The organism is Tardiphaga sp. OK245 (assembly GCF_900108575.1).
GTDB classification, from domain to species: Bacteria; Pseudomonadota; Alphaproteobacteria; order Rhizobiales; family Xanthobacteraceae; genus Tardiphaga; species Tardiphaga robiniae.
In genome coordinates, this window is the sequence record NZ_FNWZ01000003.1 from 453,366 (window position 1) to 510,335 (window position 56,970).

General features: G+C 62.5%; 50 protein-coding genes and 2 tRNA genes (2 of these 52 running past the window's edge). 34 read left to right on the top strand and 18 right to left on the bottom strand.

What is annotated here, in order from left to right:
* The 3 genes in view from BLW80_RS14785 to BLW80_RS14795 are tightly spaced (at most 56 nt apart) and all read left to right on the top strand, a layout consistent with a single transcriptional unit that may run on beyond the window.
* Window positions 1-1,664, top strand: partial view of an efflux RND transporter permease subunit gene (locus tag BLW80_RS14785; RefSeq protein ID WP_093758546.1) — the 3' portion only. Its footprint begins 1,459 nt before the window's first position; the window shows 1,664 of its 3,123 coding nt (coding positions 1,460-3,123); its start codon lies off the left edge, out of view; it ends in the stop codon at window positions 1,662-1,664.
* A 32-nt stretch (window positions 1,665-1,696) separates the two neighbouring features.
* A complete protein-coding gene (locus tag BLW80_RS14790) occupies window positions 1,697-4,774 on the top strand; it encodes an efflux RND transporter permease subunit (RefSeq protein WP_093758547.1) in 3,078 nt (1,025 codons plus the stop codon).
* A 56-nt stretch (window positions 4,775-4,830) separates the two neighbouring features.
* Window positions 4,831-5,565, top strand: a complete 735-nt coding sequence (locus BLW80_RS14795) for a tRNA-uridine aminocarboxypropyltransferase (RefSeq protein ID WP_093758548.1) — start codon at window positions 4,831-4,833, stop codon at window positions 5,563-5,565.
* Between the two features lie 27 nt (window positions 5,566-5,592).
* Here BLW80_RS14795 and BLW80_RS29910 read toward each other — a convergent pair whose 3' ends face one another.
* The 4 genes from BLW80_RS29910 to BLW80_RS14815 form a co-directional block, all read right to left on the bottom strand.
* Complete coding sequence (locus BLW80_RS29910; protein ID WP_139285836.1) at window positions 5,593-5,916, bottom strand: hypothetical protein; 324 nt, start codon at window positions 5,914-5,916, stop codon at window positions 5,593-5,595.
* 131 nt (window positions 5,917-6,047) lie between these two features.
* A tRNA-Cys gene (locus tag BLW80_RS14805) sits at window positions 6,048-6,121 on the bottom strand.
* 85 nt (window positions 6,122-6,206) lie between these two features.
* On the bottom strand, window positions 6,207-6,386 hold the full coding sequence (locus tag BLW80_RS14810; protein WP_068736432.1) for a hypothetical protein: 180 nt from the start codon (window positions 6,384-6,386) through the stop codon (window positions 6,207-6,209).
* A 175-nt stretch (window positions 6,387-6,561) separates the two neighbouring features.
* A complete protein-coding gene (locus BLW80_RS14815; protein ID WP_093758549.1) occupies window positions 6,562-7,533 on the bottom strand; it encodes a LysR family transcriptional regulator in 972 nt (323 codons plus the stop codon).
* Window positions 7,534-7,877: 344 nt separating this feature from the next.
* Here BLW80_RS14815 and BLW80_RS14820 point away from each other — a divergent pair, with 344 nt between their 5' ends.
* From BLW80_RS14820 to BLW80_RS14835, 4 genes are read left to right on the top strand one after another with little or no spacing between them, the layout of a single operon-like run.
* Entirely contained in the window at window positions 7,878-9,194 is a 1,317-nt protein-coding gene (locus BLW80_RS14820; RefSeq protein ID WP_093759099.1) for an ABC transporter substrate-binding protein, read from the top strand.
* Between the two features lie 8 nt (window positions 9,195-9,202).
* On the top strand, window positions 9,203-10,078 hold the full coding sequence (locus BLW80_RS14825; RefSeq protein WP_068736430.1) for a branched-chain amino acid ABC transporter permease: 876 nt from the start codon (window positions 9,203-9,205) through the stop codon (window positions 10,076-10,078).
* Window positions 10,075-11,955 (top strand): branched-chain amino acid ABC transporter ATP-binding protein/permease, encoded by a 1,881-nt coding sequence (locus BLW80_RS14830; protein ID WP_093758550.1) that lies wholly within the window; start codon window positions 10,075-10,077, stop codon window positions 11,953-11,955. The genes BLW80_RS14825 and BLW80_RS14830 overlap by 4 nt, the downstream gene beginning before the upstream one ends.
* On the top strand, window positions 11,942-12,646 hold the full coding sequence (locus tag BLW80_RS14835; protein ID WP_093758551.1) for an ABC transporter ATP-binding protein: 705 nt from the start codon (window positions 11,942-11,944) through the stop codon (window positions 12,644-12,646). The genes BLW80_RS14830 and BLW80_RS14835 overlap by 14 nt, the downstream gene beginning before the upstream one ends.
* Before the next feature lie 49 nt (window positions 12,647-12,695).
* On the opposite strand, the gene BLW80_RS30340 is transcribed toward BLW80_RS14835, so the two are convergent.
* Entirely contained in the window at window positions 12,696-12,869 is a 174-nt protein-coding gene (locus BLW80_RS30340) for a hypothetical protein (RefSeq protein ID WP_170849674.1), read from the bottom strand.
* A 276-nt stretch (window positions 12,870-13,145) separates the two neighbouring features.
* Between BLW80_RS30340 and BLW80_RS14840 the strand changes: the two genes are divergently transcribed.
* From BLW80_RS14840 to BLW80_RS14860, 5 genes are all read left to right on the top strand, one after another.
* Window positions 13,146-13,220 (top strand) — tRNA-Asn (locus BLW80_RS14840).
* Window positions 13,221-13,371: 151 nt separating this feature from the next.
* Window positions 13,372-13,950: a protein-L-isoaspartate O-methyltransferase family protein gene (locus BLW80_RS14845; RefSeq protein ID WP_093758552.1), complete on the top strand. Its 579-nt coding sequence runs from the start codon at window positions 13,372-13,374 to the stop codon at window positions 13,948-13,950.
* Between the two features lie 232 nt (window positions 13,951-14,182).
* Window positions 14,183-15,574 carry a TolC family outer membrane protein gene (locus tag BLW80_RS14850; RefSeq protein WP_093758553.1) on the top strand — a complete coding sequence of 464 codons (1,392 nt, stop codon included), beginning with the start codon at window positions 14,183-14,185 and terminating at the stop codon, window positions 15,572-15,574.
* 291 nt (window positions 15,575-15,865) lie between these two features.
* Window positions 15,866-16,609: a PopZ family protein gene (locus tag BLW80_RS14855; RefSeq protein ID WP_089264298.1), complete on the top strand. Its 744-nt coding sequence runs from the start codon at window positions 15,866-15,868 to the stop codon at window positions 16,607-16,609.
* 176 nt (window positions 16,610-16,785) lie between these two features.
* Window positions 16,786-19,659: a valine--tRNA ligase gene (locus BLW80_RS14860; protein WP_093758554.1), complete on the top strand. Its 2,874-nt coding sequence runs from the start codon at window positions 16,786-16,788 to the stop codon at window positions 19,657-19,659.
* Window positions 19,660-19,794: 135 nt separating this feature from the next.
* Here BLW80_RS14860 and BLW80_RS14865 read toward each other — a convergent pair whose 3' ends face one another.
* The gene (locus BLW80_RS14865; protein ID WP_093758555.1) at window positions 19,795-20,397 is read right to left on the bottom strand and encodes a DNA-3-methyladenine glycosylase; all 603 of its coding nucleotides are present in this window, start codon (window positions 20,395-20,397) and stop codon (window positions 19,795-19,797) included.
* 100 nt (window positions 20,398-20,497) lie between these two features.
* On the opposite strand from BLW80_RS14865, the gene lipA reads away from it, so the two are divergent.
* Entirely contained in the window at window positions 20,498-21,457 is a 960-nt protein-coding gene (gene lipA, locus BLW80_RS14870; RefSeq protein WP_093758556.1) for a lipoyl synthase, read from the top strand.
* 10 nt (window positions 21,458-21,467) lie between these two features.
* Window positions 21,468-21,953, top strand: a complete 486-nt coding sequence (locus BLW80_RS14875) for a type II toxin-antitoxin system RatA family toxin (protein WP_093759100.1) — start codon at window positions 21,468-21,470, stop codon at window positions 21,951-21,953.
* On the opposite strand, the gene BLW80_RS14880 is transcribed toward BLW80_RS14875, so the two are convergent.
* Together BLW80_RS14880 and BLW80_RS14885 are read right to left on the bottom strand one after the other, a co-directional pair.
* Window positions 21,943-22,566 carry a CinA family protein gene (locus BLW80_RS14880; protein ID WP_093758557.1) on the bottom strand — a complete coding sequence of 208 codons (624 nt, stop codon included), beginning with the start codon at window positions 22,564-22,566 and terminating at the stop codon, window positions 21,943-21,945. The two genes, BLW80_RS14875 and BLW80_RS14880, sit on opposite strands and share 11 nt — an antisense overlap.
* A gap of 1 nt (window position 22,567) precedes the next feature.
* A complete protein-coding gene (locus BLW80_RS14885) occupies window positions 22,568-23,764 on the bottom strand; it encodes a bifunctional 2-C-methyl-D-erythritol 4-phosphate cytidylyltransferase/2-C-methyl-D-erythritol 2,4-cyclodiphosphate synthase (RefSeq protein WP_093758558.1) in 1,197 nt (398 codons plus the stop codon).
* A gap of 232 nt (window positions 23,765-23,996) precedes the next feature.
* Between BLW80_RS14885 and dusB the strand changes: the two genes are divergently transcribed.
* The 8 genes from dusB (at window position 23,997) to hflX (ending at window position 34,295) form a co-directional block, all read left to right on the top strand.
* Window positions 23,997-25,031 (top strand): tRNA dihydrouridine synthase DusB, encoded by a 1,035-nt coding sequence (dusB, locus tag BLW80_RS14890; protein ID WP_283805495.1) that lies wholly within the window; start codon window positions 23,997-23,999, stop codon window positions 25,029-25,031.
* Window positions 25,028-26,206: a two-component system sensor histidine kinase NtrB gene (locus tag BLW80_RS14895; protein ID WP_231080673.1), complete on the top strand. Its 1,179-nt coding sequence runs from the start codon at window positions 25,028-25,030 to the stop codon at window positions 26,204-26,206. The genes dusB and BLW80_RS14895 overlap by 4 nt, the downstream gene beginning before the upstream one ends.
* A 14-nt stretch (window positions 26,207-26,220) precedes the next feature.
* Window positions 26,221-27,663 (top strand): nitrogen regulation protein NR(I), encoded by a 1,443-nt coding sequence (ntrC, locus tag BLW80_RS14900; protein ID WP_068731842.1) that lies wholly within the window; start codon window positions 26,221-26,223, stop codon window positions 27,661-27,663.
* A 192-nt stretch (window positions 27,664-27,855) separates the two neighbouring features.
* Window positions 27,856-30,141 carry a sensor histidine kinase NtrY-like gene (locus BLW80_RS14905; RefSeq protein ID WP_093758559.1) on the top strand — a complete coding sequence of 762 codons (2,286 nt, stop codon included), beginning with the start codon at window positions 27,856-27,858 and terminating at the stop codon, window positions 30,139-30,141.
* Between the two features lie 32 nt (window positions 30,142-30,173).
* Window positions 30,174-31,544 (top strand): nitrogen assimilation response regulator NtrX, encoded by a 1,371-nt coding sequence (ntrX, locus tag BLW80_RS14910; protein WP_089264305.1) that lies wholly within the window; start codon window positions 30,174-30,176, stop codon window positions 31,542-31,544.
* Between the two features lie 45 nt (window positions 31,545-31,589).
* The gene (locus BLW80_RS14915) at window positions 31,590-32,447 is read left to right on the top strand and encodes a D-amino-acid transaminase (protein ID WP_089264306.1); all 858 of its coding nucleotides are present in this window, start codon (window positions 31,590-31,592) and stop codon (window positions 32,445-32,447) included.
* 187 nt (window positions 32,448-32,634) lie between these two features.
* Window positions 32,635-32,880: an RNA chaperone Hfq gene (hfq, locus tag BLW80_RS14920; RefSeq protein WP_068731834.1), complete on the top strand. Its 246-nt coding sequence runs from the start codon at window positions 32,635-32,637 to the stop codon at window positions 32,878-32,880.
* 23 nt (window positions 32,881-32,903) lie between these two features.
* Entirely contained in the window at window positions 32,904-34,295 is a 1,392-nt protein-coding gene (hflX, locus tag BLW80_RS14925) for a GTPase HflX (RefSeq protein WP_093758560.1), read from the top strand.
* A 17-nt stretch (window positions 34,296-34,312) separates the two neighbouring features.
* Here the strand turns inward: hflX and BLW80_RS14930 are convergent, their stop codons facing one another.
* Window positions 34,313-35,098 carry a sulfite exporter TauE/SafE family protein gene (locus tag BLW80_RS14930; protein WP_093758561.1) on the bottom strand — a complete coding sequence of 262 codons (786 nt, stop codon included), beginning with the start codon at window positions 35,096-35,098 and terminating at the stop codon, window positions 34,313-34,315.
* 31 nt (window positions 35,099-35,129) lie between these two features.
* On the bottom strand, window positions 35,130-35,954 hold the full coding sequence (gene mazG / locus BLW80_RS14935) for a nucleoside triphosphate pyrophosphohydrolase (RefSeq protein ID WP_093758562.1): 825 nt from the start codon (window positions 35,952-35,954) through the stop codon (window positions 35,130-35,132).
* 119 nt (window positions 35,955-36,073) lie between these two features.
* Between mazG and queC the strand changes: the two genes are divergently transcribed.
* The gene (gene queC / locus BLW80_RS14940; protein ID WP_093758563.1) at window positions 36,074-36,790 is read left to right on the top strand and encodes a 7-cyano-7-deazaguanine synthase QueC; all 717 of its coding nucleotides are present in this window, start codon (window positions 36,074-36,076) and stop codon (window positions 36,788-36,790) included.
* On the opposite strand, the gene BLW80_RS14945 is transcribed toward queC, so the two are convergent.
* Window positions 36,787-37,686 (bottom strand): dihydrodipicolinate synthase family protein, encoded by a 900-nt coding sequence (locus tag BLW80_RS14945; protein WP_093758564.1) that lies wholly within the window; start codon window positions 37,684-37,686, stop codon window positions 36,787-36,789. The genes queC and BLW80_RS14945 overlap by 4 nt on opposite strands.
* 91 nt (window positions 37,687-37,777) lie before the next feature.
* Window positions 37,778-38,542 carry an SDR family NAD(P)-dependent oxidoreductase gene (locus BLW80_RS14950; RefSeq protein WP_093759102.1) on the bottom strand — a complete coding sequence of 255 codons (765 nt, stop codon included), beginning with the start codon at window positions 38,540-38,542 and terminating at the stop codon, window positions 37,778-37,780.
* A gap of 302 nt (window positions 38,543-38,844) precedes the next feature.
* Between BLW80_RS14950 and BLW80_RS14955 the strand changes: the two genes are divergently transcribed.
* The 4 genes from BLW80_RS14955 (at window position 38,845) to BLW80_RS14970 (ending at window position 43,155) form a co-directional block, all read left to right on the top strand.
* Window positions 38,845-39,594, top strand: a complete 750-nt coding sequence (locus BLW80_RS14955) for a FadR/GntR family transcriptional regulator (RefSeq protein WP_093758565.1) — start codon at window positions 38,845-38,847, stop codon at window positions 39,592-39,594.
* A 13-nt stretch (window positions 39,595-39,607) separates the two neighbouring features.
* Window positions 39,608-41,038 carry an FAD-binding oxidoreductase gene (locus BLW80_RS14960; RefSeq protein WP_244528241.1) on the top strand — a complete coding sequence of 477 codons (1,431 nt, stop codon included), beginning with the start codon at window positions 39,608-39,610 and terminating at the stop codon, window positions 41,036-41,038.
* A 53-nt stretch (window positions 41,039-41,091) separates the two neighbouring features.
* Window positions 41,092-42,069, top strand: a complete 978-nt coding sequence (locus BLW80_RS14965) for a Bug family tripartite tricarboxylate transporter substrate binding protein (protein WP_093758567.1) — start codon at window positions 41,092-41,094, stop codon at window positions 42,067-42,069.
* Between the two features lie 108 nt (window positions 42,070-42,177).
* Window positions 42,178-43,155, top strand: a complete 978-nt coding sequence (locus BLW80_RS14970; RefSeq protein WP_244528243.1) for a Bug family tripartite tricarboxylate transporter substrate binding protein — start codon at window positions 42,178-42,180, stop codon at window positions 43,153-43,155.
* Window positions 43,156-43,200: 45 nt separating this feature from the next.
* Here BLW80_RS14970 and nthB read toward each other — a convergent pair whose 3' ends face one another.
* Entirely contained in the window at window positions 43,201-43,860 is a 660-nt protein-coding gene (gene nthB / locus BLW80_RS14975) for a nitrile hydratase subunit beta (RefSeq protein WP_093758569.1), read from the bottom strand.
* Window positions 43,857-44,483 carry a nitrile hydratase subunit alpha gene (nthA, locus tag BLW80_RS14980; RefSeq protein ID WP_093758570.1) on the bottom strand — a complete coding sequence of 209 codons (627 nt, stop codon included), beginning with the start codon at window positions 44,481-44,483 and terminating at the stop codon, window positions 43,857-43,859. The genes nthB and nthA overlap by 4 nt, the downstream gene beginning before the upstream one ends.
* A 65-nt stretch (window positions 44,484-44,548) precedes the next feature.
* On the opposite strand from nthA, the gene BLW80_RS14985 reads away from it, so the two are divergent.
* Both BLW80_RS14985 and BLW80_RS14990 read left to right on the top strand, forming a co-directional pair.
* On the top strand, window positions 44,549-45,307 hold the full coding sequence (locus BLW80_RS14985) for a PA4824 family protein (RefSeq protein ID WP_093758571.1): 759 nt from the start codon (window positions 44,549-44,551) through the stop codon (window positions 45,305-45,307).
* A 124-nt stretch (window positions 45,308-45,431) separates the two neighbouring features.
* Window positions 45,432-46,718, top strand: a complete 1,287-nt coding sequence (locus tag BLW80_RS14990; protein WP_244528245.1) for a serine hydrolase domain-containing protein — start codon at window positions 45,432-45,434, stop codon at window positions 46,716-46,718.
* A 193-nt stretch (window positions 46,719-46,911) separates the two neighbouring features.
* On the opposite strand, the gene BLW80_RS14995 is transcribed toward BLW80_RS14990, so the two are convergent.
* On the bottom strand, window positions 46,912-47,802 hold the full coding sequence (locus BLW80_RS14995) for an SDR family oxidoreductase (protein WP_093758573.1): 891 nt from the start codon (window positions 47,800-47,802) through the stop codon (window positions 46,912-46,914).
* Between the two features lie 96 nt (window positions 47,803-47,898).
* Between BLW80_RS14995 and BLW80_RS15000 the strand changes: the two genes are divergently transcribed.
* The gene (locus BLW80_RS15000; protein WP_093758574.1) at window positions 47,899-48,744 is read left to right on the top strand and encodes a helix-turn-helix transcriptional regulator; all 846 of its coding nucleotides are present in this window, start codon (window positions 47,899-47,901) and stop codon (window positions 48,742-48,744) included.
* A 145-nt stretch (window positions 48,745-48,889) separates the two neighbouring features.
* Here the strand turns inward: BLW80_RS15000 and BLW80_RS15005 are convergent, their stop codons facing one another.
* Window positions 48,890-49,663 (bottom strand): SDR family NAD(P)-dependent oxidoreductase, encoded by a 774-nt coding sequence (locus BLW80_RS15005; RefSeq protein ID WP_093759103.1) that lies wholly within the window; start codon window positions 49,661-49,663, stop codon window positions 48,890-48,892.
* A gap of 230 nt (window positions 49,664-49,893) precedes the next feature.
* Between BLW80_RS15005 and BLW80_RS15010 the strand changes: the two genes are divergently transcribed.
* From BLW80_RS15010 to BLW80_RS15025, 4 genes are all read left to right on the top strand, one after another.
* The gene (locus BLW80_RS15010; RefSeq protein WP_093758575.1) at window positions 49,894-50,913 is read left to right on the top strand and encodes a TRAP transporter substrate-binding protein; all 1,020 of its coding nucleotides are present in this window, start codon (window positions 49,894-49,896) and stop codon (window positions 50,911-50,913) included.
* 11 nt (window positions 50,914-50,924) lie between these two features.
* Window positions 50,925-52,820, top strand: a complete 1,896-nt coding sequence (locus tag BLW80_RS15015) for a TRAP transporter large permease (RefSeq protein WP_093758576.1) — start codon at window positions 50,925-50,927, stop codon at window positions 52,818-52,820.
* 121 nt (window positions 52,821-52,941) lie between these two features.
* Window positions 52,942-54,591, top strand: coding sequence for an acyl-CoA synthetase (locus BLW80_RS15020; RefSeq protein ID WP_093758577.1), 1,650 nt, complete (start codon window positions 52,942-52,944; stop codon window positions 54,589-54,591).
* Between the two features lie 68 nt (window positions 54,592-54,659).
* Window positions 54,660-55,436 (top strand): Rossmann-fold NAD(P)-binding domain-containing protein, encoded by a 777-nt coding sequence (locus tag BLW80_RS15025; RefSeq protein WP_210185328.1) that lies wholly within the window; start codon window positions 54,660-54,662, stop codon window positions 55,434-55,436.
* On the opposite strand, the gene BLW80_RS15030 is transcribed toward BLW80_RS15025, so the two are convergent.
* Both BLW80_RS15030 and BLW80_RS15035 read right to left on the bottom strand, forming a co-directional pair.
* Window positions 55,417-56,214 carry an MBL fold metallo-hydrolase gene (locus BLW80_RS15030; protein WP_093758578.1) on the bottom strand — a complete coding sequence of 266 codons (798 nt, stop codon included), beginning with the start codon at window positions 56,212-56,214 and terminating at the stop codon, window positions 55,417-55,419. The genes BLW80_RS15025 and BLW80_RS15030 overlap by 20 nt on opposite strands.
* A protein-coding gene (locus tag BLW80_RS15035) for a TatD family hydrolase (RefSeq protein WP_093758579.1) crosses the window boundary here: on the bottom strand, window positions 56,211-56,970 show its 3' portion. The gene runs 47 nt beyond the window's last position; only the last 760 of its 807 coding nucleotides appear in the window; its start codon lies beyond the right edge, outside the window; it ends in the stop codon at window positions 56,211-56,213. Before BLW80_RS15035 ends, BLW80_RS15030 begins: the two co-directional genes overlap by 4 nt.

The following is a 56,970-nucleotide window of genomic DNA, read 5'->3' on the forward strand; positions in this document are numbered from 1 at the left end:
CGCGGCTTTTGAAGCACACCAGGGATGAATGGCAGGTGCCGGGTCTGGGAGCCGTCAGCCGCTTCATCGACCGTATGGTGGCATTCTATCACCGCACGCTGTTGTGGGTGTTGCAGCATCAGCCAGCCACGCTGGTTGTCACGTTCCTGACCATCGTCGCAACGCTCGGCCTCTATGTCATCGCCCCCAAGGGCTTCCTGCCGCTGCAGGACACGGCCTCGATCACGGCTGTGACGGAGGCTGGTGCCGACGTGTCCTTCGCAGAAATGCAGAGCCGGCAGGGCGCGGCAGCCGCAGCGATCCAGGCCGATCCGGATGTGACGGGAATCATCTCGGTGATCGGCGGCGGCTCGGTCAATCCGACCACCAATGTTGGCCGGCTGGTGATGACCCTGAAGCCGCGCGGCGAGCGCAAGGACGACATGACCGCCGTGATCGCGCGGCTCAAGGATCGCGTCGCCGCGATCCCTGGCATGACTGTGTATTTCCAGCCGGTGCAGGATATCCAGATCAGCACGCAAGCGAGCCGTTCGCAGTATCAATATACGCTGACCGGGACTGATGCGGCGCAGGTCACCGAATGGTCGCAGAAGCTGGTCGCCGAATTGCGCCGCGATCCGATGTTCCGCGATGTGTCTTCGGAAGCGCAGACTGGCGGATTGCGGGCCTCGCTCGATATCAACCGGCAGCGTGCCGGTCAGCTCGGCGTCAATCTGCAGGGCGTCACCGACACGCTGAATGACGCCTTCGCGCAGCGCCAGATTTCGACCATCTACGGTCAGGCCAATCAGTACCGCGTTGTGCTGGAGGCATTGCCGTCACAGCAGCGCGATCCCGATGTGCTGTCGAAACTGTATCTGCCGGGTGTGGCCGGCGCGCAGGTGCCGCTGTCTGCCGTAGCCACATTGACGCGTACCACGGCGCCACTGGCGATCTCGCATCAGGCGCAATTCCCCGCGATCTCGCTCAGCTTCAACCTCGGGCCGAACGAGGCGCTTGGGGATGCGGTCGACGAAGTGAAGAAGATCGAGACCCGGATCGGCATGCCGACCAGCATTGTCGGGATGTTCTCCGGCGATGCTGCGGAATTCTCCAAGTCGCTGTCCGGACAGCCTTGGCTGATCCTCGCGGCGCTGGTGACGATCTATATTGTGCTGGGTGTGCTCTATGAGAGTTACATCCATCCGATCACCATTCTCTCGACGCTGCCGTCCGCCGGTGTCGGTGCGATCCTGGCCCTGATGCTGACCGGGCAGGACCTGTCGGTGATCGGCCTGATCGGCATCATCCTCTTGATGGGCATCGTCAAGAAGAACGCGATCATGATGATCGACTTCGCGCTGGATGCAGAGCGCAATCGCGGCATGGCACCGGAAGCGGCGATCGTCGAAGCCTGTCTACTGCGGTTCCGGCCCATCATGATGACGACGCTGGCGGCATTGTTTGGTGCGTTGCCGCTGGCGATCGAAAGTGGCACCGGCGCAGAGCTGCGCTTCCCGCTCGGTGTCTCGATCATCGGCGGTCTGCTGCTCAGCCAGATCCTGACGCTCTACACCACGCCGGTGATCTATCTGGCGCTGGATCGCATCAACCGCCGGTTCGAGAAGAGTGCGCCGCCCGTTGCGGGTGCAGCCGGAACGGCGGGAGCAGGGGGGCCGCCCTAGTGGCTTCCATCTCCATCTCAGCGCCATTCATCATGCGGCCGGTCGGCACCACGTTGCTGGCGATCGGACTGTTTCTTCTCGGCGTCGTCGCCTATCACTTCCTGCCGGTCGCTGCGACGCCCAATGTCGACTTCCCGATGATTCGCGTGCAGGCGTCGCGGCCCGGCGCCGATCCGTCGATCATGGCGGCGACCGTTGCTGCACCGCTGGAACGACGGCTGGGTATCATTGCTGGTCTCGATCAGATCACCTCGACAAGCTCCCTAGGTACGACGAGCATTCAGCTGCAGTTCGCGATCGGCCGCGATGTCGATCGCGCCGCGCGTGACGTGCAGGCCGCGATCAATGCGTCAATGGCCGATCTGCCAACCGATCTTCCGACACTGCCTACGTTCCGCAAGGCCAACCCGTCCGCCGCGCCGGTCTTCATTCTCGCTTTGACGTCGCCAACGATGTCCGCGTCCGCGATCTACGACGTCGCCGACACCGTGATCGTACAGCGGCTGTCGCAGGTGCCGGGGGTCGGCGAAGTCACTGCCAGCGGCGCCGACCAGCCCGCGGTGCGCATCCAGCTCAATCCGGTCGCGCTGTCGAATGCCGGGATTGCCACCGACGACGTGCGCACTGCGATCGTCAATGCAAATCCGCTTGGTCCTGTCGGCATCTTCCAGGGATCGCGGCAGAGCGAGACGATCTCGATGAATCCGCAGATGCGCACGGCGGAAGAGTTTCGCGAGATCATCGTCAAGAGTTCGAACGGCAATTATCTGCGGCTGTCTGATGTCGCCGATGTTCAGGATGCGACGCGCAACAGCCGCTCGGTTGCCTGGTTCAACAAGCAGCCGGCGGTGCTGATCCAGATTACCAAACAGGGCGACGCCAACGTCATCGACACCGTCGATCGCGTGAAAGCGCTGATCCCCGATCTGAAACAATGGATTCCTGCCGGGATCGAGATTTCTGTTCTGACCGATCGTACCGGTACGATTCGCGCCTCGGTCGAGGACATGGAGTGGACGCTGTTTGCCACGGCCGTACTGGTGATGGCCGTGGTGTTCCTGTTCCTGCGTCGTGGCACGCCGACCATCGCAGCCGGCGTCTCGGTGCCGCTGGCGCTGGCCGGCACCTGCGTCGGCATGTGGCTGGCCGGCTTCTCGATCAACAACCTGTCGCTGATGGCGCTGGCGATCTCTGTCGGCTTTGTGGTCGATGACGCCATCGTCATGATCGAGAACATGTACCGCAATCTCGAAGAGGGTATGGCGCCGATGCAGGCGGCGCTCGCAGGCGCCAGGCAGATCGGCTTCACGGTGCTGTCGATCAGCCTGTCGTTGATTGCTGCCTTCATCCCGCTGATCTTCATGGACGGTCTGGTCGGCCGATTGCTGCGCGAATTCTCTTTGACGCTGACATTCTCGATTGTCGTCTCGACGCTGGTATCGCTGACGGTGACACCGATGATCTGTGCGCAATATATCAAGAGCGGTCTGTCGAGCACCGAGACCCGTTTCGACCGTATCGTCGAAGGCACGCTGTCACGCGTCGTGGCGTTCTATGAACGCACGCTGCATGTGGTGCTGGGTTTTCCACTCCTGACGCTGTTGGTGTTCTTCGCCACCATCGCGCTGACGGTCACACTCTACATCAAGACGCCGAAAGGTTTTTTCCCGAACGACGACAGTGGCTTCGTGATCGGTGCTACGCGCGCATCGGCCGATGTCTCGTTTCAGGCGATGCTCGGATTGCAGCAGCATATGGCTGATCTCGTGCTGAGCGATCCCGGCGTGGCCAGTATCGGTTCGTCACTTGGCGGCACTGGCGGGCCGGGCGGCGGCGGCGCAAACCGGGGCACCATGTTTATCGCCTTGAAACCACCAGAGGAGCGCAACGGAGCATCGACTGAAGACGTCATCAATCGGTTGCGTCCGAAGCTCAGCGCGGTCCCGGGTATCCGTCTCTTCATGTTTGCCGCGCAGGATCTGCGCGCTGGCGGACGCCAGAGTGACTCCAATTATCAGTACACGCTGACCTCGACCAATCTCGATCTCCTGCAGAAATGGGCACCGCTGGTCGGCAAACGGCTGGAGAGCGTTGAGGGCATCACCGACGTGTCGAGCGACCGCGATCCCGGCGGATTGCAATTGACGCTGACCATCGACCGCAAGATGGCATCGAGCCTCGGCGTCAAGGTGCAGGACATCGATAACGCGCTCAACAACGCGTTCTCGCAGCGGCAGATTTCGACGATCTACACCCAGCGCAACCAGTACAAGGTGGTGCTGGAAATCGATCCGAAATTCCAGAACGATCCGTCCGATCTCGATCGTATCTATGTCGCGGGCCTGAATGGGTCGCAGGTGCCGCTGTCGGCGGTTGTGCGCATGTCGCGCACACTGTCGGCGCTGGCGGTGTTCCACTCGCAGGGGTTCCCGTCGACCACGGTGTCGTTCAACACGCTGCCCGGCGTGCAGCTCGACGCCGTAACCGGCAACATCCAGCGCGCGGTCGACGAACTGCATATGCCCGAAGGAATCCGGGGAGGATTCGACGGCAATGCCGGTGACTTCAGCAAAACGACGGGGCGGCAGCCGCTGCTGATCCTCGGCGCGCTCATCGCGATGTATATCGTGCTCGGGGTGCTCTATGAGAGCCTCGTGCATCCTCTGACCATCATCTCGACGCTGCCTTCGGCGGGACTCGGCGCGTTGCTGGCATTGCAGATTACCAATACGCCGCTGACCGTGATCGCCTTCGTCGGCATCATTCTCCTCATCGGTATCGTCAAGAAGAACGGAATCATGATGGTCGACTTCGCCATCGAGGCGGAGCGGCATCGCGGACTGTCGCCCGCCGAGGCGATCTTCGAGGCCTGCACCGTGCGCTTCCGCCCGATCCTGATGACCTCGCTGGCGGCGGTATTCGCGGCGATCCCACTGGTCATCGCGACCGGGCCGGGCACCGAGCTGCGCCGCCCGCTGGGCATCACCATCATCGGCGGGTTGTTCGTCTCGCAGGTGCTGACGCTTTACACGACGCCGGTGATCTATCTCCTGATCGACCGGTTGCGTAACCGCTTCCGCCCGGCGCCGGTGCCGGCCCCGGCTGAATAGCCAGATACGGGCGTTACGGCGGTTGAAGCCTCGGGCCGCGCGGCGTATAGCGGGCAATGTCCAAGAAATCAGATCTGCAAGCCGCCGAGGTCGCCGAGGCGATCCCGGAATGTCCGCATTGCCAAAAGCCGATGCCGCTGTGCATCTGCGACAGCATTACGCCCATCGACAACAAGATCGAGCTCCTGATCCTGCAGCATCCGCAGGAACAGGACAGGGCGCTGGGCACCGCCCGCGTCGCCGCGCTGCATTTCAAGAAGGCCACGGTCAAGATCGGCTTGTCCTGGCCGAGCCTCGCCAAGGCGCTGGGCAAGCCGGTCGCCGATCCCGCCCGCTGGGCGATCCTCTACCTTGGCTCGGCCAAGGTCACCGATTACGAGACCGATCGCGACATCCTGGCCATCGATCGCAAGGGTCAGGCTGAGGAAAACCAGCGCGCACTGCTCAAGGACATTCAGGGCATCGTGCTGCTCGACGGTACCTGGAGCCAGGCCAAGGCGTTGTGGTGGCGCAACGCCTGGATGCTGAAATGCCAGCGCGTCATTCTCGGACCGGCGAAACCATCACTCTACGGCAAGCTGCGCCGCGAACCGCGCAAGGACGGCCTGTCGACCATCGAAGCCGCGGGGATGCTGCTCGCCAGCCTCGAACGGAAACCGGATATCGAAGCGACACTGAACGAGGCCTTCGAGCGGATGCTGGCGAAATATCGCGAAGCCCAGACCGTCATGCCGGAACTGGCGCCAAAGCCCAAACCCAAGCGCGACTGGCGGCGTAAGAAGCACGCCTGATCGCGTTCGGTTTTGATTGATCCCGGCCTATCGGCTGCCGGGCGGCGGACCGACGCCGGCTTCACGCTCGTCACTCGATGATGACGGTCTGACGAGCGACGGAAACGGATTGCGGAACAGTCCGCCGCGAGCTTCTTCCACGACGGGCGCGGGAGGCGGTGCCGGGGCTGCAGCCTGCGGCGGCACCACTGGAACCGGCAGCTTCTCGCACTTCAGGGAGTAGACCAACTGGCCGTCGGCGGTCCGGCCGATCGGCGCGCAGGGATCGGTGCGGGCCGGAACGGGCGGTTTGGCCTGGGCCCAGCCTGGCGAGGTCATCAGCAACGTTGCGATCAAGACCCGGATGTTCATCGTGCCCCCTAGGGTTGGCAGGATGCTACGATCAATACTCCAATCTTGCCAAGCGAAGTGTTGCAGCGCACCACTCATAGCAGTCGCGCCCCGATCACGGGTCTGGCAGGCTAAGTTATTGATTGGATTGATGGAGGCCACGTCGGGAATCGAACCCGAATAAACGGTTTTGCAGACCGGCGCGTAACCATTCCGCCACATGGCCCCATAGCGGGTTAGTTACAGACCGTTCGCCATTTAGGCAATGCCCGGCTGAAATCTTTCATGGGGTCCGACATACCGACAAAAGATCAGCAGGAGGCCTGCCAGCCATCCGGAAACGGAATCAGCGGCCAGGGGCCGTCATTGTCGTTCGCAGCGGTCGGAATCGGGGCGAAGAACATTTCCTGGCTGCGCAGATCGTCCCGCACATCGGCCTCGATTTCGGCCCGGACTGTCTCCAGCAGATAGTCAAATTCGGCTTCGCTCATCTTTTAGCTCCCTGTCTTGGGAGCAATCTGACGCAAAGCCTTTGTTGGGCTGTTGAATGGATCGTTCAAATTGTACCGATCCACACGTCAGACCCGTCATGGTTACCGGGACGTTTACCTCACTGGATCAATGGCGTGGCTCGCGAACGCCGATCAAGCATCGCCGACGGTAACATTAAACTGTCTGGGCTGTGACGGGTGTGTCCGTCTCCAGCAGCGTATCCAGCATCTTGCGGCCCTTCGTGCTGGCCTGCATCAGAGGATCCGCCTTGAAGGTCGACTTCAGGAAGCTCGACACCGCGCGGATGCGCGGCACGAATTGCAGATCGTTATGGACGTTGATCCACAGCTCTCGCGTGGTGGACAGCTTGTCGTGCAGCACCGGGATCAGGTCGGGGCGACGCGCCGTGGCAAAGCTCGGCAGCAGCACGAGACCGATGCCGCCGGCCGCAGCGTTCATCTGCGCGCACATGCTGTTGGAATGGAACGAGACTGGCGGGCTCTTGATGATGTCATCAAGCCAGCGCACGGAGTCGAGCTGGATCTGGTCGTCAATATAGGTGACGAAGCAGTGCTCCGTGAGCTCGGATGCGCTCTTGGGCATGCCATGTGCGTCCAGGTAACTCTGCGACGCATAGAGCCCAAGTTGGAAGCAGCCGATACGCTCCGAGACCATGCCCTGACCGGTCGGGCGGAAGAAGCTCAGAAATAGATCGGCCTCGCGCCGGTTCACCGAGACGCTCTGCGGTGACGTCAGCAGTTCGACGGTCAGGTCGGGATGCTGTTTGCGCAATTCGACGAAGCGGTAGGAGAGGTAGAGCGAGGCGATGCCTTCCATCGTGGCAAGACGGACCCGGCCAGCCATACGGCTGCCGCCGCATTGCACGTCTTCCCGCATGGCGATCACGGCGCTTTCGATGCGCTCGGCATGGCAAAGCAGGCGGTCGCCCGTCTCGTTGACCTTCAGTCCGGACGGCAGTCGCTCGAACAACGCCACGCCGAGGGTGCTCTCGAGATGCGCGATGCGGCGACTGATGGTGGATTGATCGACCCGGAGGCGCTTGGCCGCACTGCCTAGGCTGCCGCCGCGTGCCGCGTGAATGAAGACCTTGAGGTCATCCCAATCGAGCGATTTGAAGTTTTCCATGCAGAGTTAACAGCAAGAGCTGTGCCAGCACGCGCTACTGGGACGCCTTGTCGCGGTGGAAAAGCCAGTCTGCAAGGCCCTTTGCAGGATTGTCTATACCCCGTGCGATCCGAAGCAACCTAGCTTGACGGGAACAAAGAACGATCCGTCTCTCTCGCTTTGCGGACGCGGCGCTGCCGGTATTTCGGGTTCAGCGAGTGACCATGAATGAGGCTCTTGCGATGATCTCGCAGGCACCGAGAGTTGCGGCGGCATCCCGTTCAAGAAACTCAATTTCGCCGGGGCCAGCCCCCATCGCAGCTCACTGGCCAATGGCGGCGGTGATCGAACCAGAAGGGTGTGTCATGCAGTTTGACCGTCGACAGCTTTTGCTCGGAGGAGCCGGCACTGCCGCCGGCCTCATGCTTCCAGGCAGCGCCTTCGCACAATCGCCGGCCACCATCGGCACATTTCCGGAAGGTGTCACGGCGGATTCGGTGTTCGTCGGACTGACCATCCCGCTCACCGGCGTATTTTCGGGCGACGGTGGCGATCTCAAGCTCGGCTATGAACTGGCCATCGCCCAGATCAATGCCGGCGGTGATATCGCGCAGAAGTGGGGCCTCAAGGGCAAGGGCGTGCTCGGACGGCAGATCAAGTACAAGGTCTCCGACACCGAGGGGAAACCCAACCTCGACGTGCAGAGCGCCACCCAGTTCATCCAGCGCGACAAGGCGATCATGGTGTCGGGCTCGGTATCGAGCGCCAGCGCGATTGCACTCGAAGAACTCGGGTCGCGCGAGAAGGTGCTGTACATGGTCGGCATCGCCGGCTCCAACGACATCACTGGCAAGAACTGCCAGCGCTACGGCTTCCGCTCGCAGCAGAACGCTTACATGGCCGCGAAAGCGATGGCGCCCGTCGTCGCCAAGGCGCTCGGCAAGAACGTGAAGTCGGCCTTCCTCGTGCCCGACTACACCTATGGCCATACCGTCTATGATAGCTTCGCCAAGTTCTCAGCGGAGCAGGGCTGGAAGCAGGTCGCCAAGGAAGTCGTGCCGCTCGGCACCACCGACTATTCGTCGGCGCTCCTGAACATCGCCAACAGCGGCGCAGATGTGTTCGTCAACATCGCCTTCGGCGGCGACGCCGTTGCGTCGACCAAGCAGGCCGAGCAGTTCGGCGTGCTGAAGCGCATGAAGCTTGTGGTGCCGAACCTGTCCTCGTTCCAGGACAAGGAGCTCGGTGCCGAGCTGATGCAGGGCGTCTATGGCAGCTGCGATTTCTGGTGGGGCCTGCAGGACACCTATCCGCTCGCCAAGACCTTCGTCGAAAGCTTCGTGGCGCAGAACAAGTACTATCCGCGCTGGGGCGCGCATATCGGCTACATGCAGACCTATCTGTGGGCGATGTCGGTGGAGCGCGCTGGCACGTTCAATCCGGTCGATGTGATCAAGGCGATGGAGAGCTCCAAGGCGCAGCCTTACGAGACGACCATCGGCAAGGTCTATTTCCGTGCCGAAGATCATCAGATGGTGCGGCCGATCCCGATCCTGCGCGGCAAGAAGCCGTCCGAGATGAAGAACAAGGAAGACTTCTACGAGATCGTCGATATTGCGGATGGCGAGAGCGTGATGAACGCGCCGGACTTCTTCGGCTGCAAGCTCGGCCCCTACACCTAAGGATCACCATGCCAAGCTGGCCCGTCCTCATCTCGCAGGCCTTCAACGGCCTCGCACTCGGCACACTGCTGGCCCTTGTCAGCAGCGGTCTGACGATCATCCTGGGCACGCTTGGCGTCCTCAATTTCGCTCACGGCGCGCTGTTCGCCGTGGGTGCCTATGCCGCTTTCGTGCTGCTGCAATACACCTCGTCCTTCGTGCTCGCGATCGTGGTCGGCTGCGGCTTCATGCTGGCGCTCGGCTTCCTGCTCGAGCGTATCATCATCCGCTATTTCTACGACCGTCCCCATGAGGATCAGATCCTTGTCACTTACGGCGTGGGCATCGTGCTCGTCGAATGCGTGCGTGCAGCCTTCGGAGGCAATGCGCAGCGTGTGCCGGTGCCGTCCTGGGGGCAGGGCGCGACCCAGATGGGCTTCCTGATCTATCCGACCTATCGCCTGCAATTGATCGCGATCATCGCCGGCCTGCTGCTCAGCCTCTATCTCGTGCTCTACCGCACCTCGATGGGCCTTGTGGTTCGCGCCGGCATCGAGAATCCCGGCATGGTCGGCATCCTCGGCATCAATGTGCGCCGCGCCTTCCTGCTGGTCTTCGCCATCGGCGTTGTCGCCGTCGGTCTCGCCGGCATGCTCTATGCGCCGGTCGTGGCCGTGACGCCGGACATGGGCGCCAATTTCATGGCGCAGTCTTTCGTGGTCATCGTGCTCGGCGGCCTCGGCTCGTTCCCGGGCGCCGTCATCGGCGGCCTGATCGCGGGCGAGATCATCAGCCTGACCAGTGCTTTCAACTCGTCCTATTCGGAAGTGATGCTCTACGCGCTGATGGCGGTGCTGTTGATCATGCGTCCACAGGGACTGTTCGGTTCGGAAGGCCGCGCATGATGCGTCCTCGTTCCGGCGGCTTGCGGGGCTGGCTTCCCGAACTCGCGGTGCTGTGCACGCTGATCGTGGCACCCATCGTGTTTCCGCATCTCGGTTTCTCGACCGATCTGCTGACACGTGTGTTGAACTGGGGCCTGATCGGCCTCGGCTTCGATATCCTGTTCGGCCTCACGGGTCTGCTCTCGTTCGGACAGGCCGCATTCTTCGGCGTCGGCGGTTTCGTCAGCGCCTATCTGCTGGTGTCCCACACCATCGACAACGTCTGGTTGGCGCTGGCGATCGGTACGGTCGCCGCCGGTCTGTTCGGTCTATTCGTCGGCTGGTTCGCCGTGCGCCGGATCGGCATCTATTTCACGATGATCACGCTGGCCTTCGGCCAGATGGCTTATTTCATCGAGAATTCGCCGCTGTCGGATTTCACCGGTGGTGAAAACGGCATTCCCGGCGTGCCGGTGCCGGTGCTCGGCTTCGGCGCCAGTGCGATCCGCATCAGCGCGGGCATGCCAATGTATATCCTGTTCGCGGTGATCTTCTTTCTCGGCTACGTGCTGGCGCGCCGTATCGTCGGCTCGCCGGTCGGCGCGATCCTGCTCGCGATCAAGGAGAACACCGGCCGCGTCGCAATGCTCGGCCATAACGTGCCGGCCTACAAGCTGACAGCCTTTGTCATCGCCGCGCTCTATGCGGGCCTTGCCGGCGGTCTGCTCGGTTCGTTCCAGAGCTACATGCCGCCGGATGCCTTCTCGCTGGAAACGTCCGGTCAGTTGGTGGTGCAGACTATCGTCGGCGGCGCCGGCACGCTGATCGGTCCGCTGGTCGGCGCGGCCGTCTGGCTGTGGCTGCGCGACAATCTGCAGCTCATTCCGGGCTTTGCGATCCTGTGGAAGCTGGTGCTCGGGATCGCTTTCATCGTTCTGGTCATCGGGCTGCGCCGCGGCATCTGCGGCGAGATCGCCCATTGGTGGAACGAACGCCGTAATCTGGCTGCCGCACGGGCGGCCGCGGCCAAAACAGAAGCCATCGAGGCGCATAATATTGACGTCGCCACCAAACCCGTCGCGCCGCCCAAGGAGGTCAGGCTGACCCTTGCCGAGCCCATAACAGGTGATAGCGACATTGCACTCGAAGCCCGATCTCTGGCGCGGCACTATGGTGGCCTCAAAGCCGTCGATGGCGTCTCCTTCAAGGTCCGCCGCGGCTCGATCCATGCGGTGATCGGCCCGAATGGCGCCGGCAAGAGCACGCTGTTCAAGATGCTGCTTGACGAAGTCAGCCCGTCCTCTGGCGAAGTGTTGTTGTTCGGTGAGAAGGTCACAGGCGTCGGCGTCAGCCGCGCGGCGCAGCTCGGCATCGCCAAGAGCAACCAGCTCAATCAGCTGTTTCCCAACCTGTCGGTGCGCAAGAATCTGCGGATCGCGGCGCTGGCACGCCGTCGCGGCCCGATGCGCTTCGATCTGTTGCGCAGCGCCGGCAGCATTCCCGACGTCGAGGAGCAGATCGCCTCGATCCTCGGCCTGCTCAATCTCGTCGAACGCGCCGACACGCCGGCGCATATTCTGGCCTACGGCGAAAAGCGCCGGCTCGAAATCGGGATGGCGCTGGCGACCAGCCCGAATGTGCTGCTGCTGGACGAGCCGCTGGCCGGCATGAGCCCGGCAGAACGCATCGCGACTTGCGCCTTCATTCGCGATATCGGGCGCTCGCGAACCGTGGTCATCGTCGAGCACGATCTCGACGCCATCTTCGAACTCGCCGAGCGCATCACCGTGCTCTATGAGGGCCGGCTGCTGGCGGATGGCACCGCCGACGAGATCCGGCGCAATCCGGCCGTGCAGGACGCCTATCTGGGAGGGCTGCACGCGCATGAGCCTGCTTGAAGTCGACAAGATCAATACGCTGTATGGCGATTCCCACGTGCTGTTCGACCTGTCGATCCGGGTCGAGCAGGGCGAGGTGGTCGCGCTGCTCGGCCGCAACGGCGCCGGCAAGACCACGACGCTGCGCTCGATCATGGGTGTGCTGTCGCCGCGCAGCGGCCATATCCGTCTCGATGGCAAATCCATCGAGGGCCTGCCGCCCTCGGCGATCGCCGGCATGGGCGTTCAACTGGTGCCGGAAGAGCGCGCCATTTTCGGCGGCCTGACGGTCGAGGAAAACCTGCGCATTGCCGCGCTGACGGCACCGAATGCGTGGTCCTACGATCGCATCTACGACGTGTTTCCGCGCCTCAAGGAGCGCCGCAAATCGGCCGGACGCACGCTGTCGGGCGGCGAGCAGCAGATGCTGGCGATTGCCCGCGCGTTGATCCGTGATGCACGCATCATCCTGCTGGACGAGCCGTTCGAGGGCCTGGCGCCGCTGATCGTGCGTGATCTCGTCGAGGTCTCACGCAATCTCGCCGCTGAGGGCCGCACCATGATTGTGGTTGAGCAGAACGTTGCGGCGGCATTGAGTTTCGCCAACCGCGTCTATGGGCTCAACAACGGCCACGTGGTGTTCGAAGGCACGCCTGCGGACCTCAATGCCAGCCCAGACCTGATGCGGGACTTCCTCGGCGTCGGAATGTGATTCCCGGGACGTAATCCCGGAGACAATGGCCCCGGAGCAACGTGATTCCCTAGATTTCGATCGGCACCGCGAGGCGCCCGATCAGGAGCGCCACCTCATCGAGGTGATCGCTGTCATGCGCCTCGACGGCTTCGGCGAGCCGGGTGACGCATTCGTCATCACTGATAAAGGGCAGGGAGTTGAGGTCGGTCGGAAGCGCGCGGTCGGTGTGCGTGGCTGGCATCGGTCACCTCGTTCGATTCGGAACTTGTTCAACGTCGCGAAGGGCAGTCTTGCGGTGCAATAAGACTAAATAGCGACACGGTTGGAAAGATTATTCTTCGCCCGCACGCGGCGTGGCCCCGACAGGAACGAGCCACACCTCAAGAAGATCCCGTAACATCAGGCATTTTCTGAGTTTTCCCGGATTGGCGATTGCTGTGCGACGAGCTGCATTTCCCGCTTTCCAAGCGCGGATCGCTTTGTTATACGCTGCGGCCTGCGAACAAGCTTCGCACGTTCCCTGGTAGCTCAGCGGTAGAGCATTCGACTGTTAATCGAATGGTCGCTGGTTCGAATCCAGCCCGGGGAGCCAAACATCCTTCCGCAAAAATGGCTGCCAGAAACCGCGCTCGGGACCGCCTCGATAGCGCGTTGGCTGCTGTGTTTTTACGAACCTTGCATCCCGCTGTGCGCTGCCGTAATTCGTGCAAAAGGAACTTCCAGCCGTTTGCAAGGGATTGCCCATGTCCGACTTTTCGACCGCACGCCAGAAGATGGTTGATGGTCAGGTGCGTCCCAGCGACGTCACCGATTTGCGCATCATTGACGCCATGCTTGCGGTGCCGCGCGAGGAGTTCGTTCCTGCCAGCCAGCGCGCCATGGCCTATCTGGACCTCGACCTGGAGGTCGCCCCGAATCGCTTTCTAATCAAGCCGGTGGTGCTGGCGCGGATGCTGCAGGCCTCCGACGTAAAGGCGACCGACAAGGTTCTAGTGGTTGGTTGCCCCACGGGCTATGCGGCCGCCGTGATCGCCCAGTTTGCCGGGCAGGTCACCAGCGCGGCCGGCATCGCGGCTGATGGCGATGCCGCGAACGGCCCCTATGATCTGATCGTTCTGGCCGGCGCGACGGAAATCGTCCCGACGGGGCTCTACAAGCAGCTGGCGCCCGGCGGGCAACTTGTGGGCGTATTCGCCCTGACCAAGCCCGCCCGCGCCGTGATCGTGACCCATTCCCACGAGGATTTTGGCTCCCGCCCGCTGTTCGATGCTACCGCGCCAGTTCTGCCGGGCATGGAAAAGCTCCCGGCATTCGTTTTCTAGGGCTGACTGTCCGCCTTATCGGGCATCGGGGCACCGCTAATATCGCCAGCGGTAATTACAAGTGTGGCTTGGATGTCCCATTCGCCAAGTTTTCACTGTCAAGTTTCCACGAGAGGTTCCGTCTCGCCAATGCGCGGAATATGGTGAGTGGAGACTCGCTAACGGACATCATCTGTTCGGTCGCCATAAGTGTGCGCCCGGATCAGTGAACGGCATGAATGGATTACCAAGAATGGGCGGCGTAAAAGCTCTCACCGGTGCTGCAGCTGCGGCCCTTTTGCTGGCATTTGCCGGAGCGTCACCCGTTCTGGCTGACACGATCGAAGCGGCGTTGGTTCGCGCTTATCAGAACAATCCTCAATTGAATGCCCAGCGCGCTTCGGTGCGCGTCACTGACGAGAACGTGCCGCAGGCTTTGTCGGGTTATCGGCCGAGGGTCGCTATCACCGCGAGCGGCGGCTATCAGTACACGGACGCGGTCAACAGCATTGCAGGTACTGCGACCGCAATTCACGGCGTGCAGGTTCCCCGCGCCGTCGGCGCAACCATCACGCAGAATGTGTACAACGGCCAGCAGACGGCGAATCGCACACGCGCCGCCGAGGGACAGGTCTCCGCTGCGCGCGAAGGTCTGCGCGTACTCGAACAGTCAGTGATTCTCTCCGCCGCGACGATCTACATGGACTATCTGCGCGACTCGGCCGTGGTCGAGGTGCAGAAGAGCAACGTGCGCGTGCTCGAGCAGACGCTGAAGCAGACCCGCGATCGCTTCAATGTCGGCGAAGTCACCCGTACCGACGTGGCGCAGTCCGAAGCTCAGCTCGCTGCCGGCCGTACTCAGTTGCTGACCGCCGAGTCGAATCTCACCACCACGCGCTCGAACTTCCGCCGTATCATCGGCAACGAACCGAGCAACCTGCAGGCGGGGTCGCCCGTTGATCGCTTCCTTCCGAATACGCTGCCCGGCGCCGTCGATCTCGGCCTCGTCGAAAACCCCAACGTCACCGCGGCGATGTTCGGTATCGACGTGAGCTTCCTCAATGTGAAGGTCAACGAAGGCGCTCTGTTCCCGAGCGTGACCTTGCAGGCCAACATCCAGCAGGGTTGGGAACAGTCGATTTCGCAGCCACGCGGTTTGACGGCATCAGGCATCGCGCAAGTGTCGATCCCGGTTTACCAGGGCGGCGCGGAATATTCGCTGATCCGGCAGTCCAAGGAAACGCTGGCCCAGCAGCGTCTAGCACTGGAACAGGTGCGCGATCAGACCCGCGCGAGCGTCGTGCAGGCCTGGGGGCAGTTGCTGGCGGGCAGGGCGCAGGTCTCGTCCGCACAGGCGCAGGTGCAGGCTTCCGAAATTGCGCTGAACGGCGTTCGCGAAGAAGCCAAGGCCGGCCAGCGCACCACGCTCGACGTGTTGAACGCCCAGCAGGCGCTGGTGAACGCGCGCGTCGCGCTTGTCACCGCGCAGCATGATCGTGTGGTGGCATCATACTCGGTGCTTAACGCAGTCGGTCGTCTGTCACCGACGGTGATGAAGCTGAACACCAATGTGTATGACCCTAGCGTGCACTATCATCAGGTGCGCGATAGCTGGGTCGGCGTGCGTACGCCTGACGGGCGCTAACGCGCTCAGATATCACCTGATATCGTGTCGAAAGGGCCGCTTGTGCGGCCCTTTGCTTGCAATCAATTTGTCCGATGACGTACCGTTTGCATTGCTGGCTTAGCGATTCGGAATGCCTCTCCTAGTTCCTTGGGCATTTCCCGCGCGACAGTTGGTGGTCAGGCGTCGCTTGATCTTGGGGACAAGTCAGGCTTGCGCGCTGAATCGAACGGTCGTCAAAACGACAACCCGCAAATTCAGCCTCGTCTGGTGTAAAATATTGACGAGAGCGTTGATGATGCGGAGTCGGACATGACGCAACCTGCAAAGGTCCAGGAGCCCTCGATGGAGGAGATTCTGGCGTCGATCCGACGTATCATCGCCGACGACGAAGCGAAGCCGGCCGTCGCCGAAGTTGCTCCTCCGCCGCCGCCCAAGCCGGCTCCTGCAGCCAAGCCTGCTGCGATGACAGACATCCCGCCGTCGGCGATTCCTGCCGCGCAGGCTGCTGCCGCCAAAGCACCGCCGCCAGCCCCGAAGCCCGCGCCACCGCCGCCGGAGCCTGCTGCCTCCAACAGCCAGGACGACATCGACGCGATGTTGGCCAGTCTGGAAGCCGCGACCACCGAGGAAGAGGTGCGCCCGGCGCAGCCCGACGGTGATGTGTTCGAACTGACCGACGAGATGGTGGTCGCCGACCCCGAGCCGGAACCCGCATTCCAGCATGTCGAGCCGGATGACGACCTCGAATTCGCCGAAGCTGTCGCCGCCAGTAGCCAACGACCCGCACCGCGCTTCGACCCGCCGTCCTATGATCCGCCCCCGGTCGCACCGCAGCAGCAGATTCTGTCACACAGCACCGTGTCGTCCGTGGAGTCGGCCTTCAATGCGCTGGCAAATACGGTCCTGAGCAACAACGCGCGGACCCTTGAGGATCTCGTCAAGGAGATGCTGCGTCCGATGCTGAAGTCCTGGCTGGACGACAACCTGCCGGGCCTCGTCGAGCGCATCGTCAAGGCTGAGATCGAGCGCGTCTCACGCGGCGGCGGCCGCTAGGCCCGCGAGACAAGCAACGACGGCCTTTCGGGGCCTTCGTTTGGCCCTCCGGGATGGCTAAACAGCCCTATATGTTGACTTGAGCCGCGCTGGCGGGTTTCTAGCGCCATCGGCTTCCTGCGTTCGCCCCAGGCCTCAAAACCGTGGCCAAAAACCCCTGATTTGATTGAATTGTCATGATCGAAAAGACCTATCAGCCCGCCGATATCGAGACCCGCATCGCCGCTGCCTGGGAAGCCGAAGGCGCGTTCAAGGCGGGCCGCGCGGACCGGGTGGATGCTGAGCCCTATACGATCGTGATCCCGCCGCCGAACGTCACCGGTTCGCTGCATATGGGCCACGCCCTCAACAACACTTTGCAGGACGTGCTCTGTCGTTTCGAGCGCATGCGCGGCCGCGACGTGCTGTGGCAGCCCGGCACCGACCATGCGGGCATCGCGACCCAGATGGTGGTCGAGCGCCAGTTGATGGAGCGCCAGGAGCCCGGTCGTCGCGACATGGGCCGCGAGGCATTTCTCGAACGCGTCTGGAAGTGGAAGGCCGAGAGCGGCGGCGTCATCGTCAATCAGTTGAAGCGCCTCGGCGCCTCCTGCGACTGGTCGCGCGAGCGCTTCACGATGGACGAGGGCCTGTCCGAGGCCGTCATCAAGGTGTTCGTGCAGCTGCACCGCGAGGGCCTGATCTACAAGGACAAGCGCCTTGTGAACTGGGATCCGAAGCTGCTGACCGCGATTTCCGATCTCGAAGTCCAGCAGGTCGAGGTCAAGGGTAACCTCTGGCATCTGCGCTATCCGCTCGAAGGCAAGAGCTTCGATCCGGAAGATCCGACCTCGTTCATCACCGTTGCGACCACGCGTCCCGAGACGATGCTCGGCGACAGCGGCGTCGCCGTGAATCCGGATGACGAACGCTACACCCATCTGATCGGCAAGAACGTGGTTCTGCCGCTGGTCGGCCGTCTGATCCCGATCGTCGCCGACGAATATTCCGACCCGGAGAAGGGTTCTGGCGCGGTGAAGATCACGCCGGCGCATGACTTCAACGACTTCGAAGTCGGCAACCGCCACGGCCTTGCACGCATCAGCATCCTCGATATCGAAGGCAAGCTCGCACTCGCCGACAACGAGGACTATCTCCGCGGCCTGCCGGAAGCGGCGTCGGAGCTCGTCGAAGAACTTCACGGCATCGAGCGCTTCAAGGCGCGCAAGACCATCGTGCAGCGGCTGGAAGATTTCGGCTTCCTCGAGAAGATCGAGCCCAACACGCATATGGTGCCGCATGGCGACCGCTCCGGCGTCGTCATCGAGCCCTATCTGACCGACCAGTGGTATGTCGACGCCAAGACCATGGCGCAGCCGGCGATCGCCGCCGTGCGCACCGGCGCGACCGAGTTCGTGCCGAAGAACTGGGAAAAGACCTATTACGAGTGGATGGAGAACATCCAGCCATGGTGCATCTCGCGCCAGCTGTGGTGGGGCCATCAGATCCCGGCCTGGTACGGTCCGGACGGCAAGGTGTTCGTCGCCGAGACCGAGGAAGAAGCAGTCGGCAACGCACTCGGCTATTATGTCGAGCAGGAAGTGATCACGGAAGAGCAGGGCCACGATATGGCGCTCGATCCGGCGAAGCGCGAGGGCTTCATCACGCGCGATGAAGACGTGCTCGACACCTGGTTCTCGTCGGCGCTGTGGCCGTTCTCGACGCTGGGCTGGCCGCAGAGCTCGGTCGATGTGGATCGCTACTATCCCACCAATGTGCTGGTGACCGGCTTCGACATCATCTTCTTCTGGGTCGCCCGGATGATGATGATGGGCATGCACTTCAAGAAGGACGTGCCGTTCCCGACCGTCTACATCCACGCCCTCGTCCGCGACGAGAAGGGCGCCAAGATGTCGAAGTCGAAGGGCAACGTCATCGATCCCCTGAACCTGATCGACCAGTACGGCGCCGACGCGCTACGCTTTACGCTGGCTGCGATGGCCGCACAGGGCCGCGACATCAAGCTCGCGACCCAGCGCGTCGAGGGCTATCGCAACTTCGCGACCAAGCTCTGGAATGCCTGCCGTTTCGCCGAGATGAACGAGTGCGTGTTGCCGGCGGGCTTCGATCCGACCAAGGCCAAGGAAGTGCTCAACCGCTGGATCGCGCATGAGACCGTGAAGGCAACGCGCGAAGTCACCGAAGCCATCGAAGCCTATCGTTTCAACGATGCGGCGGGCGCGGCCTATCGCTTCGTCTGGAATGTGTATTGCGACTGGTATCTCGAACTCGCCAAGCCATTCATGATGGGCGAGGACGGTCCGGCCAAGACCGAAACCCGCGCGATGGTCGCCTGGGCCCGCGACGAAATCCTGAAACTGCTGCATCCGTTCATGCCGTTCATCACGGAAGAACTCTGGGCCGTGACGGCGCCGCGCGACGGTCTGCTGGCGCTCGCACCGTGGTCACGCAAGGCGAGCGGCCTGACGCGCGAGCAGGAAGCGCTGATCATCGCAACCGCCGCGAGCGATCCGATCGTCGCACCGATCCTGATGGGCGATCCCGAACCAGTCGCCGACTTCAAGGATGACGCCGCCGAAGCCGAAATCGGCTGGGTCATCGATCTGGTGACGGAGGTTCGTTCGGTGCGTGCCGAGATGAACATCGTGCCGGCAACATTGACGCCACTGGTGCTGGCCGGCGCTTCTGCCGAAACTCAAGCCCGTGCCCAGCGCTGGAGCGATGTCGTCAAGCGCCTCGCGCGTCTCGGCGACATATCCTTCGCCGAGGTCGCGCCGCAGGGCGCCGTGCAGCTCCTGATCCGCGGCGAGGTGGCAGCGCTGCCGTTGAAGGGCGTGATCGATCTCGGCGCCGAGAAGACCCGTCTCGACAAGGAGCTCGTGAAAGCCGAAGCCGACATCAAGCGCGCCGACGCCAAGCTCTCCAACGAGAAATTCGTCGCCAACGCCGCGGAAGAGATCGTCGAGGAAGAACGCGAAAAGCGCGAGGCAGCCGAGGCCCGCAAGGCCAAGACGCTGGAAGCACTGGAGCGGCTCAAGAACGCGGTGTGATGCGCCGCAATTCCGCGACTGCCACAAGTCTCAATGTTCGTCATGGCCGGGCTTGTCCCGGCCATCCACGTCTTCCGTGCTAGTAGTGGCCAAGGCGTGGATACCCGGGACAAGCCGGGCATGACGGCGCTATAATTACCTCGCAAACGGCTTGCTGAGATAACGCGAGCCTCTCACCCCGTATCGCCACGGCAATTCCACGGCCTTGGTGATGCCGATGCGGATGCCTGCGACAATGTCGGGCACTTCCGTCCTTGCGTGAATCGCAATCGGCGGCTTGTCCAAAGCCAGCCCGTTATGCGCGATACTGATGCCCAGCGCCTGGCAGACCTTGCCAGGTCCGGAGCACAGCATACGCTCATCCTGCAGCCCGCGTCGCAGCTGCATCTCGCCAATCCCGAAGGTCGGTTGCAGTGCCCGGATCAGCACCGCGCTGGCCGAATCCTCGGCCTCGCATACGAAGTTTACGCACCAGTGGATGCCGTAGGAGCGATAGACATAGGCAAAGCCGGGCGGCCCGAACATGATCTGGTTGCGCGGCGTCTGCCCGTTGAAGGAGTGGGCCGCGGGCTCGGTGTGATGATAGGCCTCGACCTCGACGATCTCGCCACCGATGCCGTCCACCAAGAGCGTCGCACCGATCAGTTCGGGGGCCACATCGTGCACGCTCCGCGCGAAAAAGCTGCGTTTGAGTGCCTTGCCGAGCCTTTGGGGGATTTGGTGAGGTTTTGGAGCCATTCTGCCTGCTATGTTACGATGCAGGGCCGGGCAAGGCGAGGGCGGGTTGCAGGACAGGGCCCGGCGGATTACCTAAGGCTTCACTCAGAACGGACAGTTCATGGTCGTCGTCCTCGATACCGTTTCCACCACACCGCTCCGCCCGCGTCACCCTGAAAAAGTGAATCGGCCGGATTCGTTCTCGCCGCCGAAGCCGGACTGGATCCGGGTCCGTGCGCCGACCAGCCGTGGCTATGGCGACACCCGCAAGATCGTCAAGGAAAACGGCCTTGTTACCGTGTGCGAGGAAGCCGGCTGCCCGAATATCGGCGAGTGCTGGCAGAAGAAGCACGCCACCTTCATGATCATGGGTGACACGTGCACCCGCGCCTGTGCGTTCTGCAACGTCAAGACGGGCATGCCCAACGCGCTCGACGGCATGGAGCCCGAGCATGTCGCCGAAGCTGTCCGCAAGCTCGGACTGCATCATGTGGTCATCACCTCGGTGGACCGCGACGATCTCGCCGATGGCGGCGCCGAACATTTTGCGCAGACGATTCGTGCGATCCGCGCGGCATGTCCCACGACCACCATCGAAATCCTGACGCCTGACTTTCTGCGCAAGCCGGGCGCCCTCGAAGTCGTCGTCGCGGCGAAGCCCGATGTGTTCAATCACAATCTCGAAACCGTGCCGTCGCGCTATCTGACGGTGCGACCGGGCGCGCGTTATTTCCATTCGCTGCGCCTGCTGCAGAAGGTCAAGGAACTCGACCCGACCATCTTCACCAAGTCCGGCATCATGGTTGGCCTCGGCGAGGAGCGCCACGAGGTGCTGCAGGTGATGGACGACATGCGTTCCGCCGATATCGACTTCCTCACGATCGGCCAGTATCTGCAGCCGACGCGCAAGCATCACGTGGTGTCGCGCTATGTCACGCCGGATGAATTCGCAGGCTATGAGAAGGTCGCCTACACCAAGGGCTTCCTGATGGTGTCGGCGAGCCCGCTGACGCGCTCGTCGCATCATGCCGGCGAGGATTTCGCCAAGCTGCAGGCTGCGCGCGCCGCTCTCGCGCGCTGAGAACGCGACAATGCCGAGATTTGCCAACAAGCGTCGCGTGCGCCACAGCGCCTCCCAGATGTTCGATCTGGTTGCCGATGTCGAGCGCTATCCGGAATTCGTGCCGTTGTGCAAGTCGCTGAAGATTCGCCAGCGCACGCCGCATGAGAATGGCACCGAGGTCATCGTTGCCGACATGACCGTGTCGTTCAAGCTGGTTCAGGAATCCTTCACCAGCCGCGTGACGCTGGATCGGCCGAATCTGAAGATCATGGTCGAATATCTGCGCGGTCCGTTCAGCAATCTCGAAAACCGCTGGACCTTCGAGCCGAAGGCAGATGACGGGGAATGCGACGTCGGCTTCTTCATTGCCTACGAGTTCAAGAGCCGCATGCTGGCGATGCTGATGGGCACGATGTTCGACGCGGCATTCCAGCGCTTTGCCGTAGCCTTCGAGAAGCGCGCGGACGAAGTTTATCGCAGCCCGCGCGTCTCGAGCGTTCCGTCTACTTCTTAGTCGTCGGCTTTTTTAGTGGCGCAGTCGGCCTGCGTCGTTTGACGGCGGTCCGTCGCGGCGAACGCGCCACGCGCGGGCGCGCCAGACTCGCAGCTTCGCGCTTCTTGGCCGGCGGCTGTGGCCCACGTGCCAATTCCATCAGCATCCGCAGAGCTTCAAGCACGGAGCGCTGACGCACCGCGCTACGGCCGATGGCGCCGAAGCGGCATTCCTTGTTGACGATGCGGCCGTCACGCGACGCAACGGCAAAATGCACGAGGCCGACCGGCTTGCCCGGCGTGGCACCGCCGGGGCCTGCGATGCCCGTGATCGAGACCGCGAGATCGACATCGGCCTCTTCCAGCGCACCGACCGCCATCTGGATCGCGGTCTCCTTGCTGACCGCACCAAAGCTGTCGAGCGTCGCAGTCTTGACGCCGAGCATCGCGTGTTTGGCGGCATTGGAATAGGTGACGAAGCCGCGATCGATCACGTCGGACGAGCCGGGAATTTCGGTCAGTGCGCCAGCGACGAGGCCGCCGGTGCAGGACTCAGCGGTCGCGATCGTCAGCTTGCGGCTGCGGCAGAGATCGAGCAGCGCGCGGGAGAGGGCTCGTGCGTCGCTCGCTGCCATGTCAGTCCATCCAGGGAAGGCGAATGGTAGCAGCCGCAGTCGCGGCGATACCTTCTTCACGGCCGGTGAAGCCGAGACGTTCGCTGGTGGTCGCCTTCACCGCGACGCGTGACAGTGTCACACCGGAGATCTCGCTGATCTTCGCGCGCATCGCATCGCGTAGCGGGCCAATCTTGGGCCGTTCGCAGATCAGCGTTACTTCGAGATTGGCGATACGGCCGCCACGTGCGGTGACGCGGTCCACGGCGTATTTCAGGAATTTGTCGGACGCAGCGCCCTTCCATTTGTCATCACTCGGCGGGAAGTGCGAACCGATATCGCCGTCAGCCAGCGCGCCCAGGATCGCATCGACCAGCGCATGCAAGCCGACGTCGCCATCTGAGTGAGCAAGGAAGCCGCGCGTATGCGGCACACGGACGCCGCAGATCATCAGGTGATCGCCGTCGCCGAAGGCGTGCACGTCATAGCCCGTGCCCATGCGGATATCGCCGAGCGAGGCGGCGAGACGCGCTTCTTCGCGAATGAAATCTTCGGGAGTCGTGAGCTTCATATTTGCAAGATCGCCTTCAAAGGTTGCCACGGTCAATCCCGCCCATTCGGCGAGCGCGGCATCGTCGGTGAAATCATCGCGGCCTTCCTTTGCAGCACGACGATGCGCTTCAAGGATGACATCAAAACGAAATGCCTGTGGCGTTTGCGCGCTGCGCAAGCGTGCACGGTCCGGCGTCGCTTCCACGTGTCCGGCCTCGTTGACCTGTTTGATCGTATCGGTAACGGCGACACCGGGCACGGCAGCGCCAGTGATCTGCGCCGCGGCAATCGCGCGCTCGATCAAAGCAGGGGTTACGAACGGGCGGGCTGCATCGTGAATCAGCACGATGTCCGGCGCGTGATCTGCCAGTGCTTCGAGCCCGGCATGCACCGACGCCTGACGCGTCGCACCGCCATTGGCAGGAACATGATACCTTAAATCGCTGACCGCCTCGTTGAACACAGCGATATCGTCAGGATTGGTGATCGGCTGGACCGCAAAGACCTGGGGATGGTTGCAAAATGGCTCCATAGCCCGCGAAATAACGCTGCGGCCTCCGATCATGCGATATTGCTTAGGTCCACCTGCGCCAGCGCGGAGGCCGCGGCCGGCGGCAACGATAAGGGCGGCTGTCTTCAAACCGGCAGGATTAGGTGATTTTGTCATCAGGGTCAGGTGATTAAGGGGTAAGCGGTGATCGCACAGCCCTTAGCACGGCCGCGAGCAAAAACAGTATGATTACATTCTCGTGGCTGCATAAGAGTGCATTGCTGCACTGCACTTGCAAAATGAGCGCATCTGTCTAATGTGTAGGCATGACGGTTGACTGCACAACAAATGTGCGCATTATGCGCCCTATGCCCGCAATGCAGCGGACGAGACAACGACGAGCAGGTCTGTGACCACCCCGGACTCAGTATACAGCAAGCCGTTACAAATCGGTGGCATCGAGATCGCCAACCGGGTCGTTCTGGCGCCGATGTCGGGCATCACCGATGCGCCGTTTCGCAGGCTGACCGCCGAACTCGGGGCCGGCCTCGTCGTGTCAGAAATGACCGCCAGCGACGATCTCGTCAATGGTCGTCCCATGTCGATATTGCGCTGCGAAGCGACCGGGATCGGTCCGCATGTGGTCCAGCTGGCCGGCTGTGAGACCCACTGGATGGCCGAGGGGGCCCGTGTGGCCGAAGCCGCCGGCGCCGACATCATCGATATCAATATGGGCTGCCCGGCGCGGCATGTGACTGGTGGTCAGTCGGGCTCCGCGCTGATGCGCGACCTCGACCACGCATTGAAGCTGATCGAGGCGACCATCGCTGCCGTGAAAGTACCCGTGACTCTCAAAATGCGTCTGGGCTGGGACGATCGCATGCTGAACGCGCCTGAGCTTGCGCAGCGCGCAGAGCAGGCGGGCGTCCAGCTCATCACCGTGCACGGCCGCACGCGATGCCAGTTCTACAAGGGCGAAGCCGACTGGAGCGCCGTGCGCCCGGTGAAGGACGCGGTGAGCATCCCAGTGATCGTCAATGGTGACATCACCTCCTACGACAAGGCGGTGAGCGCGCTGAAGATGTCTGGAGCCGATGCCGTGATGATGGGGCGGGGCGCGCAGGGTATGCCGTGGCTGCCCGGCCAGATCGGCCGACGTCTTGAAACCGGCATCGCGGAAGCCGTGCCGTCGCTGCAGCAGCAGCTCGCTTATATCTGCGCCCTCTACGACGATGTGGTCTGTCACTACGGCCTGCGCATCGGCTTGCGCCACGCGCGCAAACATCTCGGCTGGGCGCTCGATGCGGCCGCGGCTACGAGCTGCGCGCCGACCGAGACCCTGAAGACCTGGCGACAGAAGATCCTTACATCCGAAGATTCCTCCGGTGTGCAGCGGTCTCTGAATGACGCTTTCGATGATTTCGCATGGAGTGCTGCCGCATGAACGCCGCAGAGCACCGTCGCCCTGTCCCGACCGACAGTGAGGCCATTCTCAACGCGCTACCTAATCCGGTGATCCTGATTGCGCCCGATGGCAAGATTGTCGACGCCAACATGGCTGCGGAATCCTTTTTCGAGATTTCTACGCAGTTCCTGCGCAGGCAGTCTCTGAAAGAACTGGTGCCATTCGGCAGTCCGCTGCTGGCGCTGATCGATCAGGTTCGCGCCGCCGGTTCGCCGGTTAACGAATACAAGGTCGATCTCGGCACGCCGCGCATCGGCGGCGACCGCCAGGTCGATCTGCATGTCGCGCCGCTCACCGAGCGTCCGGGCCATATCGTGGTGATGCTGCAGGAGCGCACCATTGCCGACAAGATGGACCGTCAGCTCACCCATCGCAGCGCTGCGCGTTCGGTGATCGCGCTGGCGGCCATGCTGGCGCATGAGATCAAGAATCCGCTGTCGGGCATTCGCGGAGCCGCTCAGCTACTTGAGCAGTCGGCATCGTCGGAAGACCGCATGCTGACACGCCTGATCATGGACGAAGCCGATCGCATCGTGACGCTGGTCGATCGCATGGAAGTGTTCGGCGACGACCGCCCGGTGGCGCGTGGCCCGGTCAACATTCACTCCGTCCTCGATCACGTGAAGCGCCTCGCGCAGTCTGGCTTCGCCCGCAACATCCGTTTCATCGAGGATTACGACCCCTCGCTGCCGCCGGTGCTCGCCAATCAGGACCAGCTCATCCAGGTGTTCCTGAATCTGGTGAAGAACGCTGCCGAAGCCATCGTCGATCTCGGCTCCGATGGCGAGATCCAGCTCACCACCGCGTTCCGGCCGGGCGTCCGCCTGTCAGTGCCGGGCAAGAAATCGCGCGTCTCGCTGCCGCTGGAATTCTGCGTCAAGGACAACGGCCCTGGCGTTCCCGAAGATCTTCTGCCCAACCTGTTCGATCCCTTCGTCACCACCAAGCCCACCGGAAGCGGCCTGGGTCTTGCATTGGTTGCGAAGATTGTCGGCGATCACGGTGGGATCATCGAATGTGAATCTCAGCCACGAAAGACGACTTTTCGCGTGCTGTTGCCGATGTTCAACCCCGCCAAGAAATTGGACGACAAGACCCTTGATCCGAGCAGCGCCGATGCCCCCGCGGCACCGACGCACACCTCACAGACGTAAGACGAGGACTAACGATGGCTGCAGGTAGCATTCTGGTTGCGGACGATGATACGGCGATCCGCACCGTCCTCAATCAGGCGCTATCGCGCGCCGGATATGAGGTTCGCCTGACCGGGAACGCAGCCACGTTGTGGCGCTGGGTCAGCCAGGGCGAGGGCGACCTTGTGATCACCGACGTGGTGATGCCTGACGAGAACGCGTTCGATCTGCTGCCGCGTATCAAGAAGATGCGGCCCAATCTGCCGGTTATCGTGATGAGCGCGCAGAACACCTTCATGACCGCGATCCGCGCCTCCGAGCGCGGTGCCTATGAATATCTGCCGAAGCCGTTCGATCTGAAGGAATTGATCGCCATCGTCGGTCGCGCGCTGTCCGAGCCGAAGGAGCGTGTCGCAAGCCACGCCGATGACGGCGAGTTCGACTCGATCCCGCTGGTCGGCCGTTCGCCGGCGATGCAGGAAATCTACCGCGTCCTCGCCCGCCTGATGCAGACCGATCTGACGGTGATGATCTCCGGCGAGTCCGGCACCGGCAAGGAACTGGTGGCCCGCGCGCTGCACGACTATGGCAAGCGCCGCAACGGCCCGTTCGTTGCGGTCAACATGGCGGCGATCCCGCGCGATCTTATCGAGTCCGAATTGTTCGGCCACGAGCGCGGCGCCTTCACCGGCGCCAATGCCCGCGCCACGGGCCGCTTCGAGCAGGCTGAAGGCGGCACACTGTTCCTGGACGAAATCGGCGACATGCCGATGGAAGCCCAGACCCGTTTGCTGCGCGTGCTGCAGCAGGGCGAATACACGACCGTTGGCGGCCGCACGCCGATCAAGACCGACGTGCGGATCGTCGCCGCCTCCAACAAGGATCTGCGTATCCTGATCCAGCAGGGCCTGTTCCGCGAGGATCTGTTCTTCCGCCTCAACGTCGTGCCGCTGCGCCTGCCGCCGCTGCGCGAGCGCATCGAGGATCTGCCCGATCTGATCCGCCACTTCTTTGCACTCGCGGAGAAGGACGGTTTGCCGCCGAAGAAGCTCGACGCCTTGGCGCTCGAGCGCATGAAACAGCACCGCTGGCCGGGCAACGTTCGCGAACTGGAAAACCTCGCGCGCCGCCTGGCAGCGCTGTATCCGCAGGACGTCATCACCGGTTCGGTGATCGATGGCGAACTGGCGCCGCCCGCTGTGGCCTCGGGTGGTAGCGCGCCGACCGGCGTGGATAATCTCGGTGGGGCAGTCGAGGTCTATCTGTCCTCGCACTTCTCCGGCTTTCCGAACGGCGTGCCGCCGCCGGGCCTCTATCACCGCATTCTCCGCGAGATCGAGGTACCGCTGCTGACCGCAGCACTGGCCGCGACCCGAGGCAACCAGATCCGCGCTGCGGATCTGCTCGGCCTTAACCGCAACACCCTGCGGAAGAAGATTCGCGATCTCGATATCCAAGTCTATCGAACCGGCGGCTGATCCCGGCAGCGAGATCGAGCAATTCCAGGGTTTGAGACGCAAAAACAAACGAAAACGCAGGGTATGCGTTTTCGTTGGCTGGTCTGCGCCGTGGATTTGTCGTAATTGGGCAACATTGTTGTATGATTGCATCAGTGCGGTCCGGGCTGTCTCCGGCAGCCGCACGGCGTCCACGCTCACCACATTGTCGGAATGACCAGCGCAGACACGTCGGCTACAGCCTATGAACCGTCGATGGCGGAGCCGCGCAGGTGGACCCTGCGGCGGCTGTTCGTGCCATTGGCCGTCGGCTTGGCACTCCTGTCGTCATGCCTGACCTTCCTCGTCCTGAATGGCCTCACGCCGATCGCGCCGACCCATCAGGTCGTCGTTACCTTCCTGCTGATCAATGCCGCCAGCGTGCTCCTGCTGGTCCTGATCATTGCGCGGGAGATCTGGAAGGTTGTCCAGGCGCGCCGCAGGGGCAGGGCGGCGGCCCGGTTGCATGTCCAGATCGTCAGCCTGTTCTCGGTGATCGCCGTGCTTCCGGCGGTACTCGTTTCGATCGTCGCCAATGTGACCCTCGACCGCGGCCTCGATCGGCTGTTCTCCGGCCCAACCAAGGCGGTCATCAACAATTCGCTCGTGATTGCCAGCGCCTATCTGCACGAGCACGGCCAATTGATTGGCGGTGATATCCTCGGTATGGCCGACGATCTCGCGCGCATCCAACCGCTTTTCTATCAGGACCGCGGTACGTTCCGTTCGTTGATGCTGGCAAATGCAACCGCGCGCAATCTGCCGGGCGCCATGTTGATCGACAAGGATCGCAACGTCATCGAACCCGACCAGCCCGGCATCAAACAGGAATTCTCACCGCCGCCGGCAGACTTCCTCGTCAATGTCAGCGCGTCCGAGCCGGCCATCGCTGTAATCCCCGAGGGAAATTACGTCGCCGCCGTGATCCGGTTGCGAGCGTTCGACAATATGTTCCTCTATGTCGCCCGCAAGCTCGATCCGCGCGTGGTCGCGCAGATGAACCAGAGCCAGGCTGGCGCAGCCGAATATGCCGAACTGGAATCGCGCAGGCTCGGCATTCAGGTCGCCTTCGCGCTGATGTTCACCGTGATCGCACTGACGGTGCTGATGTCCGCCGTGCTGATCGGACTGAATTTCGCCAACTGGCTGGTGGCGCCGATCCGCCGCCTGATGGGCGCAGCGAACATGGTCTCGACCGGTGATCTTCATGTTCAGGTGCCGGTGATCCAGTCCGAGGGCGATCTCGCCCACCTAGGCGAGACCTTCAACAAGATGACGCAGGAGCTGCGCACCCAGCGTGACGAACTGGTCAGCGCCAGCGACGTCATCGACAGCCGCCGCCGTTTCATCGAGGCCGTGTTGTCATCGGCCAGCGCCGGCATCATCGGCGTCGATGGCTCGAACATGATCGGCATTCTCAACCGCTCGGCCGAGAAACTGGTCGGACATTCGGAGTCCGAGACGCTGGGCCATCCGCTGCACGAGATCATTCCCGAGCTCGACGAATTGATGCAGACCGCCCGCGAGGGATCGCAGCGGCTGGTGCAGGGGCAGGTGACGATCACCCGCGACGGGCAGGAGCGCAACCTGTCGGTGCGCGTCAGCGCAGAACAGACCAGCCAGTCGCGCGACAGCTACATCATCACCCTCGACGACATCACCGAACTCGTCTCGGCACAGCGCACCTCGGCCTGGGCCGACGTGGCGCGCCGCATCGCGCATGAGATCAAAAATCCGCTGACACCGATCCAGCTCTCCGCCGAGCGCATCAAGCGCAAGTTCGGCAAGGTCATCGTCGACGACAAGGCGATCTTCGAACAATGCACCGACACCATCGTCCGGCAGGTCGATGACATCAGGCGCATGGTCGACGAATTTTCGCGCTTTGCGCGCATGCCCAAACCCGTGATCGAAGGTGAGGACGTCGCCGACACTGTACGTCAGGCCGTGTTCCTGATGCGGGTCGGTCACCCCGACCTCGACATCTCCGCCGAGATCAAGGAAGAGCCGATGCGCGCGCGGTTCGACCGCCGGCTGATCTCGCAGGCGCTCACCAATATCATCAAGAATGCGACAGAGGCGATAGAGGCCGTGCCGCCAGAAGAACTCGGCAAAGGTCGTATTGATGTCACAGCGTCGCGCGAGAACGACATGATCTTGATCGACGTGATTGACAACGGCATCGGTCTGCCGACCGTCAACAGGTCGCGTTTGCTCGAACCCTATGTCACGACTCGCGAGAAGGGCACTGGCCTCGGCCTCGCGATCGTCGGCAAGGTGCTCGAGGATCATGGTGGAGGCATCGAACTTGGCGACGCATCGAGTGTTCGTCCAGGACAGCGCGGTGCCTGGATGCGACTGCGGTTTTCTATCTCCGGTCAGAAGGCTGACGCAGACAAGAGTGAACCGGAATCCCCGCCTGATGACGAACCGAAGATCAAAACTGCTACCGGCAACTGACAAGAATAAACGTGACCAGGATATTTTGACCCATGGCAAATGACATTCTGATCGTCGACGACGAAGCCGATATTCGCGATCTTGTTGCGGGCATTCTGGACGATGAGGGCTTCACCACCCGCACCGCACGAGACAGCGATTCCGCGCTCGCGGAAATCGCCAATCGCCGCCCCAACATGGTGTTTCTCGACATCTGGCTGCAGGGCAGTAAGCTCGACGGCCTGCAACTGCTCGAGCAGGTCAAACGCGACAATCCCGAATTGCCTGTGGTGATGATCTCGGGCCACGGCAATATCGAAACCGCTGTCGCGGCAATCAAGCGCGGCGCCTATGACTTCATCGAGAAGCCATTCAAGGCTGACCGGCTGATCCTTGTCGCGACGCGCGCGCTCGAAACCTCGCGCCTGAAACGCGAAGTCAAGGAACTGAAGCAACTCGCACCGGTCGCCAATTCGCTGACGGGGCGCTCGGCCGCCATGAACCAGCTGCGCCAGACCATCGATCGCGCCGCGAAGGCCAATAGCCGCATTCTGATCGTCGGCCCGTCGGGCGCCGGCAAGGAGCTCGCCGCGCGCACGCTGCACACGGCCTCTGCCCGCTCCACAGGGCCGTTCGTCGTCATCAACGCTGCGGCGATTACGCCGGAGCGCATGGAAGTTGAACTGTTCGGCATCGAACAGTCCAATGGCGAACAGGCTCGTAAGGCAGGAGCCCTAGAGGAGGCTCATGGTGGCACGCTATTCATCGACGAGATCGGCGATCTGCCGCGCGAGACCCAGAACAAGATCCTGCGCGTGCTGGTCGATCAGACTTTCATGCGGGCAGGGGGAACCACCAAGGTCAATGTCGACGTCCGCATCATTTCGTCGACCGCGCGCAATCTCGAAGAGGAAATCGCCGAAGGTCGTTTCCGTGAGGATCTCTATCATCGCCTCTCGGTGGTGCCGATCCGCGTGCCGCCGCTGTCTGAGCATCGCGAGGATATTCCGGAGCTCATCGAATATTTCATGGAGCAGATCTCCATCGCGACGGGCCTGCCGAAGCGGCAGATCGGCGAGGACGCCATGGCGGTCCTGCAGTCGCATGTCTGGCCGGGCAATATCCGTCAGCTCCGCAACAACGTCGAACGCGTCATGATCCTGGCCGGCGGCGGGCCGGAAGTGATCATCACCGCCGACATGCTGCCGCAGGACGTCGGCTCGATGGTGCCGTCGATGCCCACCAGCAACAATGGCGAGCACATCATGGGCCTGCCGCTGCGCGAAGCCCGCGAAGTGTTCGAACGCGATTATCTGATTGCGCAGATCAGCCGTTTTTCGGGTAATATCTCGCGCACCGCTGAATTCGTCGGCATGGAGCGCTCCGCCTTGCATCGCAAGCTCAAGGCGCTCGGCGTCGGCTAAATCACTCACCTCACCTCAAGCTTCAACTCAAGCCTCGGAACGAACATGTCGCGCATCGCCTATGTGAATGGTCAATACGTCAACCTGCGCGATGCCGCCGTGAACGTCGAGGACCGCGGCTATCAGTTCGCCGATGGCATTTACGAGGTCTGCGAGATCATCGGCGGCAAGATGGTCGATTTTCCCCGCCATATTGCGCGCATGCAGCGCTCGTTGCGGGAGCTGCGCATCGCCGAGGCCATGCCGCTGACATCGCTCAAGGTGGTGATGCAGGAAGTTATTCGTCGCAACCGCATCAATTACGGCATCGTCTATCTGCAGATCAGCCGCGGCGTCGCCCATCGCGATCACGGATTTCCGTCGCCGGACGTGAAGCCAAGTGTGGTCGTGACGGCGAAATCGCTCAACTTCGCCAAGAATCAGGCGACTGCTGCCAAGGGCGTGAAGGTCATCACCACGGCGGAGAATCGCTGGCCGCGCGTCGACATCAAGACCGTTGGCCTGCTGCCCAATGTGCTGGCGCGACAGGAAGCCCGCGACAAGGGCGCCTATGAAGCCTGGTATGTCGACGCCGACGGTTTCGTCACGGAGGGCGCGTCGTGCAACGCCTGGATCGTCACCAAGGACGGCAAGGTGGTGACGCGCACCGCCGCGTCAGGCATTCTCGCAGGCATCACCCGCGCCGTGCTGATCGAGGTCCTGGCCTCGATGCAGCTCAAGCTGGAAGAGCGGAACTTCACACCGGCAGAGGCTTATGACGCCGCAGAAGCCTTCGTCTCGTCGGCGAGTCAGATCGTGATGCCGGTCATCAATATCGACGGCAAACCGATCGGTGACGGCAAGCCTGGTGGTATCGCGACGCGCCTGAGGCAGGAATTCCATAAATTCGCAGCGATTTCATAAAATTTGCCGCGCTTTTAGGCACCAATTCCGCGTTCCGGCTTGCCTAAAAAGCGCGCCTGCCGTCTAATCACGTCGTCGCGCTCCCGGAGGGGGATCTCAGGGGAAAGTGCGGCAGCTTGGTAAGGCCCCGGAGAGGGCTGCGCCGGGTTCAAAAAAAGCAACAAAACAGACTGCGGGATTAAAAAAAATGGCGGCAGACCGCGCACAAAATCTACAGGACACCTTCCTCAACCACGTACGCAAGACCAAGACTCCGCTCACGATCTTTCTGGTGAACGGCGTCAAATTGCAGGGCATTGTCACCTGGTTCGATAATTTCTGTCTTCTGCTCCGGCGCGACGGACACTCGCAGCTGGTGTATAAGCATGCGATCTCGACCATCATGCCGGGCGCACCGATTCAGCTTTTTGAGGGTGGCGAGGATCCGGCTTGAGCGAACTCCTGAGAGACGCTTGATTGGAATTTCGTAGCTTCGAAGGCAATGCTGCCGACCGACCCTCGGCCAGCAGCGAATCGACCGGCCGCGTTCTCGTGGTCGGTCCTTACCTGCGCGAACGGCGGGGCGACGCCGACGCGCAAGCCTATTCTCATGTCCGCGATACGGAAGCCCGGCTCGAAGAGGCGGTCGGTCTCGCACGCGCCATCGACCTCACCGTGGTCGAGGCCGTCGCCGCGCCGCTGAGCCAGATCCGCCCGGCCACCTATCTCGGCAAGGGCAAGGTCGATGAGATCGCCGGCCTGATCGCGGCGAACGAGATCGGCATCGTGGTGATGGATTGCGCGCTGTCGCCGATCCAGCAGCGCAATCTCGAAAAGGAACTGAAGGCCAAGGTGCTCGACCGTACCGGTCTCATCCTTGAAATCTTCGGCCGCCGTGCCAAGACCAAGGAAGGCACGCTGCAGGTCGAGCTCGCGCATCTCAACTATCAGCGCAGCCGTCTCGTCCGCTCATGGACCCATCTGGAGCGCCAGCGCGGCGGCTTTGGCTTCATGGGTGGCCCCGGCGAAACCCAGATCGAAGCGGATCGCCGCATGATCGGCGACCGCATCGCGCGACTCGAAGCCGATCTGAAGAAGGTCCAGGCGACGCGGCGCCTGCATCGCGCCGGCCGCCAGCGCGTGCCGTATCGCGTTGTTGCGCTGGTCGGTTACACCAATGCCGGCAAGTCGACGCTGTTCAACCGGCTGACGCGCGCCGACGTGCAGGCCGAGGACATGCTGTTCGCGACCCTCGATCCGACGCTGCGTGCGCTGACGCTGCCGCATGGCGGCAAGGCCATGCTGTCGGACACGGTGGGTTTCATCTCCAACCTGCCGACCCAGCTCGTAGCCGCGTTTCGCGCGACGCTGGAAGAGGTACTGGAAGCCGACATCATTCTCCATGTCCGCGACATCTCGCATGAGGATGCGGAAGCGCAGCAAAGCGACGTCGACAACGTGCTGCGCAAGCTCGGCATCGATACGGATGCAACAGCGCGCATTCTCGAAGTCTGGAACAAGATCGATCGTTTCCCTCCGGAGGAGCGCGAGAACCTCGCCAATATCGCGGCGCGGCGGCCGCTGGACAAGCCGTGCTTCATGGTCTCAGCCGAAACCGGCGAGGGCATCGACGATCTGCTCGCTGCCATCGAAACACGGCTCGCCGCCAGCCGCATCACGCTGGATCTGTCGATCGATGCTGCGGACGGTGCTGGCGTGAGCTGGCTGCATCGCAATGCGGAAGTACTGGTGAAAGAATTGCACGACGGCCATTTCGACATGGTGGTGCGTGTCGATGAGACCAAACGCGATATCGTCATGAGTCGGTTCAGTGCAGTGCTGCATCCGGTCGCGGATCTGAGTGCCTGACGAAACTCCGTTGTTGTTCAGGTGGCAGCTTTAAACGCCATGAACACCGCCATGCCGGCGATGACAGCGATGAGTGTCATCCGCAAAGCTCTCTGACTCATGCGATTCGCCAGCCGTGATCCAAGACCGGTACCGATCCACAGCCCCATGATCAGACTTGCAATCGTGAGCCACGGCAGCTCTGTGCCCTGCTGCACATAGAGCAGGGCGGCCGGTAAAGTGACGGGCAGTGCTGTGACGGCAAGGCTAAGGGCCTGGGATTGATGCTGGGACACCTTCAGCAGGCCCGTCATCAAGGCGGTGATCGCAAGCCCGCCGCCGATCCCCAGAAATCCCGACGACCAGCCCGCGACCGCGCCGATGGCGACGAGCGCTGACCCGCGTAACGGCACCTCTTTCGCTTCGTCTGCAGTGCCTTCGAGCTTGGGATGTGACGGCCGACGGATGACGATCACTTCGAGAACCAGCAGATAGCCGACAAAAGTCCATTGCAGCGCGCGAGCAGAAACGGTTGTTGCGAGCAAGGCGCCAACGCACCCGCCCACTGCAAATCCGATGGCCAGCCAGGCAAGCCAACGCGGCGGCACGTGATGGCCGCTGCGTTGATAGTTGCGGACGCCGGAAAGACTGGTGGGCACAACCTGCACGACGAGAGAAACGCCCTGGGCGACGTGCTGATCTTTGCCAAGCAGGAGCACCAGCAGCGGGACGAGGATTCCGCCACTGGTAATACCGAGCAAGCCGGACGCCATGCCGCCGACACCGCCCGCCAGAAGACCGCCGAGGACGTCAGTCAGTGTCATCGTCGGTTGTTCCCTGGCGGTTGCGAGTCATTCAATCCGCGATTTCGTTACCCTTCGCCTCATTCCACAGCGCATCCATCTCCTCGAGCGACGCCTCCTGCAGGGTCCGTCCCTTCGCCGCCAGCGCCTGTTCGATATAGCCAAAACGTCGCTCGAACTTCACGTTGGTGCCGCGTAATGCGAGTTCGGGATCGGCGTCCACATGGCGCGCCAGATTGACCAGCGCGAACATCAGGTCGCCGGTCTCGGCCGCTACTTCGCTCTGGTCGCCGCGATCGAGTGCCGCTTCGATCTCGTCAGCTTCCTCGCGGATTTTCGCCAGCACCGCGCGCGGATCATTCCAGTCGAAGCCGACGCTGGAGGCTTTTGTCTGCAGCTCCATGGCCTGGCTCAATGCGGGTTGCCCGGCCTTGACGCTCGCAAGGAACGAGGAGGGCGGCGTGGCCTCAACGCCGCGCCGTGCGGCGCGTTCAGCCTTTTCCTCGGCTTTGATACGCCCCCACGTCCCCTTCACATCCGTCGGTGCGATCTTGCCGTCCTTGTCGGCGAACACATGCGGATGCCGGCGGATCATCTTGCGGGTGATCGCCTCCACGACGTCGCCGAACGCGAATGCATTCTGCTCTTCGGCCATCCGGGCGTGGAACACCACCTGCAGCAGGAGATCGCCGAGTTCGTCGCAGAGGTCGTGGAGATCGTGCCTGACGATGGCATCGGTGACCTCATAGGCCTCCTCGATCGTATAGGGCGCGATACTCGCGAAATCCTGCTCCAGATCCCATGGGCACCCCGTCACGGGCGTGCGCAACTGGGCCATGATCTCAATCAGGCCGACGATATCGCGGGAAGGGGTCATGAGGCACCACGGTTCACAGCAGGAGCCTTTGCTATGCCGCAGGACGGCGGCGTGGCCCAGCGGAAATGCCCGGTTTTGCCTGTCTTTCACACAGGGCTGCAGAGTGCTATCTGCAGCCGATGAGCGACACTTTCCCAGATCAAACCGCGCTGGTGCTGTTTTCCGGCGGCCAGGATTCCGCAACCTGTCTGGCCTGGGCGCTGGCGCGCTTCAAGCGCGTCGAGATGCTCGGCTTCGCTTACGGCCAGCGCCACGCCATCGAACTCGACAGCCGCGACAAGCTGCTGGCGGGCGTGAAGGCCTTGAATGCTGATTGGGCCACGAAACTCGGTGACAGCCACACGCTGGACATCCCGACGCTGAGCGACATTTCCGACACCGCGCTGACGCGTGACGTCGCCATCGAGATGGGGGCCGACGGCCTGCCCAATACGTTTGTGCCCGGCCGCAATCTGGTGTTCCTGACATTCGCGGCAGCGCTGGCCTATCGACGCGGCATCACCCACATCATCGGCGGCATGTGCGAGACGGATTACTCCGGCTATCCCGATTGTCGCGACGACACCATCAAGGCGCTGCAGCAGGCGCTCAATCTCGGCATGGCCAGGAATTTCACGCTGCACACGCCGCTGATGTGGCGCGACAAGGCGGCGACCTGGGCGCTGGCGCATGAGCTCGGCGGGCAGGGCCTCGTCGACCTGATCCGCGAACACTCGCACACCTGCTATCTCGGTGAGCGCGGCGCGCTACACGACTGGGGCTATGGCTGCGGCAAATGCCCGGCCTGCGAACTACGCGCCAAAGGCTGGCGCGCGTTCGCAGCAACGGCTGTCTAGACGGACAGCGACTCGCGGACCTTGGCCGCTTCGGCAGCGCTGAGGCCTGTCAGCGGCGGACGCACCCGCAGCCAATTGTCATTGTTGTCGCGCTTCGCCAGCAGCACCTTCAGCGAGGGAAGCTGCGCATAGCTGGACACCGCATTGCGCGCCGCGACGATACGCTCCTGCGCAGTCGCAACCTCGGCCGCCTTGGCCGGATCCTTGTAACCATTGAACACCGTGGCGAGCTCGCGGCTCACGAGGTTGGAGGTCGCCGTGATGCAGCCGGCGCCGCCCATCGGCAGCAGCTTCAGCATCAGGGGATCGGCGCCGACCAGCACCGAGAACCCCGGGAAGCGATCGACGATGGCGCTCATATTGGCGAACTCGCCCGCGGAATCCTTGATGCCGACCACGATTTCCGGGAAGCGCTTGCGTAACCGATCGATGACGTCGAGCGAGATCGGCACCGCCGACATCTGGGGGATGTGATAGAGCACGACGCGCAGGCGCGGATCGGCGACGCGCTCGATCACAGCCGTATAGGCATCGACGATGCCATCATCGGACACGCCCTTGTAGTAGAACGGCGGCAGCATCACGACGGCTCCGACGCCACTGGCGACAGCGTGCTTTGTGAGTTCAACCGTTTCCATGATCGACGCAACACCGGTGCCCGGCAGCAGTTTCGACGGCGCGATTCCGGATTTCACCACGGCTTCCAGCAGCGCCATGCGCTCGCGTGATGACAGCGAATTGGCTTCGCCTGTCGTGCCGAGCATGGCGATGCCGGTGCAGCCGTCATCGAGCAGACGCTGGCAGTGGGAGGTGAACAGGCCCTGATCCACCGACAGGTCGGCGTTGAAGGGGGTGGTCGCGGCGCAGTAGACGCCGGTCGGGAAGGGAGCTGTCATCGTTGTGCTCTTTCGGGTGCGTGTTGCAGGAGTTCTTCTAACGAAGCGCTTGTTTTTTACCTCTCCCCGCAAGCAGGGAGAGGTAAATACGTTACGGCATGATCTGCCCGCCATTCACCTCGATGACCTGGCCGGTGATGTAGCTGCTCATGGTCTCGTCGGCGAGGAACTGATAGGCGCCGACGCAATCCTCGGGCGTGCCGATGCGGCCCAGCGGGATGCCCTGGCGGGCGCCTTCGAGCTGCTCCGCGGTCGAATAGCGCTGGTGGAACGGCGTCATGATCACGCCCGGCGCCACCGCATTGGCGCGCACGTTGAACGGAGCCAGTTCCTTCGCCAGCACACGCGTGATGGTCGAGACAAAACCCTTGGCCGAACCATAGAGACCGGCGCCGCCGCTGCCGCCATTGCGGGCCGCAACCGACGTCGTGTTGATGATCGAGCCAGAACGCTGCGCCTCCATGATCTTCGCGGCCTTGCGGCAGGCGAAAAATACCGAGCCGATGTTGAGATCGACCACATCGTCATACTGTTCGTCGGTGGCATTGGCGATCGAAGTGCGGCCGAACATGGCGCCGGCATTGTTGATCAGCACGTCGATGCGGCCGAGCTTGGCATGGGCTTCGTCGATCACGCGCGCAGCCTCAGCGCGCTCCGACACGTCGCCGCGCACGAGGTCGGCGGTGCCACCACTCGCACGGATATTCGCGACCACTTCCTCGGCGCCTTCCGGATTGCCGTTGTAATGCACGATCAGCCTGGCACCGAGGGCGCCGAATTTCTTCGCCACGGCAGCGCCGATGCCGGAGCTTGCGCCGATGATCACGATAGCCTTGCCGTTCAGTCCGTTGGTCACGCCTGGTCCTTTCCGATTGAGCGAGCGTTCGACCACGATTTCAGCAACCTGACAAGTTACCAGAATTTGTGCGATGCAGCACGGTATTTGACCAAGTCATGCAATTTAATCATTGTATATCAATGACATAATATAATAGCGATCCATCCGCGCAACATTGACATGTTGACAAGTTTGCCGCCGCCTCTCATGGTCGCCGAAATTTTTGGGCGAGGAAGTGTTTCCATGCGACGGCGCTCCCGGGCGATCGGACTGTCACACGAAACCTCCGCCGCCATCCCTGAGCTGCGGTTTGACCGATCATGAAGCCGATTGATCCCTCTGAATTGCCTGAAGCGCCGCGTCCGCGCGGTGCCGCCGGTTCGCTCGTCGACAAGGTCTATGGCGAACTCGCGCAGCGCATCGCCAATGGCGACTACGCACCGGACCAGAAGCTGCCCGGCGAGCACGAACTTTCCGATATGTTCGACGTCTCCCGCCCGGTGCTGCGCGAAGCACTCGGCCGGTTGCGCGAAGACGGACTGATCACGTCGCGACAGGGCGCGGGCAGTTTCGTCCAGATGCGTGCGCAGCCACAGCCACTCGGCTTCGCGCGGGTGGAGACCATCGCCGACATCCAGCGCTGCTTCGAATTCCGCATCACCATGGAAGCCGATGCGGCGCATTTTGCAGCGCTCCGACGCAGCGACGACAATCTCGGCAAGATGGAAGCCGCGCTCGGCCTGCTGCGCGAGGCGACGAAGAAGCGCAAGCATCGCGAAGACGCCGACTACGCCTTCCATCTCGCTGTCTCCGAGGCGACCAACAACCACTATTTCGCGACCTCGCTGAACGCCCTCAAGGACCACGTCGCTGTCGGTATGAAGCTGCACGGCCTGTCGCTGATGGGCCCGCGGCCCGGCCTCGAGCAGGTGTTCGAGGAACACAGCAGTATTTTTGAAGCGATCCGTGACCGCGATGCCGAGGCAGCGCGCACGGCCATGCGTCTCCATCTCGAAACGTCGCGCGACCGCCTGTTCGAAGGCCGTCTGCTTGACCTCTCGTTCCGGTGACGGGGAGAGTGAATTGACCGACCACACGACATTTCTTGCAACGCTTGCTGGCATCGTCGGCGACCGACACCTGATCGGTCCCGGCGGCGATTTCGAACCCTATGTAGTGGACTGGCGCGGCCGCTATCACGGCAAGGCACTAGCCGTCGTGAAGCCCGGCTCGACGCAGGAAGTCTCCGACGTGGTCAAGGCCTGCGCGGCCGCCGGCATCGCCATCGTGCCGCAGGGTGGCAATACCGGCATGTGCGGCGCCGCAACTCCGCTCGGCGAGCGCACCATGATTGTGCTGCGTCTCGATCGCCTCAATAAGATCCGCAGCATCAGCCGTCTCGGTGACTCCATCGCCGTCGATGCCGGCTGCATCCTCGCCGACATCCAGAAGGCAGCAGACGATATTGACCGCCTGTTTCCGCTCAGCCTCGGAGCCGAAGGCTCCTGCCAGATCGGCGGCAATCTCTCGACCAATGCCGGTGGCACCGCGGTTCTGCGCTACGGCACCACACGCGAACTCGCGCTCGGCCTCGAAGTCGTGCTGCCCGATGGCGAGATCCTCGACGGCATGACGGCCCTGCGCAAGGACTCCACGGGCTTTGACACCAAGCAGCTCTTCATCGGCGCCGAAGGTACGCTCGGCATTATCACCGGCGCGGTGCTGAAGCTGTTTCCGAAGCCACGGGCGAGGGCGGTGTCCTTCGCCAAGCTGAGCAGCATCGATGCGGTGCTCGACCTGCTCGCGCAGGCACGTACCGAACTCGGTGATCGCATCGGCGCCTTCGAGGTGATGTCGCGCGGCCAGATCGAGGTGATCGCCGAAAACCTGCCGCTGGTGAACATCCCGTTCGAGCTGGATACGCCGTGGTATGTGCTGATCGAACTCGTCGATACGCTGGTGTCGGTGGATCTGAATGCAGCGCTCGAAGCGTTGCTCAGCAATGCCTATGAGCGCGAGCTGGTCACCGATGCGCTGGTGGCCTCCAGCGAGACGCAGGCCGCAGCGTTCTGGAAGATTCGCCACAGCGTATCGGAAGGCAGCAAAAAGGCCGGCTACGTCATCTCGCACGACAGCGCCGTGCCCTTGTCGCAGCAGGCAACGTTCGTCACGCAGGTGGAGAAGCGCATCGCTGCCTATCGGCCCGACGCACGCATCGTGATGCACGGCCATATCGGCGATGGCAACATCCACATCCTCGCGATCATTCCAGGCCTCGAGCAGAACCAGAAGGATCAGATCCAGGACACGATCCGCGGCATCAACACCATCGTCGATGAAGAGACCGTCGCGCTCGGCGGCAGCATCAGTGCCGAGCACGGCATCGGTATCGCCAATCGCGAGCGGCTTGCCCGCGTCACCAAGCCGGCCGAGTTGCGGCTCTTGCGCAGCGTCAAGCAGATGCTCGATCCGAACGACATCATGAATCCCGGAAAAGTGCTGCCTGCGCAATAGGCGAGGCGGCCGCAAGCATTCATCAGAACACTCATTCGAGAAGAGGAACACGCATGAAGATCAAATCCATCCTGATGGCCGCTTGCGTCGCCGTGGGCGCCGCCGGGCAGGCGAGTGCGCAGGACGCAAAATATCCGACCAAGCCGATCACCATCGTCGTGCCCTTCGCGGCCGGCGGCACCGTGGACATCATCGCGCGTATGGTCTCGGAGAATTTGCAGAAGAAACTCGGCGCTACCGTGCTGGTCGAAAATATGGGCGGCGCCGGCGGCAATATCGGCGTCAACCGTGTCGCCAAGGCGCAGCCTGATGGCTACACGATCGGCCTCGCCAGCACCTCGCCGCTGGCGATCGCGCCCTCGCTCTATGGCAGCAAGCTTCAGTTCCAGCCGGAGAAGGATCTGGTGGCTTTCGCGCAAGTGAGCATCGTGCCTAACGTGCTCGTGGTGAATCCCGATCGCATCAAGGCCCGCACGGTGCCGGAGTTGATCGAATACATGAAGGCCAATCCAGACAAAGTGACATTCGGCTCGGCCGGACCGGGCACGTCGCAGCATCTTGCCGGCGAGCTGTTCCAGCAGATGACCGGCACCAAGATGGTCCACGTGCCCTACAAAGGCTCGAGCCAGATGGTCACCGACCTGATCTCGGGACAGATCGACATCGCTTTCGACAATGTCCCGCTGCTGCTGCCGCATGTGGCCGGCGGCAAGCTGGCGATGCTCGCCACGGCAACGCCGAAGCGCGCCGAGTTCGACGCGAATGTGCCGGCCGTCGCCGAATTCCTGCCGGGCTTCGAGGCTGTCGCATGGCACGGCTTCATCGCGCCAGCGGCAACGCCGAAGCCGATCGTCGACAAGCTCTCGGCGGAAATCCGCGAATTCATGAGCCTGCCGGAAACCAAGAAGAAGATGGCCGAACTCGGCGCGGTGGCTGTCGCCATTCCGCAGGATGAGTTCACCAAATACATCGCCAGCGAGACCTTGCGCTGGAAGGGTGTGATGGAGAAGGCCAACGTCACGATGAACTAGGCGACCGCGCAGGTGGTGACGACGTCATGTTCGTCACCACCTGCGATATCGAGCGTCCACCAAAGGACGCCGACGATCAAAATAGAAAAACACATGGAGGAATGTTCAATGAGACTTCGGTCAATCCTGATGGCTGCCTGCCTGACGCTCGGCACGCTCACGCAAGCGACGGCCCAGGACGCGAATTACCCGAGCCGCCCGATCACCAGCATCGTTCCGTTTGCCGCCGGCGGCACTGCCGATATCTTTGCGCGCATGGTGTCGGAGCATCTGCAGAAGAAGATGGGCGCGACGGTCATCATCGAGAACGTCGGCGGCGCCGGCAGCATCATCGGCGTCACCCGCGTCGCACGCGCTACGCCTGATGGCTACACGATCGGCCTTGCCAGCACCTCGGCGCTGTCGATCAATCCGACGCTGTATGGCGCAAAACTGTCCTACAATCCCGAAAAGGATCTCGTGCCGATCGCGCAGATCAGCATGGTGCCGAATGTCCTGGTGGTGAACCCGACCAGGATCGCGGCGCGCACGGTGCTGGACCTGATCGCCTATATCAAAGCCAATCCCGACAAGGTGACATTCGGCTCGGCCGGCGTCGGCACCACGCAGCATCTTGCCGGCGAACTGTTCCAGCAGATGACCGGCACCAAGATGGTACACGTACCCTATAAGGGCTCGAGCCAGATGGTCACGGACTTGCTGAGCGGCCAGATCGACATCGCCTTCGACAACGTGCCGCTGCTGCTGCCGCATGCGGCGGCCAGCAAGCTCGCGATGCTGGCAACGGCCTCGCCGAAGCGCGCCGAGTTCGATCCGAACCTGCCGGCGGTGTCTGAATTCCTGCCGGGTTTTGAAGCCGTCGCCTGGCACGGCTTCATGGCACCGGCCGGAACGCCGAAAGCCATCACCGACAAGCTGTCAGTCTCGATCCGCGAATTCATGCAGTTGCCCGAGACGAAGAGAAAGATGTCCGAACTCGGGGCCGTCGCCGTGGCGGTCCCGCCGGACGAGTTCGCCAAATACATCGCCAGCGAAACGCAGCGCTGGAAGGGCGTGATCGAGAAGGCCAACATCACGATGAACTGACACTGGCGAACCGGAGGGCCGGCAGGCGGCCAATGCCGCCGCCCATCACGCCGGGTCGAGATATGGCTCGAACGCCTCGACCGACACTTTCAGCGTCGGATCGCCATCGGGTCCCCACAGTTCGGCGCCGTCGAACACGACGGTGTAAAGCCATTGCGGGTTTTCGCCCTGCTCATGCGCCGCAGTGTCGGGATAGACATGCGCGCCGTGTATCCGCTCGATCACGCCGACATGACCGCGGACATAGCGCGGCAGCCGCGTATGCGTGGTCGGATGGATGTTCTTCATCCGCACGCGATCGCCGATCGCGAATGCAGCAGGCGCCGAAGCAGGGCGCGTGAACGAGCCGCGGGTCAGCACGCGCTCGACACTATCAACGGTGAAGTTGCCGCGCTTCAGCGGCTTCGGCGGCACGGATGCGTGGCCGGCCTTGATCTCATCGGCAGCGAGGAAGCCACGTTCGACCAGCATATCCTCAAGGCCGAGAAACCATTTCTTGTAGTAGCTGCTGGAGAGATAGACCTCCGGCGGCAACGTCTCGCGATAGAAGCGCGACGCGTCGATGTTAAAGGCGCCTGCCGCGCCCATGGCACGCACCATGGCCAGCACGCGGGATTCCCATTCCGCATGAAACATCGGCTCGTTCGGCTCCGCCTCGACCTTGCCGAAGCCGTCCATGCCGCCCATGTCGTGGACGCCGTTCACGACGGGGCTCCCGGCGCTGTCACCAGACCCGTGCCGATCATCGAGTCGCGCGTAACCAGTTCGGCCAGTTGTTGTTCGCTCCAGCCCTCGGTGCCGGCAGGTCGCATCGGCAACACCAGGAAACGCGTTTCAGCCGTCGAATCCCAGACGCGGATTTCCGTGTCATTCGGGATTGTGAAGCCGAAGTCGGCCAGCACGCCGCGCGGATCCTTGACGGCGCGGGAGCGGTAGGGCGCGGCCTTGTACCAGACCGGGGGCAGGCCGAGCATTTCCCAGGGGTAACAGGAGCACAGCGTGCACACGACCATGTTGTGGCGCTCGGGCGTGTTCTCGACCACGACGAGATGATCGCCGGTGCGGCTGACATGGCCGAGCGTGCCGACCGCCGCCGAGCCATCGGCCAGTAGCGCCGCCTTGAAGGCCGGATCGGTCCAGGCTTTCGCGACCACCAGGGCGCCGTTGTGCGGGCCAATCTTGGTCTCATAGGCCTGGATCATCGCGTCCAGCGCCGCTGGATCGATATAGCCTTTCTCGGTCAGAATGGTCTCGAGTGCACGGACGCGCAGCTCGGTGTCCGACAGTTCGGAATGGTCGTGATCGTGGTCATGATGGTGTTCGCTCATACCGTCAGGATAAGCGAGGCGCGATTGTTCTGTCGAGGATTTCGGGACTCAGCTAGGTCTACAGCATGGCTGCTCCTCGTTATCGCGCGCTGACGCTGATCGGCTTCGTTCTGGTCGCGCTGCTGGTGGCTTCGGGCCATGCGGAGGCGGCCAATGGCGCCTATGCGGTCGATGCGGCGGATATTTCGGACCTCGGCTCCTGCAAGGTCGAGAGCTGGTATTCGATGGCCACCAACAGCGACTTTGCGGCGGTGGCCAATCCGTCCTGCGTGGTGGAGATCACGCGTCCGGTCGAACTCAGCGTGCTCACCAATCACAGCCGCTCCGATGGCGAGTTCAGCACCACGCTGGCGCCAAAGGCGAAGATCAACATTGAGCCGACCGGCATCGGAAAATTCGGCGTATCGGCGCTGGCCAGCGGCACATTCGACGCTGTGACCGGCCAGAACACCGCGGTCTTCGCCGAAATTCCGGCGACCTATCGCTTCAACGAAACCATGCGCATCAATCTCAATGCCGGCTGGCTGTGGGATCGCACCGTCGATCGCCACTACTTCACCTATGGCGTCGGCTTCGACTGGAAATTCACCGACGTGCTGCAATACACAGTGGAACTGTACGGGCAGGCGGGCCGCGCCGAATTCGCCAGTGTGGTCCAGCCACGTATCCAGACCGGGGTGCGCTATCGGCCCAACGACATCTTCTCGGTCGACCTGATTTACGGCCGCAACATCACCGGGGAGAATTCCAACTGGATCACCCTGGGCACCACGATCCGGTTTCCGCCGCCCGGAAGCGTGAGCAAACCCGACGCGCATTTGTGATTCACCTGGGGCCGGCAATCGCTGTAAAACCGCGATATCGGCAAATTGCGTGATTTTCCGACAAGCATCTGAAATATCTCGATGTTAACGTCCGGCCGTGTTCAAGCCGGCTCGCGGAAATCCAGTGTCAATCTTGCGACGATCTTGCGACTTCCTATCCGTCCTCACCATCGCCGCAGCGCTGGTCACGCCCGCATTGGCAGGCACCAGCCTGCTGACCGACAAGCCAGATCTCAGCAGCTTTTCCCAGGACGACCTGAACCGCGTCACCGACATGCTCGACCGCGAAGTCGGCCAGGGCCATCTCGCCGGCGCGATCATGCTGATCCAGCACCGCGGCAAACCGGTCTATTACGAGGCCTTCGGCGTTCGCGATCCCGCGACCATGGCGCCGATGACGACGGATACGATCTTCCGGCTGTATTCGATGTCGAAGCCTGTGACATCGGTCGCGGCGATGATTTTGGTGGAGCAGGGCAAGCTCAGGCTCGACGATCCCATCGCCAAATTCATTCCGTCTTTCGCCCATCCGCAGGTCGCGACCGAGCGCACGGATGCCGGCGGGAAGTCCTATCTGGACTTTGCGCCGGCCGAGAAACCGATCACCGTGCTCGACCTGATGCGGCAGTCGTCCGGCATCAGTTCGGCTTTCACCAATCTCGGTCTGATCACGCAGCTTTATCTCGATGCCGACCTGTTCGACGGCGATTTCGACAATACCGACTTTGCCGCGCGGCTTGCGAAACTGCCGCTGGCCTATCAGCCAGCCACAGTCTGGGATTATGGCCATTCAACCGATCTGCTCGGCCGCATCATAGAGATCGCCTCGGGCCAGTCGCTGTACGATTTCCAGAAGCAGTATCTGTTCGATCCGCTGGGCATGACCGACACCGGCTATTACGTGCTCGATCCCGCCAAAGCGCCGCGCATTGCGCAGCCGATGCCAACCGACCGCATCATCGGCAACGAGACCATCAGCGATCCCACGGTGAAGCGAAGATGGGAGTCAGGAGGAGGCGGCCTCGTCTCCACCACGGGCGATTACGCGCGCTTCCTGCAGATGCTGATCAATGGCGGCACGCTCGACGGCGTCCGAATCCTCAAGCCCGAGTCTGTCCAACTGATGCGCCAGAACCAGGTCGCGCCGGCCAGTGATGTGAAGCCCTGGGCCTATTATTATCCCGGTGCCGGCTTCGGCTACGGTCTTGGCTTCGGCGTCCGCACAGGACCCGGCGAGGACGGCGTGCCCGGCTTTATTGGCGAGATGGCCTGGGGCGGCGCCGCCGGAACTTACTTCTGGACCTATCCGGACCAGGACATGGTGATGATCCTGATGGTGCAGACGCCAACCCAGCGCGGCCGTATCCAGCCGATCCTGAAGACGCTGGTTTACGACGCGATCAAGAAATAGCGGGAGCGTGGCCGGGGGTGCGGCTTTAAGAGAATTGAAACTGGGACCACACGCCGATATCTCGGATTCGCATAAGGTATATTATGGAATATATTATCCCATAGCGATCCCAGAGACTTAGCTCAAATTGTTGCGATATCCGGTTGACCGAACAGTCATTCGAGCCGGTTTGTACTCCCGCATCATTGCATCTTCAGCCGCCGAAATATCTGACGTGATCGAGGTCCGGGATCAACCCTGACTGCGTCGGTCGCCAGCCAAGCCGCTGTTGTGTCCAGGCGCTGGACGCCGGTGCGTCCATGGCCGCGAAGCCTGCGAACCAGCCGAAGTGATCGGCGGCTTCAGCCGGCGATTTCGAGACGACCGGCAGGTTCAGGTGCTTGCCGATGATCTCGGCGATCTCCCGGAATACGACGCCTTGTTCGGCGCTGGCGTGATACCGAATGTCGGCGGAACCGTGCTCGAGGACGAGCCTGTAGAGCCGGGCGACGTCCAGCCGATGTGCGGCGGGCCAGCGGTTGAGACCGTCGCCGAAGTAGGCCGAGGCGCCCTTCTCCCGCGCGATATTGATCAGCATCGGCACGAAGCCATGGTCGCCATCGCCATGGACCGATGGCGGCAGCCGGACCGACGAAGTACGCACGCCGCGTGCCGCCAGACGTTCGGCGACCTGCTCCGATACGCGTGGGCTTGGCGACGCGCTCGACGGGCCCATGTCTTCGGTCGCCAGACATCCAGGCGCGATGAAGGCCATGCCGGAGGTCACGATCAAGGGCCGCTCGGAGCCCGCCAGTGCATCGCCGAGCGTCTCGATGGCACGCGCGTCGATCGCGCAGTTTTCCTTGAATTTCGAGAAGTCGTGGATGAAGGCCGTATGGATCACGCCGTCTGAATTGGCAGCCCCGGACCGCAGGCTGTCCAGATCTTCCAGATCGCCGCGATGGATCTGGGCACCAGCGTCGGCCAGCGCCTTGGCAGATGCATCCGAGCGCGCGAGACCGAGCACCTGATGACCGGCGCCGATCAATTCCTGAACCACCGCAGATCCGACAAAGCCCGAAGCACCGGTAACGAAGACACGCATGTGATATTCCTCTCGTGAATGCGCGGATGTATCGGTCCTGCGGTACAGTGCGTGAAGCCGTGACGTTATACGGGTATGGCGACTAACAGGCTGAGCATGACGGTCACCGAAACAACCTCCGGCTCTGGCTCCAATCCGCTGGGCGCTTATCTCAGGGATCGCCGCGCCAGGCTCGATCCCGTGGCGTTCGGTTTTTCGTCCGAGCGACGCCGCACGCCGGGCCTGCGGCGCGAGGAAGTCGCGCAGCGCGCCAATGTCAGCGCCACCTGGTACACATGGCTGGAACAAGGACGCGGCGGCGCGCCATCGGCCGATGTGCTCGACCGGATTTCACGCGCACTGGAATTATCGACAGTCGAGCGCGAGCATCTGTTTCTGCTGGCGCAGCACCGGCTGCCGGAAGTCCACTACGAGCCGTCCGATATCGTCACGCCGACGCTGCAGCGCGTGTTGGATTCGATGGAGTTCAGCGCTGCCGTCGTGCGCAATGCGACCTGGGACATCGTGGCCTGGAATCGTGCGGCACTGGCCGTGCTTGGCGACTATCCGAACATCGCGCCCGAGGACCGCAACGTTCTGCGAATCCTGTTCTGCCGGCCAAATGTCCGCGCCAAGATGCCGGACTGGGAGAATGATGCACGTTTCGCCGTGGCGGCATTTCGCGCCGACATCACGCGCAGCGGCGCATCAGAACGCGCCCAGACATTGATCGATGAACTGTGCCGGATCAGCCCCGACTTCGCAGCCATGTGGCATGACAACGACGTCAGCAGCTATGGCGAAGGCAAGAAGCATGTGAACCATCCCGAGGTCGGGCCATTCACGATGAGCTATTCGACATTTTCGGTCGATGGTCAGCCGAATTTGGGCATGGTGGTCTATACGCCGGAGACGGCTGCAGATGCCGAGCGGATGAAGGCGCTGATAGCGGCGAAGGGCTAGCGCTCTAACGCCTGTGTTCGTCGTCATGCCCGGCCAGCGCGAAGCGAGCTTCGCTAGATGTGCCAGGCATCCACGTCTGGGCTGCGAGCGAAGAAAGGCGTGGATGGCCGGGACAAGCCCGACCATGACGGAGCTTTGTTTGCTCCTACGGATATTTCGGCAGCAACCCATGCGCGGCGAAGCCGCCATCGACATTGAGAATGTGGCCGGTGACGAAGCTCGACTTGCTGTCATCCAGCAGGAACATCGCGGCACCAGCGACCTCCTCCGGCTCGGCATAACGCCGCTGCGGCACCACCTGCATCCAGCCTTCCCGCGTTGCCACCGTGTGCATCTCCTGCACCATGGGCGTCTCGAACGGGCCCGGCGCAATGGCGTTGACGCGAATCTTCAATGGCGCCAGTTCGCAGGCCATCACCTGGGTCAGCGTGACGACGCCGCCTTTGGATGCGCCATAGGCCGAGCGCTCGATATTGCCGCGCAGCCCCGACACCGACGCCACATTCACGATGGCGCCGCCGCCATGAACCTTCATCAGCCGCGCAGCTTCCTTGGCAACGGCAAAGGTGCCAACCAGATTGATGTCGAGGATCTCGCGAAACAGTTTCACCGAGGTCTCGAAGAACGGCACCTGACGGCCGATACCCGCAGAATTCACCAGACCGCGCACCGGGCCGAAACCGGCTTCGCAGTCCTTCAGGCCAGCCATCACGGCGTTCTCATTGGCCACATCCATGACAACGGTTTTGGTCACACCGGCTTTGATGGCGTCGACCTGGGCCTTGGCGGCATCCAGAGCAGGCTGGGTGAGGTCGGCAAGCAGCACTTTCCAGCCCTCACCCACGGCCGCCTTGGCGATCGCCAAACCGATTCCCGATGCGCCGCCGGTGATGATCGCTACGCCGTGATCCCTATTCATATGCTGTCCTTGCGTTTCCTCCACCGGTCCTGGCTGCCGGCGGCTTCAGTCGCGCGATGCTTCCCACAAATTCGCGCGGCGCAAAAGCCGTGCGCGGGCGCCCTCTATTGGGCCTTGGCCTTTGGTCGCACGGCGAAAAGGCTTGACCGGGCAGCCCGGGCATGATGACCAGACGGCAAGGGCCCTTGGGCCTCACAAAGGCAAACAAAGAAGTGGTTGGGAGAAACAAAATGACGATTTCACGCCGGACTCTGCTGAAGGCATCGGCCGCCGCGACTGCATTTGGCGGCGTCAGCATGCCGTTCATCGCGCGCGCGCAGCAGGCCGAATACGTCTACAAATACGCGAATAACCTGCCCGATACGCATCCGATGAACATCCGCGCCCGTGAGATGTCGGCGGCGATCAAGACCGAGACCAACGGCAAGGTCGACCTGCAGGTATTCCCCAACAACCAGCTTGGCTCCGACACTGACATGCTGAGCCAGATCCGCTCCGGCGGCGTCGAGTTCTTCACGCTGTCCGGCCTGATCCTGGCCACTTTGGTGCCGGCCGCCTCGATCAACGGCATCGGCTTCGCTTTCCCGAATTACGACACGGTCTGGAAGGCCATGGACGGCGATCTCGGCGCCTATATCCGCAAGGAAATCACCAAGGCCAATCTCGTGGTCATGGACAAGATCTGGGACAACGGTTTTCGCGAAATCACCTCGTCCTCCAAGCCGATCAAGAGCCCGGACGACCTGAAGGGCTTCAAGATCCGCGTGCCGGTGTCGCCGCTGTGGACCTCGATGTTCAAGGCGTTCGACAGTGCGCCCGCGTCGATCAATATCAGCGAAGTCTATTCGGCGATGCAGACCAAGGTCGTCGAAGGTCAGGAAAACCCGCTGGCGATCATCTCGACGGCGAAGTTCTACGAAGTGCAGAAGTTCTGCTCGCTGACCAACCACATGTGGGACGGCTACTGGTTCCTGGCCAACCGTCGTGCCTGGGAGAAGCTGCCGGCCGATCTGCGCGACATCGTCGCCAAAAACATCAATGCCGCCGGCATGAAGGAGCGCGAGGACGTCGCCAAGCTCAACGCCAATCTGCGCGGCGAGCTGGAATCAAAGGGGCTGGCCTTCAATGAGCTCGAGCCCGGCCCGTTCCGTGACAAGCTGAAGTCGGCCGGCTTCTACAAGGAATGGCAGGGCAAGTATGGCGACGAAGCCTGGGCCATCCTTGAGAAAGCTGTCGGCAAGCTCGGCTGATCGGAACCAATATGGCCGTGCATGACATCTCCGCCCTTGAAAGCGGGGCGTCCAGCGTGGAGAGGGCGCCCCTCTCCCGCCGCGACGCCATCCTGACCTCCATCGACCGCGCGCTCGGCCATCTGGTCGAGATTCCCGCGGCGCTGTTGGTGGTGGCGGAGGTGATCATCCTGTTCATCGGCGTGGTCGCCCGTTACGGCTTCCACCGTCCGCTGATCTGGTCCGATGAACTGTCCTCGATCCTGTTCCTGTGGCTGGCGATGCTGGGCTCCGCCGTGGCGTTCCGGCGCGGCGAGCATATGCGGATGACCGCGCTGGTGGCGTCGGTCGGTCCCCGAATGTGGGCCTTTCTCGACGTCGTCGGGACCTGCGCCGCACTCGCCTTCCTCTTGATGATCGTCGCGCCGTCCTTCGAATACGCCTATGAGGAAAGCTACATCACGACACCGGCGCTGCAGATCGCCAACAGCTTTCGCGCGGCGGCGCTGCCGGTCGGCATCTCGCTGATGATCGTCTTCGCGCTGCTGCGGCTGCTGCGCTACGGCCAGGTTCGCACCGTGCTGACGGCGCTCGGCACCGTGGTGGCAATCATCGGCCTGTTCTGGCTTGCCGAGCCGCTGCTGCGGACCCTCGGCAATCTCAACCTGATCATCTTCTTCGTCGGCGTCGTGGCGCTGTGCGTATTCGCCGGCGTGCCGATTGCCTTCGGTTTTGGCCTCGCGATCTTCGGCTATATGGCACTGACGACGCGCACGCCGATGATGGTGCTGGTCGGCCGCATGGACGAGGGCATGAGCCATCTCATCCTGCTGTCTGTCCCGCTATTCGTGTTCCTGGGCTTGCTGATCGAGATGACCGGCATGGCCCGCGCCATGGTGGCGTTCCTTGCCAGCCTGCTCGGCCATGTCCGCGGCGGGCTGCATTACGTACTGATCGGCGCCATGTACCTCGTCTCCGGCATTTCCGGCTCCAAGGCTGCCGACATGGCCGCCGTGGCGCCGGTGCTGTTCCCTGAAATGAAGGCGCGCGGCGCCAAGCCGGGCGATCTCGTCGCCCTGCTTTCGGCGACCGGCGCACAGACCGAAACCATTCCTCCGAGCCTGGTGCTGATCACCATCGGCTCAGTGACTGGCGTCTCGATCTCGGCGCTGTTCACCGGCGGCCTGCTGCCGGGTGTCGTGCTGGCGATCACGCTGGGCGTGCTGGTGTGGTGGCGCTATCGCGGCGAAGACCTCAGCCACGTCAAACGGGCTTCCGGGCGCGACATCTTCAAGGCTTTCATCATCTCGGTGCCGGCCATCGCGCTGCCCTTCGTGATCCGCGCTGCCGTGGTCGAGGGTGTGGCGACCGCCACGGAGGTCTCCACCATCGGCATCGTCTATGCCGTGCTCGCGGGCCTGTTGATCTATCGTCAGTTCGACTGGAACCGGCTGAAGCCGATGCTGGTCGATACGGCCTGCCTCTCCGGCGCAATCCTGCTGATCATCGGAACCGCGACCGGCATGGCCTGGGGCCTGACCCAGTCCGGCTTCTCGCGCTCGCTGGCGGCGGCCATGACGGGCCTGCCGGGCGGCGGCGCCACCTTCATCGCGGTCTCCATCGTGGCCTTTGTCATCCTCGGCAGCGTACTTGAAGGCATCCCCGCCATCGTGCTGTTCGGGCCGCTGCTGTTCCCGATCGCGCGGCTGGTCGGCGTCCACGAGGTCCACTATGCGATGGTCGTGATCCTCGCCATGGGCATCGGACTGTTCGCGCCGCCCTTCGGCGTGGGCTACTATGCCGCCTGCGCCATCGGCCGTGTCGATCCCGCGGAAGGCATCCGGCCGATCCTTGGTTATCTTCTGGCGCTGCTGATTGGCCTGATCATCGTCGCGATCTTCCCGTGGATATCGATCGGATTCCTCTAAGTGACGTCAAATCAGCGTGTTAAATCCTCGACCTCATGTAATTTTAGAAGATCATTCCTGCGATAAACTGATAAGTGAGATATTCGGTACAACTCACTGATCCAAATACGAAAGGGCCACTATGATCCCAGATCAGGGCGCCTATAGCGTCGGCCTCGACCAGACTCCGGCCAACTTCGTGCCGCTGTCGCCGCTGAGTTTTCTCAAGCGCAGCGCGGCGGTTTATCCAGACCTCACCAGCACCGTCTATGAGGGACGTCGTTTCACCTGGGCGCAAACCTATGAACGCTGCCGGCGCTTTGCCTCGTTCCTGACCGGGCGGGGCATTGGGCGCGGTGACACCGTCGCGGCGATGCTGCCGAACCTGCCCGCGATGAACGAAGCGCACTTCGCGGTGCCGATGACCGGTGCCGTCCTCAACGCCCTGAACATCCGGCTCGACGCCGCGGCCATCGCGTTCCAGCTCGACCATGGCGGCGCCAGGCTGCTGCTGGTCGATCCGGAATTCTCCGGCGTGATCACCGAGGCCCTCCGCCTTATGACCGGCCCGAATCCGACCGTGATCGATGTCGACGACGCGTCCTTCGCCGGCGGTCAGCGGATCGGGGAACTCGAATATGAAGCCGCCCTCGCCGAAGGCAGTCCCGATTTCACCAGCGCCTTCCCGCTCGATGAATGGGACGCCATCGCGCTTGGCTACACCTCGGGGACCACAGGCAATCCGAAGGGCGTCGTCACCCATCACCGCGGCGCCTATCTCAATGCCGTCTCCAACATTCTCGCGGCCGGTCTCGGCCAGCATCCGGTCTATCTCTGGACCCTGCCGATGTTCCACTGCAATGGCTGGTGCTTCCCCTGGACAGTCGCGGCGAGTGCCGGCGTCAATGTCTGCCTGCGCAAGGTCGACCCGACCAAGATCTTCGCGCTGATGCGCGAGCACGGCGTCACCCACATGTCCGGCGCACCGATCGTCTACAACACGCTGATCAATGCGCCCGATGCGCCGGTCTATTCCGGCGGTCCTCTGGTGCAGGGCTCGATCGCCGGCGCGCCGCCGCCAATGGCGGTGCTGTCGGGTGCTGAGAAGATCGGCATCAAGCTGACTCACGTTTACGGCCTGACCGAGGTCTATGGCCCCGCCTCGGTTTGCGCCGAGCAACCCGGCTGGGATGCCCTGCCCGCGGATGAGCGCGCCAACCTGAAGCGCCGCCAGGGCGTGCCCTATCACCTGCAGGAAGCCGTGACGGTGATCGATCCCGAAACGATGCAGGAAGTGCCCCGCGACGGCGAGACCATCGGCGAGGTCATGTTCCGCGGAAATATCGTGATGAAGGGCTACCTGAAGAACGAGAAGGCCACCAAGGAGGCCTTCGAAGGCGGCTGGTTCCACACCGGCGATCTCGGCGTGCTCGATGCTGCCGGCTACGTGACCATCAAGGACCGCTCCAAGGACATCATCATCTCCGGCGGCGAGAACATCTCGTCGGTGGAGGTCGAGGACGTACTCTACAAACACCCGGCCGTGCTGTTCGCCGCCGTGGTTGCCAAGCCCGATGCCAAATGGGGCGAAGTGCCATGCGCCTTCGTCGAGCTGAAGGCAAATGCCGAGGCGACGGAAGCCGACATCATCGCGTTCTGCCGCGCGCAGATGCCCGGCTTCAAGACGCCGAAAGCGGTGGTGTTCGGCGTGATCCCGAAGACGTCGACAGGCAAGATCCAGAAGTTCCTGCTGCGGGATCAGGTGAAGTCGACGGGGTCGTTCAACGCATAAACTCGTCGTTCCGGGGCGCGGACGCCGTTAGGCGGTAGCGAACCCGGAACCTCGACATGGGAGTCTCCGTGGACCCAAGCGACATCGAGATTCCGGGTTCGCTCGCCGTCGGCGAGCGGCCCGGAACGACAGTTTGGCGCTACCAAGAGGTCGCATCCATGACGCAGAACTTCGCCGCAATCATTCTCGGCGGGACCGGCCAAGTCGGCGGCGCAGCGGTCGCCGAGCTGCTGGCAATTCCCCAATGCCGGGAAGTGGTGATGATCACCAGGAAGCCTATTGCCGCGCGATCACGCGTGCGCAACGTCGTTCTTGATACCGGCGCTGCTGACTTTGCTGAGCGCACCGCCGCCCTTGCCCGTGAAGTCTTAAGCCAGGGTCCGGTTAGCGCCGTGAGCTGCGTGGGTGTCGGTTCCGGATCGATGCGCTGGAGCGAAGAGGAACTGAAGCGCCTTGAAATCGGCGTCGTCGGTGCCTTTGCGCGTGGCTGCCACAACGCCGGCATCACCCAGTTCTGCCTGCTGTCAGCAGTAGGAAGCACAGCCCAAAGCCGGTTTCGCTATGTCCGAGTCATGGGTATGAAGGAAGACAATTTGCGCAGCATCGGCTTCAGCCGCCTCGCTATCTTTCGCCCCGGCATTATTGTCGGCAACGCGCATACCCCGGCCTGGGTCGGTTGGCTGGGACGTCTTGTGCCTGGTCGATTTGGCAATATCGATCAGCGGATTATCGGTCGCTCAATCGCCGCAGAGATAGCTTTGCATGGTCGAGAGGCCGGCGAAGTGACCTTTGAAAATGCAGCAATGAAAAAACTCGCTGCTCAAATTACTCCAGCGTCAGTCTGATCCCGTCATAGGCGGGGACCACACTCTCCGGCAGTATCGCTTTTACCGCCTCGTAATCCACATCCGCCGTCATATTGGTGATCACCGTCCGCTTCGGCTTGAAGCGATCGCGCCAGCGCAGCGCATCACTGATGCTGAAATGGCTGGGATGCTGCGTATAGCGCAGCCCGTCGACGATCCAGAGATCGAGACCTTCGAGCGCCGGCCAGCTCTCTTCCGGGATGTCGTTGAGATCAGGCGTATAGGCGGTATTGCCGATCCGGTAGCCCAGCGCCGGGATGTTGCCATGCTGGACCAGGAACGGCGTCAGCGTCAGGTCGCCGCCCTTCCCCGTGATGGTTCGGCTCTCACCGGCCTCGATGCTGAGGCGATCGAGGATCGGCGGATAGTCGCTGCCGGGAGGCGACTGAAAGCAGTAGCCGAAGCGCAGCATGATATCCGTCGCCGTCGAGGCGTTCATATAGACCGGGATACGCTTGCGGCGCTTGAGCACCACTGAGCGGAGGTCGTCCATGCCGTGGGTCTGGTCCGCATGCTCATGCGTCAGGAAGACCGCATCGATGTCATCGACATCGGCGTCGATCAATTGCTCGCGCAGGTCCGGCGAGGTGTCGATGACAACGCGCGTGACGCCCTCGGGCCCGCTCCGCTCCGCCATCATCGAACAACGACGGCGACGGTTTTTTGGATTGGCGGGATCGCAGGCGCCCCAGCCCAGCGCCGGGCGCGGCACACCCGCCGAGGATCCCGAGCCGAGAATAGTGAGCACCAGCGTCATGCCGGCACACCAGTGCCAGGCCCGCTCCCGGCGGATGCCTTGCTGAACAGGCGAAAAAAGTTCTCTGTGGTCTGCTGCGACAGTTCTTCGAGCGACACGCCTCGCGTTTCCGCGAGCACCTTCGCTGTCTCGACCACATAAGACGGCTCGTTGCGCTTGCCGCGCCATTTGCCGGGCGCCAGATACGGCGCGTCGGTTTCGACCATGATGCGGTCGGCGGGAAGCTCAGCGGCGAGATCGCGCAGCTCCTGTGACTTCTTGAAGGTGATAATGCCGGTGAAGGAGATCGACAGACCCATGTCGATGGCTTTCATCGCCAGCTCCCGTCCGCCGGTGTAGCAATGCAGCACCGCCTTGAACGCGCCCTTAGCCATCTCGTCTTCGAGAATGGCGCTGCATTGTTCGTCGGCCTCGCGGGTATGGATCACCAGCGGCAATCCGGTCGTGCGTGCGGCGGCGATATGGGCGCGGAAGCCGCGCTCCTGCGCGCCTGATGAGCCGTGTTCGTAGAAGTTATCAAGACCCGCTTCGCCGAGCGCGATGACCTTCGGATGCTTTGTCAGTTCGATCAGCTCATCCGCCGAGATGCCGTCTTCCTCGTCGGCATTGTGTGGATGAGTACCGACCGAGCAATAGACGTTCGGAAAGCGCTCCGCGATCGCGAGCAGCGCCGGCAGCCGCCGCACCCGCGTCGAGATGGTCACGAGCTTGCCGACGCCTGCGGCTTCGGCACGCGCGACGATACCGTCGAGATCT

Excerpts from the sequence above, each read along its gene's own strand:
- BLW80_RS14790 (WP_093758547.1), top strand. The coding sequence starts at position 1,697 with ATGCGGCCGGTCGGCACCACGTTGCTGGCGATCGGACTGTTTCTTCTC.
- BLW80_RS14795 (WP_093758548.1), top strand. The coding sequence starts at position 4,831 with ATGTCCAAGAAATCAGATCTGCAAGCCGCCGAGGTCGCCGAGGCGATC.
- BLW80_RS29910 (WP_139285836.1), bottom strand. The coding sequence starts at position 5,916 with ATGAACATCCGGGTCTTGATCGCAACGTTGCTGATGACCTCGCCAGGC.
- BLW80_RS14810 (WP_068736432.1), bottom strand. The coding sequence starts at position 6,386 with ATGAGCGAAGCCGAATTTGACTATCTGCTGGAGACAGTCCGGGCCGAA.
- BLW80_RS14815 (WP_093758549.1), bottom strand. The coding sequence starts at position 7,533 with ATGGAAAACTTCAAATCGCTCGATTGGGATGACCTCAAGGTCTTCATT.
- BLW80_RS14820 (WP_093759099.1), top strand. The coding sequence starts at position 7,878 with ATGCAGTTTGACCGTCGACAGCTTTTGCTCGGAGGAGCCGGCACTGCC.
- BLW80_RS14825 (WP_068736430.1), top strand. The coding sequence starts at position 9,203 with ATGCCAAGCTGGCCCGTCCTCATCTCGCAGGCCTTCAACGGCCTCGCA.
- BLW80_RS14830 (WP_093758550.1), top strand. The coding sequence starts at position 10,075 with ATGATGCGTCCTCGTTCCGGCGGCTTGCGGGGCTGGCTTCCCGAACTC.
- BLW80_RS14835 (WP_093758551.1), top strand. The coding sequence starts at position 11,942 with ATGAGCCTGCTTGAAGTCGACAAGATCAATACGCTGTATGGCGATTCC.
- BLW80_RS30340 (WP_170849674.1), bottom strand. The coding sequence starts at position 12,869 with ATGCCAGCCACGCACACCGACCGCGCGCTTCCGACCGACCTCAACTCC.
- BLW80_RS14845 (WP_093758552.1), top strand. The coding sequence starts at position 13,372 with ATGTCCGACTTTTCGACCGCACGCCAGAAGATGGTTGATGGTCAGGTG.
- BLW80_RS14850 (WP_093758553.1), top strand. The coding sequence starts at position 14,183 with ATGGGCGGCGTAAAAGCTCTCACCGGTGCTGCAGCTGCGGCCCTTTTG.
- BLW80_RS14855 (WP_089264298.1), top strand. The coding sequence starts at position 15,866 with ATGACGCAACCTGCAAAGGTCCAGGAGCCCTCGATGGAGGAGATTCTG.
- BLW80_RS14860 (WP_093758554.1), top strand. The coding sequence starts at position 16,786 with ATGATCGAAAAGACCTATCAGCCCGCCGATATCGAGACCCGCATCGCC.
- BLW80_RS14865 (WP_093758555.1), bottom strand. The coding sequence starts at position 20,397 with ATGGCTCCAAAACCTCACCAAATCCCCCAAAGGCTCGGCAAGGCACTC.
- lipA (WP_093758556.1), top strand. The coding sequence starts at position 20,498 with ATGGTCGTCGTCCTCGATACCGTTTCCACCACACCGCTCCGCCCGCGT.
- BLW80_RS14875 (WP_093759100.1), top strand. The coding sequence starts at position 21,468 with ATGCCGAGATTTGCCAACAAGCGTCGCGTGCGCCACAGCGCCTCCCAG.
- BLW80_RS14880 (WP_093758557.1), bottom strand. The coding sequence starts at position 22,566 with ATGGCAGCGAGCGACGCACGAGCCCTCTCCCGCGCGCTGCTCGATCTC.
- BLW80_RS14885 (WP_093758558.1), bottom strand. The coding sequence starts at position 23,764 with ATGACAAAATCACCTAATCCTGCCGGTTTGAAGACAGCCGCCCTTATC.
- BLW80_RS14895 (WP_231080673.1), top strand. The coding sequence starts at position 25,028 with ATGAACGCCGCAGAGCACCGTCGCCCTGTCCCGACCGACAGTGAGGCC.
- ntrC (WP_068731842.1), top strand. The coding sequence starts at position 26,221 with ATGGCTGCAGGTAGCATTCTGGTTGCGGACGATGATACGGCGATCCGC.
- BLW80_RS14905 (WP_093758559.1), top strand. The coding sequence starts at position 27,856 with ATGACCAGCGCAGACACGTCGGCTACAGCCTATGAACCGTCGATGGCG.
- ntrX (WP_089264305.1), top strand. The coding sequence starts at position 30,174 with ATGGCAAATGACATTCTGATCGTCGACGACGAAGCCGATATTCGCGAT.
- BLW80_RS14915 (WP_089264306.1), top strand. The coding sequence starts at position 31,590 with ATGTCGCGCATCGCCTATGTGAATGGTCAATACGTCAACCTGCGCGAT.
- hfq (WP_068731834.1), top strand. The coding sequence starts at position 32,635 with ATGGCGGCAGACCGCGCACAAAATCTACAGGACACCTTCCTCAACCAC.
- BLW80_RS14930 (WP_093758561.1), bottom strand. The coding sequence starts at position 35,098 with ATGACACTGACTGACGTCCTCGGCGGTCTTCTGGCGGGCGGTGTCGGC.
- mazG (WP_093758562.1), bottom strand. The coding sequence starts at position 35,954 with ATGACCCCTTCCCGCGATATCGTCGGCCTGATTGAGATCATGGCCCAG.
- queC (WP_093758563.1), top strand. The coding sequence starts at position 36,074 with ATGAGCGACACTTTCCCAGATCAAACCGCGCTGGTGCTGTTTTCCGGC.
- BLW80_RS14945 (WP_093758564.1), bottom strand. The coding sequence starts at position 37,686 with ATGACAGCTCCCTTCCCGACCGGCGTCTACTGCGCCGCGACCACCCCC.
- BLW80_RS14955 (WP_093758565.1), top strand. The coding sequence starts at position 38,845 with ATGAAGCCGATTGATCCCTCTGAATTGCCTGAAGCGCCGCGTCCGCGC.
- BLW80_RS14965 (WP_093758567.1), top strand. The coding sequence starts at position 41,092 with ATGAAGATCAAATCCATCCTGATGGCCGCTTGCGTCGCCGTGGGCGCC.
- BLW80_RS14970 (WP_244528243.1), top strand. The coding sequence starts at position 42,178 with ATGAGACTTCGGTCAATCCTGATGGCTGCCTGCCTGACGCTCGGCACG.
- nthA (WP_093758570.1), bottom strand. The coding sequence starts at position 44,483 with ATGAGCGAACACCATCATGACCACGATCACGACCATTCCGAACTGTCG.
- BLW80_RS14985 (WP_093758571.1), top strand. The coding sequence starts at position 44,549 with ATGGCTGCTCCTCGTTATCGCGCGCTGACGCTGATCGGCTTCGTTCTG.
- BLW80_RS14995 (WP_093758573.1), bottom strand. The coding sequence starts at position 47,802 with ATGCGTGTCTTCGTTACCGGTGCTTCGGGCTTTGTCGGATCTGCGGTG.
- BLW80_RS15000 (WP_093758574.1), top strand. The coding sequence starts at position 47,899 with ATGACGGTCACCGAAACAACCTCCGGCTCTGGCTCCAATCCGCTGGGC.
- BLW80_RS15005 (WP_093759103.1), bottom strand. The coding sequence starts at position 49,663 with ATGAATAGGGATCACGGCGTAGCGATCATCACCGGCGGCGCATCGGGA.
- BLW80_RS15010 (WP_093758575.1), top strand. The coding sequence starts at position 49,894 with ATGACGATTTCACGCCGGACTCTGCTGAAGGCATCGGCCGCCGCGACT.
- BLW80_RS15015 (WP_093758576.1), top strand. The coding sequence starts at position 50,925 with ATGGCCGTGCATGACATCTCCGCCCTTGAAAGCGGGGCGTCCAGCGTG.
- BLW80_RS15020 (WP_093758577.1), top strand. The coding sequence starts at position 52,942 with ATGATCCCAGATCAGGGCGCCTATAGCGTCGGCCTCGACCAGACTCCG.
- BLW80_RS15030 (WP_093758578.1), bottom strand. The coding sequence starts at position 56,214 with ATGACGCTGGTGCTCACTATTCTCGGCTCGGGATCCTCGGCGGGTGTG.